This window comes from Streptomyces sp. NPDC051211, from assembly GCF_040689505.1.
Classification (GTDB): Bacteria; Actinomycetota; Actinomycetes; order Streptomycetales; family Streptomycetaceae; genus Streptomyces.
Window position 1 is genome coordinate 1 of the sequence record NZ_JBFBAV010000046.1, and the last position, 53,838, is coordinate 53,838.

The 53,838-nt window shown below is 72.0% G+C and carries 29 protein-coding genes and 1 pseudogene; 19 read left to right on the plus strand and 11 right to left on the minus strand.

Going from position 1 to position 53,838, the window contains the following annotated elements; all coding sequences use genetic code 11:
* Nucleotides 1–152: 152 nt before the first annotated feature.
* From AB0447_RS30640 to AB0447_RS30650, 3 genes are all read right to left on the minus strand, one after another.
* Nucleotides 153–1,448 (minus strand): hypothetical protein, encoded by a 1,296-nt coding sequence (locus AB0447_RS30640; protein ID WP_366480098.1) that lies wholly within the window; start codon nucleotides 1,446–1,448, stop codon nucleotides 153–155.
* A gap of 149 nt (nucleotides 1,449–1,597) precedes the next feature.
* Nucleotides 1,598–2,830 (minus strand): S8 family peptidase, encoded by a 1,233-nt coding sequence (locus AB0447_RS30645; RefSeq protein ID WP_366480099.1) that lies wholly within the window; start codon nucleotides 2,828–2,830, stop codon nucleotides 1,598–1,600.
* Nucleotides 2,831–3,091: 261 nt separating this feature from the next.
* Nucleotides 3,092–3,793, minus strand: coding sequence for a 4'-phosphopantetheinyl transferase superfamily protein (locus AB0447_RS30650; RefSeq protein WP_366480100.1), 702 nt, complete (start codon nucleotides 3,791–3,793; stop codon nucleotides 3,092–3,094).
* 135 nt (nucleotides 3,794–3,928) lie between these two features.
* Between AB0447_RS30650 and AB0447_RS30655 the strand changes: the two genes are divergently transcribed.
* The gene (locus AB0447_RS30655; protein WP_366480101.1) at nucleotides 3,929–4,705 is read left to right on the plus strand and encodes an alpha/beta hydrolase; all 777 of its coding nucleotides are present in this window, start codon (nucleotides 3,929–3,931) and stop codon (nucleotides 4,703–4,705) included.
* Between the two features lie 47 nt (nucleotides 4,706–4,752).
* Here the strand turns inward: AB0447_RS30655 and AB0447_RS30660 are convergent, their stop codons facing one another.
* The gene (locus tag AB0447_RS30660) at nucleotides 4,753–5,241 is read right to left on the minus strand and encodes a hypothetical protein (RefSeq protein WP_366480128.1); all 489 of its coding nucleotides are present in this window, start codon (nucleotides 5,239–5,241) and stop codon (nucleotides 4,753–4,755) included.
* A gap of 105 nt (nucleotides 5,242–5,346) precedes the next feature.
* On the opposite strand from AB0447_RS30660, the pseudogene AB0447_RS30665 reads away from it, so the two are divergent.
* From AB0447_RS30665 to AB0447_RS30675, 3 genes and pseudogenes are all read left to right on the plus strand, one after another.
* A pseudogene (locus tag AB0447_RS30665) lies at nucleotides 5,347–5,698 on the plus strand (response regulator transcription factor); the annotation flags it as partial.
* Between the two features lie 164 nt (nucleotides 5,699–5,862).
* Complete coding sequence (locus AB0447_RS30670) at nucleotides 5,863–6,342, plus strand: phospholipase (RefSeq protein ID WP_366480102.1); 480 nt, start codon at nucleotides 5,863–5,865, stop codon at nucleotides 6,340–6,342.
* Nucleotides 6,343–6,527: 185 nt separating this feature from the next.
* Entirely contained in the window at nucleotides 6,528–7,799 is a 1,272-nt protein-coding gene (locus AB0447_RS30675) for a transposase (RefSeq protein ID WP_366480103.1), read from the plus strand.
* On the opposite strand, the gene AB0447_RS30680 is transcribed toward AB0447_RS30675, so the two are convergent.
* Complete coding sequence (locus AB0447_RS30680) at nucleotides 7,772–9,853, minus strand: helix-turn-helix domain-containing protein (protein ID WP_366480104.1); 2,082 nt, start codon at nucleotides 9,851–9,853, stop codon at nucleotides 7,772–7,774. The genes AB0447_RS30675 and AB0447_RS30680 overlap by 28 nt on opposite strands.
* Before the next feature lie 294 nt (nucleotides 9,854–10,147).
* Here AB0447_RS30680 and AB0447_RS30685 point away from each other — a divergent pair, with 294 nt between their 5' ends.
* Both AB0447_RS30685 and pabB read left to right on the plus strand, forming a co-directional pair.
* Nucleotides 10,148–10,912, plus strand: a complete 765-nt coding sequence (locus AB0447_RS30685; RefSeq protein WP_366480106.1) for a 50S ribosomal protein L11 methyltransferase — start codon at nucleotides 10,148–10,150, stop codon at nucleotides 10,910–10,912.
* A 74-nt stretch (nucleotides 10,913–10,986) separates the two neighbouring features.
* On the plus strand, nucleotides 10,987–13,188 hold the full coding sequence (pabB, locus tag AB0447_RS30690; protein WP_366480107.1) for an aminodeoxychorismate synthase component I: 2,202 nt from the start codon (nucleotides 10,987–10,989) through the stop codon (nucleotides 13,186–13,188).
* A 156-nt stretch (nucleotides 13,189–13,344) separates the two neighbouring features.
* On the opposite strand, the gene AB0447_RS30695 is transcribed toward pabB, so the two are convergent.
* On the minus strand, nucleotides 13,345–14,451 hold the full coding sequence (locus AB0447_RS30695; RefSeq protein ID WP_366480108.1) for a transaldolase family protein: 1,107 nt from the start codon (nucleotides 14,449–14,451) through the stop codon (nucleotides 13,345–13,347).
* A 495-nt stretch (nucleotides 14,452–14,946) separates the two neighbouring features.
* Here AB0447_RS30695 and AB0447_RS30700 point away from each other — a divergent pair, with 495 nt between their 5' ends.
* The 3 genes from AB0447_RS30700 to AB0447_RS30710 are packed head-to-tail and all read left to right on the plus strand — an operon-like array spanning nucleotide 14,947 to nucleotide 16,814.
* Nucleotides 14,947–15,180 (plus strand): MbtH family NRPS accessory protein, encoded by a 234-nt coding sequence (locus AB0447_RS30700; protein ID WP_366480126.1) that lies wholly within the window; start codon nucleotides 14,947–14,949, stop codon nucleotides 15,178–15,180.
* Nucleotides 15,181–15,217: 37 nt separating this feature from the next.
* The gene (locus AB0447_RS30705) at nucleotides 15,218–15,970 is read left to right on the plus strand and encodes a sulfotransferase family protein (protein WP_366480109.1); all 753 of its coding nucleotides are present in this window, start codon (nucleotides 15,218–15,220) and stop codon (nucleotides 15,968–15,970) included.
* A 28-nt stretch (nucleotides 15,971–15,998) separates the two neighbouring features.
* On the plus strand, nucleotides 15,999–16,814 hold the full coding sequence (locus AB0447_RS30710; RefSeq protein WP_366480110.1) for an alpha/beta fold hydrolase: 816 nt from the start codon (nucleotides 15,999–16,001) through the stop codon (nucleotides 16,812–16,814).
* Between the two features lie 291 nt (nucleotides 16,815–17,105).
* Here AB0447_RS30710 and AB0447_RS30715 read toward each other — a convergent pair whose 3' ends face one another.
* Both AB0447_RS30715 and AB0447_RS30720 read right to left on the minus strand, forming a co-directional pair.
* Nucleotides 17,106–17,639, minus strand: a complete 534-nt coding sequence (locus AB0447_RS30715; protein ID WP_366480111.1) for a flavin reductase family protein — start codon at nucleotides 17,637–17,639, stop codon at nucleotides 17,106–17,108.
* A gap of 112 nt (nucleotides 17,640–17,751) precedes the next feature.
* Nucleotides 17,752–18,651, minus strand: a complete 900-nt coding sequence (locus AB0447_RS30720) for a 4'-phosphopantetheinyl transferase superfamily protein (protein ID WP_366480112.1) — start codon at nucleotides 18,649–18,651, stop codon at nucleotides 17,752–17,754.
* Nucleotides 18,652–18,905: 254 nt separating this feature from the next.
* Here AB0447_RS30720 and AB0447_RS30725 point away from each other — a divergent pair, with 254 nt between their 5' ends.
* Nucleotides 18,906–19,115 carry a hypothetical protein gene (locus AB0447_RS30725; RefSeq protein WP_366480113.1) on the plus strand — a complete coding sequence of 70 codons (210 nt, stop codon included), beginning with the start codon at nucleotides 18,906–18,908 and terminating at the stop codon, nucleotides 19,113–19,115.
* A 239-nt stretch (nucleotides 19,116–19,354) separates the two neighbouring features.
* The gene (locus AB0447_RS30730; RefSeq protein WP_366480114.1) at nucleotides 19,355–22,270 is read left to right on the plus strand and encodes a BTAD domain-containing putative transcriptional regulator; all 2,916 of its coding nucleotides are present in this window, start codon (nucleotides 19,355–19,357) and stop codon (nucleotides 22,268–22,270) included.
* Nucleotides 22,271–22,357: 87 nt separating this feature from the next.
* Here the strand turns inward: AB0447_RS30730 and AB0447_RS30735 are convergent, their stop codons facing one another.
* Nucleotides 22,358–24,559, minus strand: coding sequence for a DPP IV N-terminal domain-containing protein (locus AB0447_RS30735; protein WP_366480115.1), 2,202 nt, complete (start codon nucleotides 24,557–24,559; stop codon nucleotides 22,358–22,360).
* A 410-nt stretch (nucleotides 24,560–24,969) separates the two neighbouring features.
* On the opposite strand from AB0447_RS30735, the gene AB0447_RS30740 reads away from it, so the two are divergent.
* A complete protein-coding gene (locus AB0447_RS30740) occupies nucleotides 24,970–26,484 on the plus strand; it encodes a tryptophan halogenase family protein (RefSeq protein ID WP_366480127.1) in 1,515 nt (504 codons plus the stop codon).
* Here AB0447_RS30740 and AB0447_RS30745 read toward each other — a convergent pair.
* The gene (locus tag AB0447_RS30745; RefSeq protein WP_366480116.1) at nucleotides 26,481–27,257 is read right to left on the minus strand and encodes an AfsR/SARP family transcriptional regulator; all 777 of its coding nucleotides are present in this window, start codon (nucleotides 27,255–27,257) and stop codon (nucleotides 26,481–26,483) included. The genes AB0447_RS30740 and AB0447_RS30745 overlap by 4 nt on opposite strands.
* Nucleotides 27,258–27,664: 407 nt before the next feature.
* Between AB0447_RS30745 and AB0447_RS30750 the strand changes: the two genes are divergently transcribed.
* The 7 genes from AB0447_RS30750 to AB0447_RS30780 all read left to right on the plus strand — a co-directional run bounded on the left by AB0447_RS30750 (nucleotide 27,665) and on the right by AB0447_RS30780 (nucleotide 52,752).
* Nucleotides 27,665–28,447: an alpha/beta fold hydrolase gene (locus tag AB0447_RS30750; RefSeq protein ID WP_366480118.1), complete on the plus strand. Its 783-nt coding sequence runs from the start codon at nucleotides 27,665–27,667 to the stop codon at nucleotides 28,445–28,447.
* The gene (locus AB0447_RS30755) at nucleotides 28,444–32,358 is read left to right on the plus strand and encodes an SDR family NAD(P)-dependent oxidoreductase (RefSeq protein ID WP_366480119.1); all 3,915 of its coding nucleotides are present in this window, start codon (nucleotides 28,444–28,446) and stop codon (nucleotides 32,356–32,358) included. Before AB0447_RS30750 ends, AB0447_RS30755 begins: the two co-directional genes overlap by 4 nt.
* A gap of 79 nt (nucleotides 32,359–32,437) precedes the next feature.
* Nucleotides 32,438–48,736 (plus strand): amino acid adenylation domain-containing protein, encoded by a 16,299-nt coding sequence (locus AB0447_RS30760; RefSeq protein WP_366480120.1) that lies wholly within the window; start codon nucleotides 32,438–32,440, stop codon nucleotides 48,734–48,736.
* Entirely contained in the window at nucleotides 48,733–48,951 is a 219-nt protein-coding gene (locus tag AB0447_RS30765; RefSeq protein WP_366480121.1) for an MbtH family protein, read from the plus strand. Before AB0447_RS30760 ends, AB0447_RS30765 begins: the two co-directional genes overlap by 4 nt.
* A gap of 37 nt (nucleotides 48,952–48,988) precedes the next feature.
* Entirely contained in the window at nucleotides 48,989–50,182 is a 1,194-nt protein-coding gene (locus tag AB0447_RS30770) for a cytochrome P450 (RefSeq protein WP_366480122.1), read from the plus strand.
* A gap of 100 nt (nucleotides 50,183–50,282) precedes the next feature.
* A complete protein-coding gene (locus AB0447_RS30775) occupies nucleotides 50,283–51,476 on the plus strand; it encodes a cytochrome P450 (protein WP_366480123.1) in 1,194 nt (397 codons plus the stop codon).
* Between the two features lie 85 nt (nucleotides 51,477–51,561).
* Nucleotides 51,562–52,752, plus strand: a complete 1,191-nt coding sequence (locus AB0447_RS30780) for a cytochrome P450 (protein WP_366480124.1) — start codon at nucleotides 51,562–51,564, stop codon at nucleotides 52,750–52,752.
* 192 nt (nucleotides 52,753–52,944) lie between these two features.
* Here the strand turns inward: AB0447_RS30780 and AB0447_RS30785 are convergent, their stop codons facing one another.
* The gene (locus AB0447_RS30785) at nucleotides 52,945–53,631 is read right to left on the minus strand and encodes a TetR/AcrR family transcriptional regulator C-terminal domain-containing protein (RefSeq protein WP_366480125.1); all 687 of its coding nucleotides are present in this window, start codon (nucleotides 53,629–53,631) and stop codon (nucleotides 52,945–52,947) included.
* Nucleotides 53,632–53,838: the final 207 nt, after the last annotated feature.

The window sequence follows — 53,838 nt, forward strand, 5'->3', positions numbered from 1 at the left end:
GGGGGGTGGGGGGGGGGGGGGGGCCCCCCGCCCCCCCCCCCCCGGCCGGGCGGGGGGGGGGGGGGGGGGGGGCGGGGGGGCCGGGCGGGGGGGGGGGGGGGGGGGGCCGCCCCCCCCCCACCACCCGGGATCGGACGGGACGACCGGGCCGGTCAGGCGACCGAGAAGGTCACGACCGACTGGTAGGTGTCGGCGAACATGAACGGCGGGAGCTGGATCATCCCGGCGCCGCCGACGGCGAACTCGCCACCGGTCAGCTGGTCCCCGCCGGCGGCGGAGGTCGCCACCTTCATCGGGGTCTCGGTGATCGCCCCGGGCGCACCGGCCGAGCAGGTGCTCGGGCTGTCCGGGTTGGTGACGGTGCAGGTCGGCTGGATGCCGAGCTGTGCCTTGGTCATCGAGTGGCCGGTGGTCTCGTTCAGGAACGGCGTCCGGGTCGCGGTGACGTCCCAGCCGAGGCTGCCGCCGCGGAAGTCCTGCACGGTGGCGGCGTTGAACGCGCCGATGACGGACTGCGGCTTGCCGTTGATGGTCACACTGCCCCACTGGGCGGCCGGGAAGCCGTCCTTCGGGCCGATGGCCAGCGGGCCGGGGAGCACCTCGACGTCGACCGGGTTCTTGACGCCCGGCTGGTCCTCGAGGAACACGAAGGGCTTGCCGGCCCCGGTCGAACCGTCGATCTTGATCTCGTCGGCTTTCTTGCTGACCGTGAGGGTGCAGGTGGCGGCGCCGGAGGCGTCCGCCGTGCCGGTGCCGGTGTCACCGGTGGCCGTTCCCGCCAGGAGCGCGGTACAGCCCACCGCGCCGGCCGGGAAGTTGGCGCCGGTGGCGACGACGGAGGTGCCGGCCTTGCCGCTGTTGGGCGTCAGCTTGGTCGTGACCGGGAACTTGGGCAGGGCCTCGACCGCGATCGAACCGACCGAGGCGCTGGGACGCGGCTTCGGCGTACAGGTCGTGGTGAAGACCGTGCCGCCGAGGCTGGCGTCCGTCACGACCAGGTCGATCTTGACGTCGACGGTGGTGCCCTCGGTCCCGTCCGGCACCTTGATGGTCTTGGTGACCGGCTTCGGGTCCAGCGGGACACCGGGGGTGACGGTGACCGTCTCCGGGTCGCCGACGATGGTCTGCAGTGCCTGGCCCACCACCAGCGTGATCTTGGTGGTGTTCTCGGTGGTCACCGCGAACTGCGGGAGCAGGGGACTGGGCCCCGGGTCCACGGTGATCGGTACCGTGTCCCCGGCCTTGGCCGTGTCCGGCAGGGTGACCGTGAAACTCTGGTTGCCCGAGCCGTCCGGCTGCGGTGCCGGAGCGTCGCACTCCACGAAGACGGTCGTGGTCTTGGTCGCCGCCTGTGCCGTCCCCGCCAGGCCCGCCACGCCACCCGTCAGGGCCAGGGAGAGGGCTCCCACCCCGGCCAGCACTCTTCGTCGGAACGTGTCTGTACTCACTGGGTCGCGACTCCTTCGTCATGACGAACCCTCCCCCCACCCGCTGTGCGGGGGAGGCCGAGCCGGTGCGGTGGCCGTCATTGACGCGTCGCCGTCACAAGAAGTCAATGACTTGCTTTCCTGTGAAGGACACAGAAATTGATGTCCCATCAGGCCGAGTCGGGGATCGGGGCGGGGGCCGGCGCCGGGAGCGTCGCAAGTCCGGTCGGCACCTGCAGCAGCCGGTTCGGGGTGCCGGCCGGCAGCACTCCGCCGATCCGGTCCGGAACGGAGGCCCGGACGAGCTCCTCCGCGACCTGCGCCGGGGTGGCCGCCGGCCGCCGGGCCAGGACCAGGGCGGCCGCGCCCGCCGCCTGGGGGGCGGCCATGGAGGTGCCGGAGAGGGCGCGGACCGCGTCCGTGGAGCCCGCCCACGCGGAGGTGATGTTCACACCCGGAGCCGACAGGTCCACGCAGGAGCCGTGGTTGGAGAACCCGGCCCGCCGGTCCAGGGCGTCGGTGGCACCGACCGACACCGCCTCGGTGACGGAGGCCGGGGAGGAGGTGCAGGCGTCCTTGCCGTCGTTGCCGGCGGCCGCGGTGAAGGTGAAGCCGCGGGCCACGGCCCGGCGTACCGCGTCGTCCATGACGGCGCTGCGGTCGCCGCCCATGCTCATGTTGGCCACCACCGGGGCGGCCGGCCGGGCGGCGGCATGGTTGCGCACCATCCAGTCGAGGCCCGCGAGGATCCCGGAGAGGGTGCCGTCCCCCTTGCAGTCGGCCACCTTCACCGAGATCAGCCGCACGCCCTTCGCGACCCCGTACGTGGCGCCGCCGACGGTGGCCGCGACGTGCGAGCCGTGGCCGTTGCAGTCGCCGGGCCCCTCGCGGCGCACCGCGTTGTAGCCGGCCACGGCCCGGCCCCCGAACTCCCGGTGCCCGGTGTTGATCCCGGTGTCGAGCACGTAGACGGCCACCCCCTTCCCCGTCGAGCCGTACGTGTACGAGCCGTCGAGCGGGAGGTCCGGCTGGTCGACCCGGTCCAGCTGCCAGGGCGCGGCCGGCTGGGTGTCGTTGATCCTGAACCGGGCGTCGGGCTCCACCCGGGCCACCCGCGGGTCGGCGGCGAGGGCGGCGGCCCGGGCCGGGGTGGCGCGGACGGCGAACCCGTTGAGCGCGGCGCCGTAGACGTGGCCCACCTCGTCTCCGGCCGCGGCCGCCTCGGCGGCCAGCGAACGGGTGAGGGCGCGCGGGGCGGTGTCCTTGAGGACGACCACGTACGGGGCGGGCGGGGCGCCGGGAGCCGAACCGGACCCGGGAGCGGAACCGGCGGGCGGGTGGGCGGGCAGGGCCGCCGCCGTCAACAGGGCGGCGGCCGGGAGCAGTACGGAGAGTGGCGTCATGCGGCGATGCTGGACGAGGGGCGGACGGGGCGCATGAAGGGTGCGCCGAGTGGCCGCACGACACGCCCTCCCGGTGGGCGCGCTACCGGAAGCACGACCGGAGCGGCATGCCGGCGCCGGCTGCGCCCGGACCGGGCCCGAGTGGCCGGGCCCAGCGGCAGGGCCTGAGTGTCCGGGCCCGAGCGGCAGGGCCTGAGCGACCGGGCCGAGTGGCCGGGCCTATGCGGCAGGGCCTGAGCGACCGGGCCCGAGTGTCCGGGCCTATGCGGTGGCCACGGCCAGTGCTGCCGCGTAGCCCTCCGGGGCCGGGAGGTCGGTGAGGGTCCAGTCCGGGATCCGGGCCGGGGCCGGACCCGAGCCGACGTACGGCTCGGCCAGACCGCCCGTCAGACCCGCACCGGTGGCCTTGAGGCAGGCCTCCTTGCGGGACCAGATCCGGGCGAGCGCGGCCGGGCGGTCCGCTACGGGCCGGGCCGACAGTTCGGCGGTCTCCCGCGGATGCAGGGTGCCCAGTACGTCGGTCACGGCGCTCGCGGTGGGCATGGCCTCCACGTCCACCCCGACCGGCACCCCGGCGAAGGCGAGGTAGGCGGAGTCCGCGCTGTGCGAGAGGGAGAAGTGCAGGCCGCCGCCCGCCACCACCGGGCGGCCGTGCGGGCCCCCGCAGCCGTGGCAGCCCTCCCGCACCAGGCCGACCTCCTGCGGCGGCAACCCCAGGTAGCCGCCCAGCAGAACGCGCAGCCCCAGGTGCGAGGCCAGGTAGCGCTGCCGGTGGCCCGGTCGCACCAGCCGGTCCGCACGCTCGCGTTCGGCCGCGTCCAGCACGGCCGCCGCCTCGGCCACCGGATGGCCGCCCACCACGGCGAGCGTGGTGTCCAGCGACCACACGGTCACAGCGGTCCCGGTGGGGCGCGGGCCGGTCGCGGGGAGGGCGCCGCCGAGTTGGTTCACGTACTCGCTCACCCGATGAGAGTACGAGAGGACGGGAGAACGAGGGGCGCGAGAGGGCGCGAGGGGGCCGACGCTGGCTAGGCTCGCTCCGGTCTGATCATCGGAGTGCTTGTCGGAGTGCTTGTCGGAGTGTTGGGGGGACGGAACGTGCGCAACGCCGTGGTCACGCCGGAGGGCGACCAGATCCGCTGGACGGAACTGCCGGGAGAGGAGCCCGCGCGCGTCTACGTGCACGGACTGGGCGCCACCTCGCCCGCCTACTTCACGGCGAGCGCGGTCCACCCGCTGCTGGCCGGCCGCCGCTCGCTCCTCGTCGACCTGCTCGGGCACGGCCACAGCGACCGGCCGGAGCACTTCCCGTACACGCTGGAGGCACACGCCGACGCGCTGGCCGCCGCCCTGGAGGACGCCGGGGTGGCGGGTGCCGAGCTGATCGCGCACAGCATGGGCGGCTCGGTCGCGATCGTCCTCGCCGCCCGCCATCCGCAACTGGTCTCGCGGCTGGTGCTGGTCGACGCGAACCTCGACCCGATCCCGGTCCCGGCGGTGCCGGAGCCGGGCGCGGGCAGCAGGAGCATCGCGAGCTACTCGGAGGAGGAGTTCCTCGCGGGCGGCTGGGCGGAGGTCCGGGACCGGGTCGGGGAGCACTGGTGGGCGACGATGCGGCTGGCCGGCCGGGTGGCGCTGTACCGGTCGGCGGCCCACCTGGTCGCCGGCACCGTGCCGACCATGCGGGAGCTCCTGCTGGACCTGAAGATCCCGCGCACCTTCCTGCTGCCGGCGGCGGACGCACCGCTCCCCGGGGCCGACGGGCTGGCGGAGGCGGGCGTGCGGGTGGTGGCGGTGCCGGACTGCGGGCACAACGTCATGCTGGACAACCCGGAGGGCTTCGCCCGCGCCACCGCCGAGGCGCTGGCCGACTGAGAAGCCGTCAGGGGTGGCCGTCTGGGAGAAGCGTCGGGGAGGGGCCGTCAGGGGGTGGCCGTCATCCGGGTGCCGGGTGAGGTCTCGCCGTCCGTCCAGGCGTAGACCCGCTTGCCGCGGACGGTGACCTGGTAGCGGTCGGAGTCCCGGCACTCCGGCTCGGCCTCGTGCCCGACACCGGCCGGCCACCACTTGGCGTCCAGCTGCGGCGGGCCGGCCGGCCGGCGGGGGCCGGCGCACTCCGGACCGCCCCAGCCGTCCGGGCCGACGGTGAAGCGGATCAGCTTCGCCCCGTCCGTGGTCCTGACCTTCACCTTCACGTTCTTCGCGTCCGCGGGCACCCACGACGGCACCGCCAACACCCCGGCCCGCTCCTGCCGGGCGTCGGCCACCACCGCGAAGCTCCGCTCCTTCTCCTGGAAGAACCGGTCGTTGATGGTGTCGGTCAGGGCGTTGGGCGGCAGGTTGGGCAGCGCGAACCCCGCCGTACCGAGAACCCCGACGGCGGCGACGATGATGAGGAGAGGACGCTTCATGCCTCCAGTCTCATCGGGCCCGCCCGCCGGGGGCTCAGCCCGCAGGACGAATCCGCCCTCTGTCTGAAGTCGGACACCGGGATCCTCCGTGCGACCCACGTCGGGGACGAGGGCCCGGACGAGCTGAAGCGCGGTACGGTCGGCCGCCGCCGGTGACGCCGTCCTGTCGCCCGGGGTCACCGGGACCGTCATCCGGCGGATGCTGCGCGGCGGCGGGGCCGAGCCGGCGCGGCAGGACGGCGGCCCCGGCGATTCCGACGCCCGGATCGCCGCGCTCACCGAACGCGAGCGCGAGGTGCTCGGACTGCTCGGCGCCGGTCTGCCCAACCTGGAGATCGGCCGCAGGCTCGGCATCGGCATCGGCACCGTCAAGACCCACGTCGGCTCCATCCTGGAGAAGACCCGCACCGGCGGGCGGGTCCAGGCCGCGCTCCTCGCCCACCAGCTGGGCCTCGCCGCCGGCCCCGCCGGCCCCGCCGACCCCGACCGCCCCGCCGGTCCCCAAGGATCCGAAGGCGTCAACGCGGGCTGACGGAAGGACGGTTCGGGTCCGGCGGCGCGGTATCACTTCCTCCGCGGGCCCGGGTGCGGGGCCCGCTCCCGGACCGCTGGAGGAACGTGATGCGCCGTCGATTCGTCCCCGCCCTGGCCGCCGCTGCCGCCCTGGCCGGGGTGCTGGCCGGGACCTCCCCGGCCGCGGCCGTGCCCGCGGACAAGCCGCAGGTGCTCGGCAACTGGACCCGGACCAGTGCCGCGAGCTACCAGGCCTGGGCCGCGGCCCGGCAGAACCGGGACGACTGGGCGGCGTACGCCTTCGACTGGTCGACCGACTACTGCACCTCCTCCCCGGACAACCCCTTCGGGTTCCCTTTCCGGAACGCCTGCGCCCGCCACGACTTCGGCTACCGCAACTACCGCAGGGCCGACGCCTACCAGGCCCACAAGCCGCGCCTGGACGAGGCCTTCCACGCCGACCTCAGGCGGGTCTGCGCCCGGTACGCAGGGGCGAAGAAGGTCTCCTGCGAGGGCACGGCCTGGACCTACTACCAGGCGGTCAGGGGCCTCGGCATCTCCTCGGATGGACAGACTCCACATAGCTGACACGGTGTGGCCCGCCCACACCGTTCGACCGCCTCCGACCCCCGACGACCGGCTCTTTCACCCGGGGGTGGTGACCGCGCCACCACCGCCCGGGTGAGGGAGTGTGACCGGCGGCCCTCGTGCGGAAGGGGTCCCGGTGGCCAAGCTGGAGGGGACCTCGGCGGACGACGGGAAGAGGCGGGAGCATGGGCGGTTCGCGACTGGCGGAGCTCACACGGCCGCAGCAGGCAGAGACGGGAGTGCAGGATCCGGTCGCGCATCTGTGCGCCGCCGTCTTCGACTCCCTGCCCCGCGCGGACCAGCGGCGCAAGGCGGAACTGTACGTCCGCGGGCTGCTGACCGCACCCGGCCGCAAGTCCATGCGCAGCATCGCCGCGCACGCCGGAATGGCGGCCGGGGAGCAGAGCCTGCACCACTTCATCAGCTGTTCGACCTGGGACTGGCAGTCCGTACGGGAAGCGCTGGCCGTCTACCTGGAGCGGACGGCCGGGCTCCGGGCCTGGGTCGTGAAGCCGATGGTGATCCCCAAGTCGGGGGCGCACACGGTGGGCGTGGAACGCCGCTTCGACACCCGGCTGGGGCAGATGGTCAACGGCCAGCAGGCGTTCGGCGCCTGGGCCGTCGGCGACGAGGTGAGCGCGCCCGTCGGCTGGTCCCTGCATCTGCCCGACGAGACCACCCTCGCCGACTGCGCGGCCCGGTCCGTCCTGGACCTCACCGAGCCGGGGATGCTGCGCCGGCTGCCGGTGGTGCTGGACGCCGTACACGGGGGAGCCGAGGAGCTTCCGCAGCAGTTTGCGGACGCCGTGCTTCCGTTTCTGATGCGGATCGGGGCCGGTACGCCGCTGACCGTCGTCGATCCGCAGCTGCCGGGCATCGGTCGCGCGCGGTCACGGGCCGGAGCGGTGATGGAGGCCGCCCGGATGCTGCGCCGCCCGGTCCGCTACCCCGACGGGGTGGACGGCTCGGTGCGGACCGCCTTCACCGCCGCGGTGCGGGTGGAGACGGGCGGGGCCGGCGGGGCCGCGGCACGCCCGCTGATGCTGCTGGCTGAGTGGAGCGATCCGCGCCGCCGTCCCGACCGCTACCTGCTGACCGATCTGGTCTCGGCGCCGCCGGCCGGACTGCTGAGGCTGGCGGAGCTGTCCCGGCGGGTGGACCGGGACTTCGCCGGGATCTCCGAGCGGGTCGGCATGCGGGACTTCGAGGGGCGGTCCTTCCACGGGTGGCACCGGCACGTCACGCTGGCCTCGGCCGCGCACGCGGTGCGCACGCTGGAGGGGGAGCCGCACATCACGGGCGGCCGCCCGGCCGGCTACCCGGCGGCGGCCGGTGTCCCGTCGACAGGACAGCCGGTGGTGGCCGGACACCCGACGACAGGACACCCGGTGGTGGCCGGACACCCGTCCGCCGGCCGCCCGGTGGTGGCCTACGACGCACGCAAACGGTCGGCGTGACCGGTCTCGCCGGCCGCTGCATCCGCAGCGCCGGCCCCGCCGGCCCCGCCGGCCGCGTCCGGCCCGTCCGTCGTATCCAGGCCGTCCCGGCCGTCCTGGCCGTCCGCCTCGCCCGGCCGCAGGATGGCGCGGGTGCGGTGCAGCCGCAGGGCGAGCTGGACTTCCAGGGCGCGGGCCGGCTCCTGCCAGTCCTCGCCGAGCAGGGCGGTGATCCGCTCCAGCCGCCGGGAGACCGTGTTGGGGTGGACGTGCAGGGTCTCGGCGGCATGCGTGGGACTGCTGCCGGACTCGAAGTACGCCTCCAGGGTCTGCACCAGGTTGGTGAACCGGTGGCTGTCGTAGTCGAGGACCGGGCCGATGGTGTCGGCGATGTACCCGCCGACGCCGTGGTGGTCGCCCAACAACAGCCCCAGGAAGCCGAGTTCGTTGGCGGCGGCCGTGGAGCCGCTGCTGCCGAGCGCGGTGAGGGCACCCAGGCAGCGGACCGCCTCGGCGTGCGCGGGCTCGATGTCCGCGATACCGGTGGTGGGACCGGCGGCGCCGACCGTGACCGGGTGGCCGAGCAGCGGGGACAGCTCGTCCGACACCTGCCGGGCGGTGGACCCCGGGTTGTCCGAGGGCAGCAGCAGGATGAGGCAGCCGCTGCGTACGGTGGCCAGGCCACCGGCGCGCAGCGCGTACGAGGAGCCCCACACCACCGCCCGGCCCTGCGAGCCGCCCTCGGGGCGGATGACCGCCACCGCGTACGGGCGGTCCAGGTCGAGGCCGAGCCGCCGGGCCCGGTCGCGGAGCTGCGTCAGCGGGCGGCCGGGAACGGTCAGCAGGTCGTCGAAGAACTCCTCGCGCACCTGGCTCTCGGCGACCGCCGTGTTGCGCTGCATCAGCATCAGCACACCGGTGGTGCCGGCGGTCAGCCGCAGCAGCCGCAACCCGCTGTCCGCGAGCGGCTCGGCACTGTGCAGCAGCACCCCGCCCAGGCATTCGCTGCCCGCGGCGACCGGCGCGAGCCACAGGTCCGGGCCCAACTGGACCGGCTGTCCGGCCATATGGGTCTCCAGCAGCGCCTTCGTGGTGGCCTCGGGACCGGGCAGGGTGGCGGGCAGCGGCCCGGTCGCGGACAGCACCCGGCCGTCCGGGTCGACGGCCGCGGCGGTGCCGCCCAGGGTCTCGGCGGCCAGCGCGAGCAGGGCACCCAGATCGCCGCCGGCCAGCAGCAGGTCCGTCATCCGGGTGTGCGCGTCATTGACCCGGCGCACCGACACCAGGTCGGACTTGGCCTGTGAGGTGTACCGCTCCAGGTCGGCTATGTCGGCCCGGGCCCGGCTGAGCACCCGGGTCTTCTCGATGGCCACCGAGGCCAGGTCGCCCAGCGAGGCCATCAGCGCTATCTCGTCCGGGGTGAAGTGCCGGACGGTGCGGTCGGCGGCGTACAGCACGCCCAGTGCGGAGCCGCGGTGGACCAGCGGGACGGCGACGATGGCCCGCAGGCCCTCGGCGCGCACCACCTCGTCGATCACGGTGTGGTGGGCGACCCGGTCGTCGGCCAGATAGTCCGGGCTCCAGAAGGGAGCGCTGCTGCGTTTGACCGCGCTGCCCAGGCCGGAGCCCGTGGGCACGCGGAATCCCACGGTCAGCGCGGTGGCGTGGCCGTCGGCGGTCCGGACGTAGCTGTCGCCGGTCTCCTCGTCGTGGAAGCTGATGTACGCCATGTCCAGGTTGAGCAGCAGCCGGGCGCGGCGGGCGATCACCCGCAGCAGCGCGTCCAGGTCGTACGGAAGCGTGAGGTCGTGGGCAGTGTCCACCAGGGCGGAGAGCACGGCCTCCCGCTGCTGCCGGCGGCCGAGCTGGTCGCGCACGGTGGCGGCGAGCCGCAGTGCCTGTTCCAGCTGCTCGCGCTGTTCACGCTGTTCGCGCTGGTCACGTCCGGTGCGGGCGGTACCCGCCTGGCCGGCCGGTGCCAGGAGTTCCTCGTAGGCGCCGGCGGGGGCCTCGCGAGCAAGCAGTTCCAGCACGGTGAGGACGCCGGCGTACCTCGGCTCCGCGTCTAATGCCATGGGGTTGTTTCCTCACGTGTGGGGCGTGCACAACCTCGATGCCCCGGAATCTAGGCGACCGCACTCTCCATGGTCAATTGTCAATGGTGTGCGGTTAAAAGGGAGTTGAAGATTCCGTCTGCAAGAGGTTTTGTCGGCCAATGATCCGATTCTTACTCACAGGCAGTGGCCGGAACACCACCCTGGGCCCCATCTTGTGTGGAGGGCTCACCTTCTGCGCGCCGCACTGCCCCGAGCAGACTTCCTGACACGCCTACTCGACCACATCTCGAGTGACATTCAGGAGGGGGAAACATGTCCCAGGCCACCGTCGCTTCTGCGGGTACTTCGCTCGTCACCGACCCCGCCAACTCGGTGCGCGATTACCAGCGTTCGCTCGCACGGAGCGTGCAGTCCCGCACCCGGGCCGACCGGCCGCACGAGTTCGAACTGAGAGGTCGCACCTGGGACCTGCTGGACGAGGTCTTCGCCCCCGTCTACTCGCCCAGCACCTCCGTCGCGCTGGACTTCCTCGGCTGGACCGACTCCGTGGAGACGCCCCGCACCGGCTCCATGCTGGAGATCGGGTCCGGCACCGGCGTCATCGCCGTCATGGGCGCCCTGGCCGGCTGCGAGCGGGTGGTCGCCACCGACGTCAACCCGCAGGCGGTCGCCAACACCCGGCTGAACGCCGAACGCCACGGGGTCTCCCACCGGGTCGAGGCGGTACAGAGCGACCTGTTCTCGTCGCTCGACCCGCAGGAACGATTCGACCTCATCTTCTGGAGCTCCAACTACGTGCTGGCCCCGGCCGACCACCACTACGCCTCCGAGCACGACAAGGCCTATGTGGACCCCGGCTACGCCACCCACCGCCGCTACCTCGCCGAGGTCTGCGACCGGCTGACCCCCAGTGGATCGGCCCTGCTGCACTTCAGCTCGCGCGGCGACATGAACCTGCTCAAGCAGCTGGCCGAGGAGACCGGCCGCAGACTGCTCAAGCTCGTCTCCCGTCCGGTCCGGGAAGACGAGAACATGGTGGATCACCTCCTCCTGGCGATCGTCCCCGTCGCCCGGTGACCCACCTGCTCCCGTACACCCCCGCACACTGCCCCCAGCTCTTACGCCCCTCTACATCCGCGAGGACTGCTGCCGTGCGCACCCTGCTCATCGACAACTACGACTCCTTCACCTACAACCTCTTCCACCAGATCGCCGAAGTCACCGGAACCGAGCCGACGGTGCTGCGCAACGACGAGGCGGCCTGGAGCCCGGAACTGCTCGACGGCCATGACGCGGTGGTCCTCTCCCCGGGACCCGGAACTCCCGAGCGCACCGCCGACTTCGGGATCTGCCGCGACATCCTGGACCACTCCGATATCCCGCTCCTCGGCATCTGCCTCGGCCACCAGGGCCTGGCCCACTCCCACGGCGGCCGCGTGGTCCGCGCCCCCGAGCCGCGCCACGGCCGCATCTCCCCGGTCATCCACGACGGCAGCGGCCTGTTCGCCGGACTTCCCTCCCCCTTCGAGGTGGTGCGGTACCACTCCCTGGCCGTCGCGGGCCTGCCCGCCGAGCTCGAGGCCACCGCCTGGAGCCCCGACGGTGTGGTGATGGGCCTGCGCCACCGCTCCCGGCCGCGCTGGGGCCTGCAGTTCCACCCCGAGTCGATCTCGACGACGTACGGGCACGAACTCATCGCCAACTTCGAGCGGCTGGTCCTGGAACACCACGGCCGCAGCCCCGCCACCCCGGACCCGGCCCCCGCCGGCCGCCCGGCCCCGGTCCGTCTCCGGACCACCGCCCCGGAGCCCGTAGCCACATCCGCCCCGGCATCCGCCCCGGCATCCGCCCCGGCATCCGCCCCGGCCGCCGCTCCGGCCGGCGGCGCCGCCCCGGTCCGCCGGCTCCGGGTGCTCGCCGACATCCTCACCACGCGCTGGGACGACGAGGCCGTCTACGACCGGCTGTTCCGCTCCGGCCCGCACGCCTTCTGGCTGGACAGCAGCCGCTCCGGCGACCCCGAGGGGCGCTTCTCCTACCTCGGCAACGCGGCCGGCCCGCTCTCCCGGATCGCGATGGCCGACGTCACCAGCGGCACCGTCTCGGTCTCCTCGGCCGGAGGCGTGCCCGAGCAGCTGGTCGCCGAGGACTTCCTCGACTGGATCGACCGCGACCTGCGCTCCTGCCACACCGAAGTCCCGGAGCTGCCCTTCGACTTCACCCTCGGCTGGGTCGGCTACCTCGGCTACGAGCTCAAGGCCCAGTGCGGCGGCGAAGCCGCCCACCGCGCCGAGGACCCCGACGCCGTCCTGGTCTTCGCCGACCGGGCCGTCGTCCTCGACCACCACACCGGCACCACCTACCTTCTCGCCCTTGCGGAGGGGGGCGAGGAGGAGGCTGCCCGTGGCTGGCTCGACCGGACCGCGCGCACACTGACCGGGGCGTCCGTGCCGCTGCCCGCGCCCGTCCCGCAGGTCCCGCTCACCGGACTGCGGCTGCGCCACGACCGGTCCGCCTACCTCGACCTGATCGAGGAGTGCCAGAAGGAGATCGCGGCCGGTGAGACGTACGAGGTGTGCCTGACCAACCTCGCCGAGGCCGACGGCAGCCCCGACCCCTGGCAGACCTACCGGGCGCTGCGCCGCCGCCACCCGGCGCCGTTCGCCGCGCTGCTCCAGTTCGGCCGGACCCAGGTGCTCAGCACCTCACCGGAACGGTTCCTGCGGACCGGCGCCGACGGCCTCGCCGAGTCCCGCCCCATCAAGGGCACTCGGCCGCGCGGCGCCACCCCTGCCGAGGACGCGGAGATCCGCCGCGAGCTCGCCTCCTGCGAGAAGGACCGCGCCGAAAACCTGATGATCGTCGACCTGGTCCGCAACGACCTGGGCCGGTGCGCCGAGCCCGGCAGCGTGGAGGCCGAGGACATCTTCCGGATCGAGAGCTACGCCACCGTCCACCAGCTGGTCTCCACCGTCACCGCGCGGCTGCGGGCCGGCCTGAGCGCAGTGGACTGCGTCCGCGCGGCCTTTCCCGGCGGTTCCATGACCGGCGCGCCCAAGCTCCGCACCATGCAGCTCATCGACCGGCTGGAGGCCGGGCCGCGCGGCATCTACGCCGGTGCCATCGGCTACTTCTCGCTCTCCGGCGCCTGCGACCTCTCCATCGTCATCCGCACCCTGGTGCTCACCCCCGGCCGGGTCCGGTACGGCATCGGTGGCGCGATCGTGGCCCTCTCCGATGCGGCCGCCGAGTTCGAGGAGACCGCGGTCAAGTCCGCCCCGCTGCTCGGCCTCACCGCGGACGGCTTCCCGGGCCGGGCCGACGTACCGGCGGTCTCCGGAGCGACCGGCTGAGGCCGCCGACCCCGGTGGGACCCCGGCCCCGTCCCCAACCCTGGCCCTGATCCTGCCCCTGCCCCTGACCGTGACCGTGACCCCGGCCGAGCTCCACCGGCCGGGGTCGCCCCGCGTCCGCGGCCGTTCGCCCCGGTCAGTGCCTTTCCGTATCAGTCAGGCCCTTCCGCCTCCCCGGGATGCCGCCAGCTCCCGGCCCACCGCCGCCACCAGCGACCGCCACTCCCGGAACTGCCGCAGCGGTGCCTCCGACTGAAGGTTCCGCACCAAGGCGGGCCAGGGAACCCCCAGTTCGCGGAGGCGTTCCAGATCGTCCCGGGCGCTGAGGTGGCGCCCGGAGAGGGTGTCGCCCTCCATCAGCACCACCGCTTCCGCAAGCCGGTCCAGCCCCTCCTCGTTCAGCGCGTGCACCGTCCCGGCCGCCACCAGCCCGCCCGCGCAGGCCGGTACGGACGCCCCGTCGAGGGCCAGTACCAGCCGCGGCGGCACTGCACCGGACCGGGCGAGCCGGGGCCAGCGCGGATCGTCGAACAACCGCTCGTGTACGGCGAACGCGAGCCGGGCCACCGCGATCCCGGCCTGCCGGCACACCGCCTGCGCGATCTCGTTCGTTCGTCCCGGCGGCAGCGCCGCCAGCACCTCGGCATCCACCCCGCCGACCGGAACGCGGACCGCCGAGGAGATCCGGTGCAGCGGCCGGCCCGCCGCGAGGGCCCCTTCCAGCCCCTCGAACCAGGCCGCCAGCACCTCCTCGTACCGGCCTTCCGTACAGACCGGGCCGGCCGCCGCCCCGATGCCCTCCGCCAGAGCGCCGCGCAGGGCGTCCAGCCCCACCGGGTCGGCGGGGAACTGCACGAGCAGATTGGGCCGGTCCACGACCCAGTGCAGCCAGCGGGCCTCGGCGACCGCAGCCGCCGGATCCAGCGTCTGGCCGACCGCCGCGCACACCAGCCCCTCGGCTCCCCGGCCGGTCCGCCACACCGGGGCCAGTGCATCGCACACCGACCGCAGGTCGTGGGTGAGCAAGGCCCGGGCGGCCTCCTCCGGGCTCGCTCCGAAGGCGGCGAGATCGGCGAGCCGGGCCCGGTAGGCGGGCCCGCGGACCAGCTCGGCGAACTCCCCGAAGGCGAGGGTCGCCCCGGTGACGCCCACGTCCCGGACCAGCCGTTCCAGGGCGCCGGACGCCACCTGCCGGCGGCTCGCGCCGTCCAGCCAGAGCGACACGCCTTCCGCAGCGAGCTGTCTCGCCGGATTGCCGGTCATCCTCGTTCTCGGATCCATCGGGCCCCATCTCGCAGGGCCGCGCCCCAGGTGAATTCGTGGAAAGTGAATCTAACCGGGACCGGCAGCGGGGATGCCGGATCCGGTCGGTCTTTGTCAGTTGGCCGACACCTGACGAAGTCGGCCCGTTCCCTTGGTTCCCACAGGTTCCGGGAGAGAAGATTCCGCGGGATTTCGCGCGCATATTCTTCCGGAATCCGAACGCGCTCCCGGTGGCGGGCCGTCGGGGCCGCCGGGCCGCTGTGAACTGGGGCGGAGCCGGTGCCGGGCAAGCTGACACATTGGGGCGGCACCGGTGCGGAGAGGTGACAAAGTCCGCCGCACCCCACCCTCCCGCGGTTGCCGAAAGCGGCCCGGAACTGGTTGCTTCAACTGCGGAAAGCCGGCGCCCGGGCGCCGCCGCCGAACCCGTGCCGGGAAATGCCGGATCCCTCGGCGGGAGATTTTCCGGTGACCCCCAACAGCGTGGAGATGATCATGGCCAGTGCTGCCGCCGAGTTCTACTGGATCGTCGTGAACGACGAGGACCAGTATTCGATCTGGCCGGGTGACCAGCAGATTCCGGCGGGCTGGCAGTCGGTCGGCGACCGCGGCTCCAAGGAGGACTGCCTCGCCTGGATCGAGGAGAACTGGACCGACATGCGCCCGCTGAGCCTGCGCCGGTCCATGGACTCCGACCGGCCCGCCGGCGGTGTGGCGGGCGCGGCCTGACCTGCTCCGCCGCCGCGAGGAGAGGGAGCCGCATCTCGTGATCCACTTGATCCATGAACGCCTCCAGGTGATCGCCCTGTGGAGCCCGCCGGGCTGCCGGTCCACCGCCCTCGAGCAGATGATGACCGGCCGGGGCGACCTGACCGTGCTACACGAGCCCTTCAACAAGGTGGCCACCAGGGGGAGTTACGGCTTCCAGGGCCGCTCGTACGGCAACGGGACCGCGCTGCTCGACGCCGTGCTGTCCAGCGCCCACCGCCCCGGCGCCCGCCCGGTGCTGTTCAAGGACAGCACCGCCCTCCGGCACCCCGATCTGCTGATGGACACCCGCTTCACCGCCCGCATCCAGCACACCTTCCTCGTCCGCGACCCCGCCGAGGTCATCGCCTCGCATCACGCGGGCAACCCGGAGACCACCTCCGAGGAGATCGGCTTCGGCAACTGCTGGGAGATCTTCGAACTGGCCCGGCTGGCCTCCGGTGCCCATCCGGTCGTCGTCGACGCCGCCGACCTGCTGACCCGCCCCCGGGACGTGGCCGCCGCCTACGCCGCACACACGGGGCTGCCGCCGGCCCCCGCACCCGCAGGGTGGACCATGGACGAGGAGGGTACGTCCGATACGGCCGACGGCCGCACCGGAAACCCCGCCGACACCGTGCACGGCAACCCGCACCTGGCCGAGCTGTACGCCGAACAACTGCCCTACTACGAGTGGCTGAGCGCCCACCGCCTCGAACCGGCGGTGCCGGTGACCGGCCGTCCCGGGACGCCGCTCACCGCGAAGACCTGACACACGAGGAAGAGGGAGAGCCCCGCCGATGTACGGCAGTCCGCACGCGGAGCCAGCCGACTGGCTGAAGACCTGGTACGCCCCCCGCACCACCCCGGCCACCGCGCGCCGGCGCCTGCTCTGTCTGCCGCCGGCCGGCGGCGCCGCCCACCTGTACCGCGACTGGGCCCCCTCGCTGCCCACCGGCACCGAGGTCCTCGCCGTCGAACTCCCCGGTCACGGAAGCCGCCTCACCGAGGAGCCGCTGACCCGCATGGCCGAGGTCGTGGACGGCATAGTCACCGCCCTCGAAACCCTGCCCAACCCCGCCCTGCCGATGGTCGTCCTCGGCCACAGCATGGGCGCGGTGATCGGCTGGGAGCTGTGCCGCACCCTGCGCCACTACAGCGGACGGCCCGTCCGCGGCCTGGTGTCCGTGGCCTCGCCGGCGCCGTCCAGGCCCTCCCCGGACCGCTGGCGGGCCGGCGCCGAAAGCACCGAGGAGGCCCTGCTGAACCTCCTCGACCAGTCCGAGAGCCTCCCGCCGGAGCTCCGGCACAACCCCGAGTTCCTCGACTTCTACCTGCCGGTGCTCCGCGCCGACATGGAGATCCTGGCCCATCACGAGGCGCGCCGGGAATCCCCGCTGCCGTGCGACCTTCGCGTCTACACAGGGGAGCGGGACCCGCTGGTCACCGAGGCCGACGCCTGGCCCTGGGACGGGGAGGAGACCCTGGGCAGCCGCGAGCTGGTCCCCTTCCCCGGCGGCCACTTCTTCCTGCACGAGAACCCGCGTCCGGTGCTGGAGCGGCTCTCGGCCGATATCGAGACGATGACCCGGGTGCCCGCCTGGAGCGGCCGGTAGGCCGTCGCGGCACACCCGATCAGCCTGGTGAGGCTGTGAGTTCTTCCGGTACCCGGCGGGGATTCCCGCCGGGTATCCGTGTTTTCCGGTGTCCGGGTGTCCGGGTGTTCCGGGTGTTCCGGGTGTCTGCCGGCATCTCGCCACCGCGCTGCTCCCGATCGTGTCGGGGGAGGCGGTGGACCCGGCCTGGTGGGGATCGCCCGCAGGGTCCGGAGACTGCCGTGGCCGGCGTACGCGCCGACGAGTGCCCTCTGCCGTACGGCCCGCACTCGTCCCGGGGGGAGTGGCGGGTCACGCCTGCGGACTCCGTCCCGGCATTTCGCCACCCGGCCAGTTCGCGAACCGGCGTCCGCCGTACATCAGCGGGGTCCCGGCCTCCTGGGCCACCTCGACGACGCTGCCCAGGACGAGGGTGTGGGTGCCGATCTCCAGCATCCCGGCCACCTGGCACTCGGCGGTCACGAAGGCGTCCTCGATGAGCCACGGCAGGCCGAGCCCGGGCGACGGGCGCCACTCCACCTGCGCGAACCGGTCCGTGTTCGGCGTCGCGAACACTCCGGCCGCGCGGCGGCCCCGGTCGTGCAGCAGGTTCACCGCGAAGGAGCCGTGCTCCCGCAGCGCCTGCAGGGTGTCGCCGCCGGTGTTCAGGCAGACCGAGACGGTCGGCGGTTCGGCGGTCACGCTCGCCAGGGACGAGGCCGTCAGCCCGCGTGGGAAGCCGTTCTCGTCGTACGTGGTGATGACTGAGACGCCGGAGGGGAAGGCGCTCATCATCGAGCGGAAGTGGTCCAGCGGGACGGGGCGGGCAAGGGACAGCGTGGACATGGCCGGCGGCCTCTCTCTTCAAAGACGGTTTATCGGGGGGATGGTGGGCTCCGGGGTTGGGGCCGGGGCCCGCGCGGCCTCTGATCGCGCGGCTGCCCGATGGCCCGACCGGTCAGTGCTTCAGCCCTGATGGTGAGCGGGCCTGCGCCGTGCGGCCTGGCAATGACTGCTCGGTCTGGAGGATCCGTACCGGCTCCACGGTGCGGCGGGCCGGTGACGGGCGGCTCCGGGCGATCAGGTCCGGGCCGCTGTGCACCGTGGCCCGCACCGAGCGGGCTCCCAGGACCGCCACCGCGCCGTCGTAGTCCTCGCCCAGGGAGAGGTCGGCCAGTGCCGGCACCGGGCGGCTGCCGGCATCCGGACCGTGCCAGCCCACCAGCGCCGGCGGCTCGTCCGGACCGGAGAGCGTGAAGTCGGTCATCGGGGTGTTCAGCCCCTCCCCGGTGGCCTTCAGGACGGCTTCCTTGCGCGTCCAGTAGGTGAGCCCGGCCCGTGCCTGCTCGCCCTCGGGCAGCCGCTCGATGGCCGCCCGCTCGGCTGGTGTGAGCACCAGGTCGTACTCCGGGGGGAGTCCTGGGCCGCCCCAGGGTTCGAAGCGCTCGACGTCCACCCCCAGCGGGCTGCGGTGGGCGATGGCCACCGCCACGATGTCGCCGGAGTGCGTGATGGACAGCTCCCATCCGGCGCCCGCACCGACCACCTGGGGCTTGCCGTGGGCGCCGCCGCACCCCGGGCAGCGGGTCCGGAAGCTGATGGCTTCCGGGCCGGTGCCGACGAGGCTGGCCAACGCCGTCTTGGCGAGGGTCCGCCCGGTGACGAACCGGGCGAGGTCGAGCTCGTGGGCGAAGGACGAGACGCGGGTGAGCTCCGCACTGTCGAGGAGCCCGAACCAGTTCTGCGGCCGGGACAGCGGCCGCAGGGACCAGATGTGGCACTCGGCGGTGTCGACCTGCGGTGCGTCGACAACTTGTGTGTGAGCCGGCCCGTGGCCGACCGCGGCGAATGTCGTCATTCCGGGTTTCACCTCCTGCTGCGGCAGTGCGTCTGCCGCTGCCACAAGTCTTCGGCTCGGCAGGGGGGCCCGGGTAGCAGGAAATCCTCCGTCCGGGGGTGGGTTAACCCTCCCCCTGTTATCGCTGTTATCGCCGTTATCGAAGGGCGGTGCCGAAGCGATAACAGCCCGAAAGAGCGCCTCCGTAATTTTCTCGGCAGAAGGAAGAAGCCGCAGGTCAGAGACCACAGCGGCCCACCGAGAAGGAGACGGACATGATGAACACCACCGCCAAGGCCGCCGTTAAGTCCCTCACCGTCGCCCTGATCGCCGGCACCGCGATATTCGCCTCCGCGGGAGTCTCCGCCGCCGACAACGGTCCGTGGGGTGCGCCGCAGGCCGCGCAGCTGGACGACAACGGTCCGTGGGGCGCGAAGCCGGCTGCCGCAGACGCCGGGCTGCTGGACGACAACGGCCCCTGGTAGCCCGTACCACCAAGCGATCCACCCACCCGCCGAGGGAATGTTCGAGGAAGAATCTCCGTTCCCGCACCGGCTTCCCGTCACCCGCCCGATCGGGCGCTCCGAAGGTGACGACGACCCACGCTTCTCGCTGGAAGTTCCCTGCTGGTGACCTACATTGGGGTTCGCTGCAGATCAGGACTCAATGGACGGGGGGCGAGGTGGGGGCACAACTCAGCTTTAAGGTACTGGGGCCACTGGAAGTGGCCGCGGGAGAAGACGACATACCGCTCGGCGGTGCACGCCAGCGCGCCATTCTCGCGCTGCTCCTGCTCACTCCCGGCCGTGTCGTTTCCGTGGACACCATGGTCGAGACGGTCTGGAACAGTAATCCGCCGACCACGGCACGGACCCAGGTGGCCATCTGCATCGCGGCTCTCCGCAAGATCTTCAAGGCCGCGGGCGTCGCGGAGGACGTCATCGTCACCGCCCACCCGGGCTATCTCCTCAAAACCGAGGGCCACCGGATCGATTCCCTGGAATTCGCGGGGCTCGTGCAGTCCGCCGAACAGCACACCAGGGAAGGCCGGCTTCAGGAAGCGGCACACCACTACGCGCAGGCGCTCGGACTCTGGCGCGGATCCGCCTTCGCCGGCGTGGGCGGCCAGGTCATCGACGACGAGACCGACCGCCTCGAAGAGCACCGCCTCAACGCCTACGACGACTCCACCCTCGTCCACCTCGAACTGGGCCAGCACCAGGAACTCATTCCCGAACTGGTTGCACGGGTCCGCGAGTACCCCTTGCGGGAACGTCTCCGGCACCACTTGATGCTGGCGCAGTACCGGTCAGGTCGCCGAGCCGACGCGATGGAGTCGTTCCGCGAGGCCCGCCGCCATCTCATCGACGAACTCGGTATCGAGCCGGGTCCCGATCTCCAAGAGCTGCACGACGCGATCCTGCGCGACGACCCCCTGCTGGCGGCCGTGGCCCCCACGCCGGAGCGTCCGTCTGCCGTTCCCGTGCACTCGATCCCTTCCGAACTGCCCCCCGACGTGCCGGGATTCACCGGGCGCGAGGAGGAACTCGCCGCCCTGGACAGCCTGGTGTCGGCGTCGGAGGAAGACCGCTCCTCCACCATCGGCCTGATCACCGGCGCCGCGGGCATCGGCAAGAGCGGGCTGGCCACCCGCTGGGCCTTCCGCGCCGCCGAGCACTTCCCGGACGGTCAGCTCTTTGCCGACCTGCGCGGATACGACCAGCACCACGATCCGACCAAGGCGCACGAAGTGCTGAGCCGCTTCCTGCGAGCCCTGGGCGTGCCCGCCGACCAGATCCCGACGGAGCCCGATGAGCGGGTCTCGCTGTACCGCAGTCTGCTTGCGGACCGGCGGGTTCTGATCATCCTCGACAACGCGCGCAGCTACACCCAGCTTCGTCCGCTGCTTCCGGGCAGCGGCAAGTGCTGTGTCGTGGTCACCAGCCGGGACCAGATGGAACAGCTCGTCGCCTGGCCGTCCCAAGCCCGGGTACACCTGGGCGTGTTGTCCGAGGGCGAGGCCGTACAGCTCCTGACGACGATCGTCGGCGAGCGCCGGATCACCCCGGCGCGCGCGGACGCCGTCCGGCTGGTCCAGCTCTGCGAACAGCTGCCCCTGGCCCTGCGGATAGCCGCGGCCCGGCTCGCTTCCAAGCCGCACTGGCCGGTGAAGTTCCTGGTGTCACGCCTGAGCGACGAACGGCGCAGGCTGGACGAGCTGAGCCAGGGGGAGTCGCAGATCCGTGCGAGCTTCGCGCTCAGCTACCGGTACCTGCCTACGGACTCGGCCCGGCTCTTCCGACGGCTGGGGCTCCTCGACGTACCGGACTTCACCGCCTGGGTGGCCGCGGCACTGCTCAACAACGAGGTGCTCGACGCGGAGCGGCTCATCGAGCACCTGGTCGACGCCCAGTTCCTCGAAGTGGTGAACATGGACGCCACCGGCCAGCTGCGCTACCGGTTCAACAGCCTGCTGCGTCTGTACGCCTCCGAGTGTGCGGAGCGGGACGAGCCGGAGCCGGACCGGCAGGCCGCCGTCGACCGGTTCCGGCGGACCTTCGTGACCTTGGCGGAGGAGGCGGTACAGGCGGTGTTCCCCAACAGCACCGTCACGCACAGCAGGGTCCAGCGACGGCGGATCGACCCGCACCTGATGGAGGAGCTGCTCGCCGCTCCGCTGGAGTGGTACGAGGCCGAGCGGCTCGCCATCGTGGCCACGGTGCGGCAGGCGGCGCGGGCCGGCGTGGCCGACATCGCCTGGGACCTGACGGCCTCGTCGGGGACCTTCTTCTCGATGCGCAACTACAAGGAGGACTGGCGCACCTGCTGCGAGGAGGCCCTGCGTGCTGCGCACGACCTCGGCGACGAGCTCGGCCAGGCGGCGATGCACTACAACCTCGGCACGCTGGAGATGCTCGGCAGCTACGACGCCGCCGCTCCGCACTTCGAGCGGGCGCTGCGGTTCTACACGGATGCCGGGAACCGGACGGGCCGGGCGTGGACTCTCCGCTGCATGGCCATGATCGACCGCCAGCGCGGTGACCTGGACACCGCCATGGCCCGCCTCACGGAAGCCCTTCCGGTCTTCCGCGAGGTGGGGGACCACCTGTGCGAGGCGCACAGCCTGCAGAACATGGCGGCGATCGAGCTGGACCGAGGACGGCTGGAGGAGGCGATGCGGTTCGCCCTGGACTCCGTCCGGGTCGAGGAGAGCACCGGCCCGAACGTCACGCGCAATCTCGCGCAGGCACTCTTCCGGCTCGGCCAGGTGCAGCTCGCCCTGGGAAGTGTGGGCGAGGCCGAGGAGTCGTTCCTCCGCACGGTGCGCATCGTCAAGGAGAAGTCCGACATGCTTGGCCTGGCCATGGCTCTGCTCGGTCTCGGGGAGACCCGGCTCGCCAAGGGCTCCGTGGAACTCGCGGAGACCACGCTCGTGGACGCACAGGACATCGCTGAGCAGGGCAACAATCCGTTGGCCGCCGGACAGATCAGCCTGGCCCTCGCCAAGGTGTCGAAGCAGCGCGGTCACGCCGACGAGGCGCGCAGCCGTCTGCTCACCGCCCAGCAGAAGTTCACAGACGTCGGCGCCCCGGTCTGGCTACAGCGCGTCGAGGAGGCGCTCGGCGCCCTCGTGGACTGACCGACGGCGCGGCACATGACGAAAGGTGCCCCCGGCCCGGAGAGATCCGGGCCGGGGGCACCTTTACCTGTGCGCCGGGACGGGGGCTCAGCCGAACAGCTCGGCCAGCGCCTCCATGTCGATCGGCACCGGCGGCAGCCGGAAGCCGGCCGGCGGTTCGACGCCCAGCAGGTTGCGGACCAGGAAGTCCCAGCGGCGCTGGTTCACGTAGTGCTCGTAGCCGAAGTAGATGTGGTCGGCTCCCGGCACGATCACCAGGTCGAAGTCCTTGCCGTGCTGCACCAGGCGCTCGGCCAGCCGCAGGGTCAGCTGCGGGGAGACCCGGTCGTCCAGGCCGCCGTGGATCAGCAGCAGCTTGCCGGCCAGGCGGTCCGCGAGCTCCGCGTTCGAGGTGGCCGTGTAGTCGGCCTCGTCGAAGGGGCCGTGGTAGCCCTCGCCGAGGCCCGGCTCCAGGAGGCGGAAGTCGTGCATGCCGGACTCGGCGACGCCGACCTTGAACAGCTCCGGGTACTGGAGCATCGCCCGCACCGCGGCGTAGCCGCCCGAGGACATGCCGGTGACGCCGACCCGGTCCAGGTCCATCCACGGCCGGGTGGCGGCCAGTTCGCGCAGCGCCGCCACGTGGTCGGGCAGGCCGCAGGCGTCGCCCAGGTTGCCGTACGAGGCGTCGTGGAAGGCCTTGCTGCGGCCCGGTGAACCCTGGCCGTCCACCGCGATCACCACGAAGCCCAGCGCGGCCAGCACCTCGGCGTCGTAGCCGTAGTAGCCCGGGTCGAAGGAGGGGCTCACCCGGTTCGCGGTCGGCAGGCCGTACGGGGTGTCGATGACCGGGTAGCTGCGGTCCGGGTCGAAGCCGTGGGGCTTGTACAGCAGGCCGTGGATGTCGATGGTGCCGTCGGCGGAGGTGACGGTGAAGTGCTCGGGCGCGGTCCAGCCGGCCTCCTCGAGCAGGGTGATGTCGGCGCGCTCCAGCTCGACGAGGACCCGGCCGGCCCAGTCCCGGACGGTGATGACCGGCGGGGTGTCGGCGGCCGAGGCCGAGTCGACGAAGTACTCCGCGTTCGGCGGGACGGTGACGACGTGGTCGAGGGTGTCGTCGGTGAGCCGGGTGAACCCGGAGCCGTCCAGGCCCGCCTTGCAGACGGTCCGGCGGTACGGGTTCTCCTCGACCAGCCCGGAGGCGGTGAAGTAGACGACCCGCTGCTCCTCGTCGACGTGCAGGATCTCCTGCACGCCCCAGGGCCCGGAGGTGATCTGCGCGAGCGGCTCGGCGGAGTCCGCCCCGTACAGGTAGAGGTGGCCCCAGCCGTCGCGCTGCGAGTACCACAGCACCTCGCTGCCGCCGGAGAGGACGCGGACCAGGGGCTGCTGGAGCTGCTGCTGCGCGGGCTCCACCCGGGTGTCGCCGGTCTCGGTCACCAGGGTGCGGACCTCGCCGGACACCGGGTCGAGGCGGTGCAGGCTCAGGGTGCGGTGGTCGCGGGTCCGGTTGAGGTAGTAGACGGCCGAGCTGTCCTCGGTCCACCACGCCCACTTCTGGAAGACCGGCGACATCATCGACATGCCGACCGGCTCGCCCTGCGCGACGGTGGACGTGCCGGAGGCGATGTCGAACACGACGAACTCGGCGAGCGGTATGTGCTCGTCGCCGGGGACGGCGAAGCGCGGGGAGAGCAGGCCCGGTTCGCCGCCGCCCGCCGGGGCGGTGTCCACCAGTTGGGTCCGGCGGACGCCGCGCTGGTCGGTGCGGTGGGTCAGCACCCGGGCCGAGTCCGGGGACCATGCCACGGCGGGCGGCAGGTGCGGCAGCCCGATCTTCCCCAGCAGGGTCGAGTACATGAGGTAGTCGGGGTTGGCGCCGTAGTCCTGGCCCTCGGTGCCGTCGGAGGTCAGCGCCCAGTCCCGGGCTCCGTCCAGCGACCGGGCCCGCAGGTCGTGCCCGGCCCGGTAGACGGCGTGCTTGCGGTCCGGGGCGGGGACGGCCAGGGGGTTGCCGGGAGCCTCGCCGTCGGCCTTCTCCACCGCGTAGTGGTCCAGGCGGCACCGCCAGTGCTCACCGAAGGCGTCGAACTCGACCGCTCCGGTGACCGGCTGGATCGCCGGGAAGGGCAGCGCCGCGGCGTCGACCTCCTGGCCCGAGGCCGCGGCCAGCGCGGCCGCCAGGCGCTCGTGGTCGAAGGCGGGCGTCCGGGTGCCGGTCTTCGGGTCGACGAGGACGAACCTCTTTCCCTCGGCCGTGCCGACCGTGTACCAGAAACGGCTGCCGGCTTCAATCCACCGCGGCTTCACTTTGTCACTGCGGACGAGTTCTTTTCGGTTGTGCCGGAGAAGCCGCTCCGCCGTCTGATAGGCCTGCACGTCAAGTTCGGTCGAGTGCATCGGGTGTGTGCCCTTCCTTCGGAGTGGGTGTACGGATTCCGTCCGTGAATCGGAACGTGAGCGCGCAGCGCAGATTTCCTTACCGGGGCCGCCTTCATCATCGCCACCCCACCCGTTCCTTGACCAGTTCGCCGCAGCCCGCGACGGTGCCCGCCCGTCCCGTCGACAGGACACCGGACGGGCGGACGAAGGCTCCCGCCAGGCAGTCCGACAGGACATATATAGATGGTTCGTAGAACCGAATGTCACATTGGGTTGTGTACGTAAGTGGCCGTATGAACTGAGGTGCTGTCGTGGGTACGCGGAACCCCGAGAACGTTGTGATCGTCGGTGGCGGAGTCGCAGGCTGGATGACCGCTTCCTATGTCAAAGCCGCATTCGGAGACCGGATTTCCGTCACACTGATCGAGAACGGATCCGGTGATGCCGGCCCCCTGCCCGACGAGACGACCTTCAGCGATATCGGGCGGTTCTTCGATTTCCTCGGCCTCGCCGAAGAGGACTGGATGCCGGCCTGCAATGCCGCGTACAAACTGGCCGTCCGGGTCCAGGACTGGAACCGTCCCGGGCAGCACTTCTACCACCCGTTCGAGCAGACCCCGTCGGCCGACGGCTTTCCGCTGACGGAATGGTGGCTGCACAACGGGCCGAGCGGCCGGTTCGACCGGGACTGCTTCGTGGTGGCCTCGCTGTGCGACGCGGGACGCAGCCCGCGGCACCTCGACGGCTCGCCGACCGCCGGCCCCGGCCGGGACGGCACGGGCGGCGGGCACCTCCCCTACGCCTACCACCTCGATGCCGCGCTGCTCGCCGAATACCTCGGCGGGTACGCCCTGGACCGCGGCGTGCGCTGCCTCGTCGACGAGGTCGCGGAGGTGCGCCTGGACGAGCGCGGCTGGATCGGCCACCTGGTCACCAGGGAGCACGGGGAGGTCCACGGCGACCTGTTCATCGACTGCACCGGCTTCCAGGGCCTGCTGATCAACCGGGCCCTGCGCGTCCCCTTCGTCTCCTACCAGGGCGTGCTGCCCAACGACAGCGTGGTCGCACTCCAGGTCCCCGCGGACATGAGGGCGCGCGGGATCGCCCCCTACACCACGGCGACCGCCCGCAGCGCGGGCTGGATCTGGACGATTCCGCTGGTCAGCCGGCTCGGCACGGGCTACGTCTACGCCCGGGACTACTGCACCGCGGAGGAGGCCGAGCGGGCCCTGCGCGCCTTCGTGGGCCCGGAGGCGGCCGAGGTGGAGGCCGTGCACGGCACGCTCCGGTTCGGCCGCAGCCGGCAGGCGTGGAAGAACAACTGCGTGGCCGTCGGCGCCTCGGCCTCCTTCGTGGAACCGCTCGCCACCTCGGGGGCCTCGTTCGTCCACCACGCGGTCGAGGAGCTGGTCCGGAACTTCCCGTCGGCCGACTGGCAGCCGGAGCTGCGCGAGGCCTACAACGCCTCGGTGGCCCGGGTGACGGACGATGCCCGGGACTTCCTGGCGCTGCACTACCGGGGCGCGGCGCGGGAGGACTCGCAGTACTGGCGGGACACCAAGACCCGGTCCCTGCCCCGGGCGCTGGCCGAGCGCATCGAGGGGTGGCGGGTGCGGATGCCGGACGCGGCGGACGGCGGCCCCGCGGCCCGTCCCCGGCTGACCCCGGATTCGTACGCCTGCATCCTGCTCGGCACCGGCGCCATGCCGCTGCGGGCGTCGTCGGCGGTGTCCCTGGCCGACGAGGAGGCCGCACGCCGTCAGTTCGCCGAGGTCAGGGACACCGCGCGGGCCCTGGTCGACGCGCTGCCCACGCAGTACGAGTACTTCGCCCAGCTGGGGGTGTCGGTCTAACCGGACCGGGAGGGCCATGGCCGGCCGGAGGGGCGGTGCAGCACGGGGTCGGCGCTCAGGATGGCCTGGTGCACCTCGCGCAGCAGCGGCCCCGGCTCCAGGCCGAGGTCGCCGGCGAGCATCCGCCGGCCGCTGTCGTACAGCGCCAGGGCCTCGGCCTGCCGGTCGCACCGGTACAGCGCCGTCATCAGCTGGGCGCGGAAACGTTCGTGCAGCGGGTACTGGCCGACCAGCCGGGTCAGCTCGGGCAGCACCTGCTGGTGCATGCCGACCGCGAGGTCCGCCTCGATGCGGCTCGCCAGCGCCGAGATCCGGGCCTCCTCGATGGGCGGCCCCTCGGAGGCGGCCAGCTGCTCCGAGACATCGGCCAGCACCGGCCCCCGCCACAGCGCCAGGGCCGCCCGCAGCAGTCCGGAGGCCTCCGGATACCGCCCGGCGACCAGCTCCAACTGACCCCGCAGGGCGAGTTTCCGGAATTCGGCGAGATCGAAGGAAGCGGCCCCGATCTCCATCAGATATCCGTGCGGACCGCGGTTGATGACCGCCCGCGGGCCGAGCGTCCGGCGAATCCGCGATACGTAGGTGTAGATCTGCGCGTTCAGCGTCCGCGGCGGACGCTCCCCCCACAGGAACCGGCTCAGTTCCGTGTCCGGAAGGAAAGAGCCTTCGGCGATGAGCAGGGCCGCCAGAACCGTTCGCTGCTTGGGCCCGTCCAGCGGAATATCGGCGCCGCCGTCCCGCACTTCCACGGGTCCCAGAATCCCGTACTCCATCGAAATACCCTCGCAGATCCGCATTGACGTCTTATGAGATAAGCCCGGGAATCCGCCGGTGTCCATGCGGTGACGGGGCTTGGCGGGTTCTGTCCTGTCGACGGGACGGAACCGGCCGGTCCTCTCGCCGGGCAGCCCTCCGGGGTGCCGGGGGCGCCGCGAAAGGAGCTTGACTCCGATGGCGCGTTCGCATGAGGGTGTGGGCGTCGTGAGGGGCCGGATTACCCGACTTGCACTGACGACTTCGCGCCAGGGGGGAGCGTAAGGTTCATTCGGACAGCTTTGCTGTCGATCTTCAGATCGCGGAATTTGTTGATGCCGTGCGCCGTGGTGTGACCCGCGCCGGTGTGCCGAACCGCCGTCTTCCCGTACAGAAAACCTTCGCCGGAGCGAGGAGTAGCCAGCAGATGCTGCCGTTGGAAAGCCAGGAACTGGTCCCCGAAAGCCCCTACATCTGGCGCGCGAAGCGCCAGGAACAGACCCACCGGCTGATCTGCTTCCCGCACGCGGGCGCCGGTGCGGCCGCCTACGCCGACTGGGTCGGACTGCTCCCGCCGCAGATCGAGCTGATCGCCGTGCAGCTGCCGGGCCGTCAGAACCGTATCGCGGAGGACCCGTTCACCGAGGTCGCACCGCTCGTCAACGTGCTCAGCCACGCGCTGCGCCCGGTGTTCGACGGCCCGTTCTCCTTCTTCGGGCACTCCGGCGGCGCCTCGCTCGCCTACGAGCTGACCAAGGCGCTGCGGGCGCGCGGCGGCCGCGGACCGGAGCAGCTGTTCCTGTCGGCGCAGCCGGCCCCGGGGGAGAGCGGCCTGCGTCGATTGCACGACCTCTCCGACGAGGACCTCGCGGCCGAGATCGTCGCCCTCGGCGGCCTCGACCCCGAGATCGCCGAGGACGAGGACGTCATGGATTCCCTCCTCTTCACGCTCCGCGCGGACTTCGCCCTCTGGGAGCAGCACGAGCCGGCCGTCGACGCCGCCCCGCTGGACATCCCGATCACCGTCCTCACCGGCAAGGAGGACCCGCGGGCGCCGCTCGAACACGTCGAGCGCTGGCGGGACTTCACCACCGCCGAGTTCGGCACCGAGCTCTACCCCGGCGGCCACTTCTACTTCCTCGAATCGCCGGCCGACGTGGTCTCGGTCATCAGCAGCAAGATCCTGAACACCCACGGGAGGACCGCATGACCGCCCCCGAGCTGCTCGGCGACGAGGCTCTCGCCGCCCTCACCGCCGCGGCCAAGGACGTCCCCGGAGTCTTCGACGCGGTAGCCGTCGCCCGCAAGGTGCGGGCCTCCGAGCCGGCTGCGGCACAGCCCGCCCCGGCCGCGGCCCCGGGCCCGGCCCCGGTGCGGCAGCCCGACCCGGCGCCGGTGGCGGACACCGCCCCCGCCGCGGCGGACGAGCTGCCGGCCGGCCCGGCCGCCGACCTCTACGGCGGCGACCTGATCGTTCCCGCCGGCGCCCCGGCCACCCTGCAGGAAGCCCTGCGCGCGGCGGCCGAGCAGGCCCCCGGCAAGGGCACCGTCTACCTGCGGGCCGGCGAGGAGGACGTCTTCCAGACCTACGCCGAGCTGCTCGCCTCGGCCGAGCGGGTGCTGGCCGGCTTCCGCGCGGCCGGCCTGAAGCCGGGCGACGCCGCGCTGTTCGTGTTCGACGACAACCGCGGCTACCTGACCGCCTTCTGGGCCTGCGTGCTCGGCGGCTTCGTGCCGACCCCGGTCGCCGTGGCCACCTCCTACACCACCCCGAACGAGGTCAACCGCAAGCTGCTGGGTGCCTGGAACCTGCTCGGCCGGCCGGTGCTCGTCACCGACGCGGCCACCGCGGGCGCGCTGGCCGGCGTACGCGAGCTCTGGAACGAGCCGGACGTCCGCATCCTGACGGCCGAGGACCTCGCCGGCCACGAGCCCGACCACGACTGGTTCCCCGCGACCGCCGACTCCCCGGTGCTCAACCTGCTCACCTCGGGCAGCACCGGCGTCCCCAAGTGCGTGCAGCACACCAACGCGAGCGTCGTGGCCCGCTCCCACTCGGTCATCCGGCACTGCGGGCTCACCAGCGAGGACGTCAGCCTCATCTGGATGCCCTTCGACCACGTCACGGTCGCCTACTACAACGTCCGCGACGTGTTCCTGCAGTGCATGCACGTCAACGCCAAGATCAACCACTTCCTCGCCGACCCGCTGCAGTGGCTCGACTGGATCGAGCGCTACCGCGCCACCAACGTCTGGGCGCCGAACTTCGCCTTCGCGCTGATCAACGAGCGCGCGGACGAGATCCGGGCCGGCTCCTGGGACCTCTCCAGCCTGCGGGAGATCTCCGACGCCGGCGAGCCGGTCGTCGCGGCGACCAGCCACCGCTTCCTGGAGCTGCTGGCCCCGCACGGGCTGCCGGCCGACGCGATCGTCCCCTGCTGGGGCATGTCCGAGACCTGCTCCGGCGTCACCTACACCCGGCAGAGCCGCGAGGACCGCACAGCCGGCACCGTCGCGATCGACCCGGCCTCGCTCCAGGGGAACGTACGCCACCTCGACCCCGGCCACGAGGACGCGGTCGTGCTGTCCCGGGTCGGCCGGCCGATCCCCGGCGTGCGGATCCGCATCGTCGACGACAACGGAGCCGTGCTCCCCGAGGGGCGGATGGGCGAGCTCGCCATCACCGGCCCCACGATCATGCGCGGCTACTTCGCCAACGAGGAGGCCAACCGCGAGGCCTACGACTCCGAGGGCTGGTTCCGCACCGGCGACCTGGCCTTCGTCCACGACGGCGAGGTCGTCATCGCGGGCCGCAAGAAGGACCAGATCATCGTCCGCGGCATCAACTACATGGCCCACGAGCTGGAGAGCGTCGTCGAGCGGGTCGACGGGGTGCGGGTGACCTTCTCCGCCGCCGTCGGCGTCCGCGAGCCCGGCGCCGGCTCCGACGACCTGGCGGTCTTCTTCGTCCCGACCGGCTGGGACGCCGACACGCTGGACCGGACCGCCGCCGAGGTGCGCGCCATCCTGGTCCGCGAGGCCGGCGTCTCGCCCGACCTGATCATCCCCGTCACCGAGGCGGAGTTCCCCAAGACGGGCAGCGGCAAGGTCCAGCGGGCCGCGCTGGTCACCGCGCTGCGCGCCGGTGCGTTCGCCGACCGGCTGGCCGCCGCCTCCGGGTCCGCCGCCGAGGAGGAGGGCGAGGACACCTGGCTGTTCGGCCGGCAGTGGGTGCAGCTGCCCGAACCGGCGGCCGCCACGGCCGCCGCGGCCCCCGCGGCCCCCGAGAACGCAGACTCCGCGGCCGCCGCCGCATCCGGTGTGACGCTCGCGCTCGGCGCCGACCTGGACGTCAAGTGGCTGGACCTCCAGGGGCAGGTCGTCGCGGCCCGCCGCGGTGCGGTCTACGCCGAGGACGGCCCGGACCGCTACCGCGTCCGCGCCACGGACCGCACCGACCTGCGCCGGCTGCTGACCGAGGTGACCTCCCGGCACGGCGAGATCGGCACGGTCGTGCTGACCCTGCCGGTGATGAGCCGCTCCGGTGCCGCCGCCGACCGGCTGGCCGCCGCCACCGAGGAGTTCACCGCCCTCGTCTCGGTGCTCGCCGACGGCGAGTTCGGCCGCCCGCTGCTGCTGGTCGTCACCTCGGGCGCGGTGTACGTCCAGCAGGGCGACACCGTCGACCTGGGCTCCTGTGCCCTGCCCGGACTCGTCCGAACCGCCGTCAGCGAGGCCGCCCCGCTGGCCGTCCGGCAGCTCGACCTCACGCCCTGCCCGATCGACTGGGCCGCCGCCGTGCGCACCGAGCTCGCCGACCGGACCCGTACCGGCGTCGTCGCCTCGCGCGACGGCAAGCGCTGGCAGCCCAAGCTCGTCCCGGTCCCCGAGGACGAGGGCGCGGGCCTCGCCTCGCAGCCCGTGGTCCCGGGCGGGCTGTACCTGATCACCGGCGGCCTCGGCGGCATCGCCCACGACATCGCCGGCTACCTGGTCGCGAGCTTCGGCATCCGGCTGCTGCTGGTGGGCCGCTCGCCCGCCGAGGGCGAGAAGGCCGCCCGGCTCGCCGAACTGTCCGGCCTCGGCCAGGTCGCGTACGAGCAGCTCGACGTCGCCGACGAGGACGCCCTGGAGGCCGCCGTCGCCGCGGCGGAGGCCCGCTGGGGCCGCCCGCTGGACGGCGTCCTGCACCTCGCGGCCGCCGACCCCACCGGCCAGTGGTCCGAGCTGGAGAAGCACACCCTGGCCCGGGAGACCCGCGAGACCTTCGACCGGCAGTACGGCGCCAAGGTCGCCGGCACGCTGGCCGTCGCGAAGGCGCTGGAAAGCCGGCCGAACGCCTCCCTGGTCCTCTTCGGCTCCGTCAACGGCGAATTCGGCGGCCATTCCTTCGGCGCCTATTCCGCCGCGAACAGCTTCCTCGTCGGATTCGCCGACCACTGGCGCCACGAGCGCAAGCGCACGGTGCACTGCCTCGCCTGGAGCATGTGGACCGGCGTGGGCATGAACAAGTCCCAGTCCTCGGCGGCCGCCGAGCACCGCGGATTCCGCTCCATCGACCAGGAGAGCGGCCTGCGCCTCTTCCTGGACGCGGTGGCCTCGGACCACCACTACCTGGTGGTCGGGCTCGACCTGAAGAATCCGTCGATCGTCGAGGAACTCGTCCCGCAGACATTGCGGGTGAGTGAAATCCTCATCGCCTACATATCCGATGTGACGGACCAGGATTCCGTGCGTGCCGCCATCGCGGAAAGTGTGCAAAGCTCCTCGGTACCGGTTCGGATCGTCGCAGTGCCCCGCATCCCGAGGGACGCCTACGGTGCGGTGGACGCCGCCCAGCTGCTGCACGACGCCGCAGCGGACAAGCCGAGCCGCACGTACACCGCACCCGCCACCGAGTTGGAGCGCAACCTCGCTCTGATCTGGTCCGATGCGCTCAACCGACCGGAAGTCGGCAGGGACGATTCCTTCTTCGAACTCGGCGGGAATTCGCTGCGCGCCACCCGCCTGCTGGCACTCGTCGACAACAAGCTCGGATTCCGGGTCACCACCCAGGAGCTGTACGAACTGCCGACCGTGGCCGGCATGGCCGCAATCATCAACGAAAAACGGGCTGACTGATCCTCAGCCGGCACGAGTGGTGTCCTGCTGCCCGAATTCCACGTCTGCGCAGGACGACTGATCGAGGAGTAGACGCTAAATGATCCCCTTGTCCTTCGCCCAGCAGCGCCTGTGGTTCATCGACCGGTTCGAGGGGCCGTCGGCGACCTACAACGTTCCGTTCCTGCTGCGTTTGAACGGAACCCTCGATGCGGATGCGCTTTCCGCCGCACTGCGTGACGTGGTCCTCCGGCACGAGAGCCTGCGCACCGTCTTCGTCGTCGACGAGAACGGTGTGCCGGCGCAGCAGGTCGTGCCGGCCGAGGAGCTGGACCTGGATATTCCGCTCGTTGTCGCGGGCCCCGACGGCGTGGACGCCGCGGTGTCCGGGGAGATCGTCCACCACTTCGATCTCGCCACCGAGATCCCCGTACGGGCCCGTCTGGTGCGCAGCGCACCGGACGAGCACGTGCTCGTCCTCGTCATCCACCACATCGCGGCGGACGGCGAGTCGATGCTGCCGCTCTCCCGCGACCTGGCCGAGGCGTACACCGCCCGGGTGAGCGGCGAGGCCCCCGAGTGGGAGGAACTCCCCGTGCAGTACGGGGAGTACACCCTCTGGCAGCGCGAGATGCTGGGCGAGGAGAGCGACCCCGACAGCGTCATCGCCGCCCAGCTCGCCTACTGGCGGGACGAGCTGGCGGGCGCCCCCGAGCAGCTGCGGCTGCCGCTGGACCGCCCCCGCCCCGCCGTGATCAGCCACCGCGGCGACATGGTCGACTTCGTGATCGAGCCGGAACTGGTCGCCGCCGCCGAGCGGCTGGCCGCCGTCCACGGCGCGAGCACCCCGATGGTGATGCAGGCCGCGCTCGCCGTCCTCCTCCACCACCTCGGCGGCGGCGAGGACATCCCGATCGGCGCCACCATCGCCGGCCGCGTCGACGAGGCCCTGCTGGACCTCGTCGGCTTCTTCGTCAACACCTGGGTGCTGCGCACCGACCTGTCCGGCGCCCCGTCCTTCGACGAGGTCCTGGAGCGGGTCCGGGACAAGGCGCTCGCCGCCTACGACAACCAGGACGCGCCGTTCGAGCGCCTGGTCGAGGTGCTCAACCCGGAGCGCTCCACCGCCTACAACCCGCTGTTCCAGGTGATGTTCACCTGGCAGAGCAGCGACCGGCTGGTCCTGGACCTGCCCGGTGTCACCGGCGAGCTGGAGGCCGTTCCCACCCACACCGCCAAGTTCGACCTCGAGTTCAACTTCGCGGTCGACCCGGCCGACCAGAGCATGCGGTGCGTCCTCGAGTACGCCACCGACCTCTTCCACCGCAGCACCGTGGAGAACATCGGTGCACGCTTCCTCCAGGTGCTGCGCCACTTCGCCGCCGACCCGACCCGCCCGGTCAGCGCCGTCGACGTGCTGCTGCCCGGCGAGCGCGAGCGGCTGGCCGGCTTCGCGCACACCGCCGCCTCCACCCCGGAGGTGACCGTCCCCGAGCTGTTCGAGCAGCAGGTCGCCGTCGACCCCGACTCCGTCGCCGTGGTCTTCGGCGAGCAGTCGCTGACCTACCGCGAGCTCGACGAGCGCGCGAACCGGCTGGCCCGCGCCCTGGTGGAGCGCGGCGTGCAGGCGGAGACGCTGGTGGGCCTCGCGCTCCCGCGCTCGGCCGACCTGGTCGTCGCGATGCTCGGCATCATGAAGTCCGGCGCCGCCTACCTGCCGATCGACCCCCGCTTCCCGAGCCGGCGCCTGAGCCTGGTCCTCTCCCAGGCCCGCCCGGTCCTGCTGCTCACCGACGCCGAGACCGCCGCGACGCTGCCGGAGCACGACGCCCCGACCCTGTTCCTCGGCGACCTCGACCTCGACGGCGCCGACGCCTCGGCGCTGTCCGTACCGCTCCGCCCGGACAACCTCGCGTACGTGATGTACACCTCGGGCTCCACGGGTACCCCGAAGGGCGTCGCCATCACGCACCACGGCGTGGTCAACGGCGTCATGCGGCTGGCCTCGGTGGTCGGCGTCGGCCCCGGCTCGAAGATGCTGGCCGGCACCTCCATCAACTTCGACGTCTCGGTCTTCGAGATCATCACCGCGCTCACCTCCGGCGGCAGCGTCGAGGTGGTCCGCGACGTGCTGGAGCTGGCCGAGCGCGAGAGCTGGTCCGGCAACGTGATCAGCTCCGTGCCCTCGGTGTTCGCCGAGGTCCTCGACCAGATCACCGGCAAGACCAGCGTGGACACCCTGGTGTTCGCCGGCGAGGCCCTGCCCGCCTCGCTGATCGCCCGCGCCCGCGAGGCCTTCCCCGGCGTCCGCGTGGTCAACAGCTACGGCCAGACCGAGTCCTTCTACGCCGGCACCTTCACCGTCGACGGCGCGCAGGAGTGGGACGCCGCCAGCAGCGTGCCGATCGGTGACCCGCTGGGCAACATGCGCGCCTACGTACTGGGCGCCGGCCTCACCCCGGTGCCCCCGGGCGTGGTGGGCGAGCTCTACGTCTCCGGTGTCGTCGGCCGCGGCTACCACGGCCGGGCCGCCCTCACGGCGGAACGTTTCGTCGCCGACCCCTTCGGGCCCCCCGGCTCCCGCATGTACCGCACCGGCGACCTGGCCCGCTGGAACGCCGACGGCCGGCTGGAGTACGCGGGCCGCGGCGACAGCCAGGTCAAGATCCGCGGCCTGCGGATCGAGCCGGGCGAGATCGAGGCCGCGCTCACCGCCCACCCCGGCGTCTCCCACGCCGTGGTCACCGTCTTCGAGCGCGGCGGCGCCAAGCAGCTCGTCGGCTACGTCGTCCCGGTCGGCGTCCTCGGCCACGACGCGGGCTCCGCCGAGAGCATCGGCGACCTGCACGTCGACCTCACCGCCGGCGTCTCCATGGCCGAACTGCGCAAGTTCGTGTCCGCGCGGCTGCCGGAGTACATGGTCCCGTCCGCCTTCGTGGTCCTCGACCGGCTGCCGCTGGCCCCCAACGGCAAGCTCGACCGGGCCGCCCTGCCCGCACCCGTCTTCAAGGGCGAGGTCTACCGCGCCCCCGCGGGCGAGGTCGAGGAGACCCTCGCCGCCGTCTTCGCCGAGGTCCTCGGCGTCGACCGGGTCGGCGTGGACGACGACTTCTTCGCCATCGGCGGCGACAGCATCCGCTCCATCCAGGTGGTCTCCCGCTCCCGCGCCCGCGGCGTCGAGGTCAGCCCCCGCGAGGTCTTCCAGTGCCGCACCGTCGCCGAGCTCGCGGCCGTGGCCGCCGGCCGGGTCGGCACCGCGGTCGTCCTGGAAGAGCTCGAAGGCGGCGGCGTCGGCTTCATGCCGCTGCTGCCCGTGGCCCGCTACCTCCTCGAACTCGGCGGCGGATACCACCGGTTCACCATGTCCACGGTGGCCGACCTGCCCGCCGGCATCGACCGGGACGGCCTGACCGCCACCCTGGCCGCCGTCTGGGACCGCCACGACCTGCTCCGCTCCCGGCTCGTCGACGGCGGCATGACCGTCGAGGCGCCCGGCTCCGTCGACATCGCCTCCCTCGTCCACCGGATCGAGTGGGACGGCGCCTGGGACGACGCCTGGTACGCCCGCGCCACCGAGGAACTCGACGCGGCCACCGGCCGCCTCGACCCGGCCGCCGGAGTCATGGCCCAGTTCGTCTGGTTCGACGCCGGCCAGGGCGCGGGCCGCCTCCTCATCAGCCTCCATCACCTCGTCGTCGACGGCGTGTCCTGGCGCATCCTGCTGCCGGACCTCGCCGAGGCCTGGGGCCGGATCCGCGACGGCAAGGCCCCCGGGCTCCCGGCGGTCGGCACCTCGGTGCGCCGCTGGACCAAGGCCCTGGCCGACGAGGCGCAGAGCCCCGAGCGCATCGCCGAGCTGGACCTGTGGAAGTCCGTGGTCGAGGGCCCGGACCCGCTGCTCGGCTCCCGCGACGTCGACCCCGCCGTCGACGTCATCTCCTCGGTCGACTACGTCTGGCTGAAGGTGCCCGCCGCGGTCACCGAGGCCCTGCTCGCCGACGTCCCCGCCGCCTTCCGCGGCGGCGTCAACGACGGCCTGCTCAGCGCGCTGGCCGTGGCGGTGGCCCGCTGGCGCCAGGGCCGCGGCATCGACGAGTCCTCGCTCCTGGTCAAGCTGGAGGGCCACGGCCGCGAGGAGGGCGTCGTTCCCGGCGCCGACCTCTCCCGCACCGTCGGCTGGTTCACCAGCATGTTCCCGGTCCGCCTGGACATCGGCACCGCGGACGTCGAGGACGCCCTCGCCGGCGGCGCCGCCACCGGCCGTGTCGTCAAGGCCGTCAAGGAGCAGCTGCTCCGCATCCCCGACAAGGGCCTCGGCTACGGCCTGCTGCGCTACCTCAACGAGGACACCGCCGCGGTGCTCGCCGAGCACCCGACCGGCCAGATCGCCTTCAACTACCTGGGCGTGTTCAACTCGGCCGACATGCCGGAGGAGCTGCGCGGGCTGGGCTGGACCCAGGCCCCCGGCACCAACGAGCTCATCGCCGTCCCCGACGCCGACATGCCCGTGATGTCCACCCTGGAGATCAACGCGCTGGTCACCGACTCCGGGCAGCTCACCGCCCGGTTCGGCTTCCCGACCGGGATCCTCGCCCGCGAGGACGTCGAGCAGCTGGCCCAGCTGTGGCAGACCGCCCTCGAGGGCGTCGTCCGGCACGCCGCCCGGCCCGGCGCCGGCGGCCTGACCCCCTCCGACGTACCGCTGGTCTCCGTCCGCCAGAGCGAACTGGAGCGCTGGGAGGCCGCCTACCCGTCGCTGACCGACGTATGGCCGCTCACCCCGCTCCAGAACGGGCTCCTCTTCGAGTCCATGCTGTCCGACGCCACCTACGACGCCTACCAGATGCAGTTCGCGTACCACCTGTCCGGCCCGGTGGACGCCGCCCGCATGCGCGCGGCCGGCCAGGCCCTGCTCGACCGGTACGCCAACCTGCGCACCGCCTTCGTCTCCGACGACGCCGGCGACCTGGTGCAGCTCGTCCTCGACGAGGTCGAACTGCCGTGGCGGCACCTGGACATGACCGGCAAGGACGAGGCCGAGTTCCAGAGGTTCCTCGTCGAGGACCGCAACCAGCGGTTCGACCCGGTCAGCCCGCCGCTGCTCCGCATCACCCTGGTCACCCGCGGGCCCGACCGCTCCGCGCTGGTCTTCACCGCCCATCACGTGCTGTTCGACGGCTGGTCGGTGCCCTGGCTGATGCAGGACCTGCTGCGCCTGTACGGTTCCGCGGGCGACGCCACCGCCCTGCCGCGGGTCCGCGGATTCCGCGAGTTCCTGGTGTGGCTGGCCGAGCAGGACCGCGACGCCGCCGCCCTGGCCTGGGCGAACGAGCTCGACGGCTTCGACGAGCCGACCCTGCTGGTGCCCGACAAGGGCGGCGACACGCACAGCGACGACGTCGGCCTCGTCGAGGTGCCCCTCTCGGCCGAGCTCGCCCTCGGCCTGTCCTCCTGCGCCGCCGACCTCGGGGTCACCCTGAACACCCTGGTCCAGGGCGCCTGGGCGGTCCTGCTGGGCCAGCTGACCGGCCGCCCGGACGTGGTGTTCGGCGCCACCGTCTCGGGCCGCCCGCCGGCCGTCCAGGACGTCGAGTCCATGGTGGGCCTCTTCATCAACACGCTGCCCGTGCGGGTGCCGGCCGCCCCCGGCGACACCTTCGCCGAGCTGCTCGACGCGCTGCAGAACCGGCAGGGCGCACTGCTCGACCACCACCACTACGGCCTGACCGAGATCTACCAGGCCGCCGGGACGAGCACCCTCTTCGACACCATCGTCGTGTTCGAGTCCTACCCGGTCGACCACGTCGGCCTGAGCGAGGCCAACGCCTCCTCCGGGGTCGCCATCACCGGCATCACCCCCTTCAGCGGCACCCACTACCCGCTGACCGTCATGGCCGACGCCGACCCCAACCTCCAGCTGTCCCTCCAGTTCCAGCGCAACGTGCTCGACCGGGCCGCGGTGGACGTCCTCGCCGAGCGCTTCGAGCGGGTCCTGGCCCAGCTGGTGGCCACCCCGCACATGCCGGTCGGCGCGGTGGACGTCCTCGCGGACGCCGAGCGGGACCAGATCCTGCGCGGTGTCGGCACCACCTCGGTGCCGGTCCCCGAGACCACCGTTACCGCCCTGTTCGCGCAGCAGGCCGCCGCGACCCCCGACGCCCCCGCCGTGGTGTGCGACGGGCAGGCGCTGACCTACCGGGAGCTCGACGAGCGGGCGAACCGCCTGGCGAACGGCCTGGCCGGCCGAGGCGTGGGCGCCGAGTCGGTCGTCGCGGTCGCGCTGCCGCGCTCCCTGGACCTGGTCGTCGCCCTGCTCGGCGTACTGAAGTCCGGTGCCGGCTACGTACCCATCGACCCGGAGTACCCGAGCCGCCGGCTCGAGTTCATCCTGTCCGACGCGGCACCCTCGCTGATCCTCACCGACGCCGCCGCCCAGGGCGTGCTGCCGCCCGCCGACATCCCGCGGCTGTTCCTCGACGAACTCGCCGCCGGCGCCGGCGAAGGAGCCGCGACCGCCCCGGCGGTCACCCTGCACCCGGACAACGTGGCGTACGTGATGTACACCTCCGGCTCCACCGGCATCCCCAAGGGCGTGGCCGTCACCCACCGGAACGTGGCCAACGCCCTGCCGGGCCTGGTCGCCGCCCTCGGCGTGCAGCCGGGCGCACGGATGCTGGCCGGTGCGTCGATCAACTTCGACGTCTCGGTGTTCGAGATCTTCTCCTCGCTCTGCACCGGCGGCAGCGTCGAGATCGTCCGCGACGTGCTCGCCCTCGCCGAGCGCGACGACTGGTCGGCCGACGTGATCAGCTCGGTCCCCTCGGCGTTCGCCGAGCTCCTGGACGACCTGCCGGGCCGGATCAGCCCGCAGGCCCTGGTGTTCGCCGGTGAAGGCCTGCCGGCCTCGCTGGTGGCCCGGGCCCGGGAGGCCTTCCCCGGCGTCCGCGTCGTCAACGGCTACGGCCAGACCGAGTCCTTCTACGCCACCACCTTCTCCCTCGGCGGCGACGAGGAGTGGACCGGCGGCGCCAGTGCGCCGATCGGCGAGCCCCTCGGCAACGTCCGGGCGTACGTCCTCGGCGCCGGCCTGACCCCGGTCCCACCGGGCGTGACGGGAGAGCTCTACGTCGCGGGCGCCTCGCTGGGCCGCGGCTACCGGGGCCGGGCCGCCCTCACGGCGGAACGCTTCGTCGCCGACCCGTTCGGACCCGCCGGCTCCCGCATGTACCGCACCGGCGACCTCGCCCGCTGGACCTCCGACGGCCGGCTGGAGTACGTCGGCCGCGGCGACGGCCAGGTCAAGATCCGCGGCGTCCGCGTCGAGCCCGCCGAGGTCGAAGCGGTCCTGACCGACCACCCCGCGGTGGGCCAGGCCCTGGTCGTGGCCCGCGAGGGCCAGGGCAAGAGCAGCTCCAAGTACCTCGCCGCCTACGTGGTCCCGGCCGGGACCGAGGCGCCCGAGAACCTCCGCGGCTACACGTCCGCGCGGCTGCCCGACCACCTGGTGCCGTCCGCGTTCGTCACCCTGGACAAGTTCCCCCTGCTGCCCAACGGCAAGGTGGACCGGGCCGCGCTGCCCGAACCGCAGTTCACCGGCGTCGCGTACCGGGCCCCGCGCAACGCGAACGAGGAAGTGCTGTGCCGCCTGTTCGCCGAGGTCCTCGGCGTGGACCGGATCGGCATCGACGACGACTTCTTCGCCCGCAACGGCCACTCGCTGCTCGCCACCCGCCTCGTCAACCGGATCCGCGCCGCCCTCGGCGCGGAGGTCCGCGTCCGGCTGGTCTTCGACGCACCCACCGTCGCCGAACTCGCCCGCCACCTGACGACCACCGGCCCGGCCCGGCCGCAGCTGCGCCGCGCCGAGACCCGCCCGGAGCGGGTGCCGCTGTCCTACGCACAGCGCCGCCTGTGGTTCGTGGACCGCTTCGAAGGCCCCTCGTCCACCTACAACCACTCCTTCGTGCTGCGCCTGGCCGGCCTGCTGAACGTCGACGCGCTGCGCGCCGCCGTCCGCGACCTGGTCGCCCGGCACGAGACCCTGCGCACCCTGATGGCCGAGGACGCCGACGGCACCCCGTACCAGCAGGTCGTCCCGGCGGCGGAGGTGAACCTGGACATCCCGCTCGTCGACGTGTCGGTGAACGGGGTGGCCGAGGCCGTCGCCGAGGTCCTCGAGGACCCGTTCGACATGGCGACGCAGATCCCGGTCCGGGCCGCCCTGGTGCGCTCCGGCGCCGAGGAGCACCGCCTGGTCCTGGTGATCCACCACATCGCCGTCGACGGCGAGTCCATGGCCCCGCTCGCCCGCGACCTGGGCGCCGCCTACGCCGCCCGGCTGGACGGCCACGCGCCGGACTGGCAGGAACTCCCGGTCCAGTACGTCGACTACACGCTGTGGCAGCGCGAGCTGCTCGGCGAGGCCGACGACCCGGACAGCGTCCTCACCGCCCAGGCCTCCTACTGGAAGCAGGAACTGGCCGGTGTGCCGCAGCCGCTGCCGCTGCCGGCCGACCGCCCCCGCCCGCCGGCCCCCAGCCACCAGGGCGACGTCGTCGAGTTCGGCCTCGACCCCGAGCTGTCGGCCGCCGTCGAGGACCTGGCCCGGGCGCACGGCGCGACCGCGTCCATGGTGCTCCAGTCGGCCCTGTCCGTGCTGCTCAGCCGGCTCGGCAGCGGCGACGACATCACCATGGGCTCCCCGATCGCCAACCGCACCGACGCCGAACTCGCCGAACTGGTCGGCTTCTTCGTCAACACCTGGGTGCTGCGCGCCGACCTGTCCGGCAACCCCTCCTTCGAGGAGGTGCTGCGCCAGGTCCGCGGCAAGGCCCTCACCGCGTACGACAACCAGGAAGCGCCGTTCGAGCGGCTGGTGGAGCTCCTCAACCCGGAGCGCTCCACCGCCTACCACCCGCTGTTCCAGGTGATGTTCGCCTGGCAGAACATCACCCGCGAAGACTTCGAGATGCGCGGGCTGCAGGTGACGTGGGAGCCCTCGTTCACCTCCACCGCCAAGTTCGACCTGTTCTTCAACATGGGCGACATCCCCGGCACCGGCGTGATCGGCTACCTGGAGTACGCCACCGACCTCTTCGACCGGAGCACGATCGAGAAGCTCGCCGACCGCTTCGTGCAGGTCGTCCGGCAGCTCGTGACCGCCCCGGAGCGCAAGATCACCTCGGTGGACGTGCTGGTGCCGGGCGAGCAGGAGCTGCTGGCCGCCTTCTCCGGCCCCGCCGCCCCGGCCCTGCCGGCCGCCGCCGCGACCGTGACCGGGCTGTTCGAGCAGCAGGCCGCCGCCGCCCCCGACGCCGTCGCCGTGGTCTTCGGCGAGCAGTCGCTGACCTACCGCGAGCTCGACGAGCGCGCGAACCGGCTGGCCCGCGCCCTCCGGGAGCGGGGCGTGCGGCAGGAGTCCGTCGTGGGCCTGGCGCTGTCCCGCTCGGCCGACCTGGTGGTCGCCATGCTGGGCATCCTCAAGTCCGGCGCCGCCTACCTGCCGATCGATTCCCGCTTCCCCAGCGGACGCCTGGGCCTGATGCTCGAGCAGGCCGCCCCCGAACTGCTCCTCCTCGACGAGGAAGCAGCCCGGGTGCTGCCGGAGCACGAGGTCCCCGAACTCCGCCTCGCGGAGATCGACCTGACAGAGGGTGAGGCGACTGCTGTACCGGCCGCACCGCGGCCGGACAACCTGGCGTACGTGATGTACACCTCCGGCTCCACCGGCGTGCCGAAGGGCGTGGCCGTCACCCACGGGAACGTCACCAGCGCCCTCCCGGGCCTGGTGGCGGCCCTGGGCATCGAGCCGGGCGCCCGGATCCTCGCCGGCACCTCCGTCAACTTCGACGTCTCGGTCTTCGAGGTCATGACCGCCCTGACCACGGGCGGCAGCGTCGAGGTGGTCCGCGACGTGCTGGAGCTGGGCGAACGGGACGGCTGGTCCGGCAGCGTGATCAGCTCCGTGCCCTCGGTCTTCGCCGAACTGCTGGACCGGATCGCGGGCAAGACGAGCGTGGACACCCTGGTGTTCGCCGGCGAGGCCCTGCCGGCCTCGCTGGTGGCCCGCGCCCGGGACGCCTTCCCCGGCGTCCGCGTGGTCAACGGCTACGGCCAGACCGAGTCCTTCTACGCCACGGCCTTCTCCCTGGCCGGCGGCGAGGAGTGGACCGGCGCGGCCGGCGCGCCGATCGGCGCACCGCTGGAGAACGTCCGGGCGTACGTGCTCGGAGCGGGCCTGACCCCGGTCCCGCCGGGTGTCCCCGGTGAGCTGTACGTGGCCGGCGCTTCCGTGGGCCGCGGCTACCGCGGCCGGCCCGCCCTCACGGCGGAACGCTTCGTCGCCGACCCGTTCGGACCGGCCGGCTCCCGCATGTACCGCACCGGCGACCTGGCCCGCTGGAACGCCGACGGCACGCTCGAGTACGTCGGCCGCGGCGACTCCCAGGTGAAGATCCGCGGCCTGCGGATCGAGCCGGGCGAGATCGAGGCCGCGCTCACCGCCCACCCGGGCGTCGAGCAGGCGGCCGTCCTGGTCCGCGACGCCAAGGGCGCCGGCAAGCAGCTCGTCGGCTACGTCGTCCCGGCCCGCACCGCGGACGACACCCCCGCCAAGAAGAACAGCATGGACCTCACCGCCGGCGTCTCGGTGCAGGAGCTCCGCCGCTTCGTCTCCGCCCGGCTGCCGGAGTACATGGTCCCGTCCGCGTTCGTGGTCCTGGACCGGCTGCCGCTGACCCCCAACGGCAAGCTGGACCGCGCGGCCCTGCCCGCGCCGGTGTTCAAGGGCGAGGTGTACCGCGCCCCGTCCAACGAGGTCGAGGAGACCCTCGCCGCCGTCTTCGCCGAGGTCCTCGGCGTGGACCGGGTGGGTGTCGACGACGACTTCTTCGCCGTCGGCGGCGACAGCATCCGCTCCATCCAGGTGGTCTCCCGGGCCCGCGCCCGCGGCGTCGAGGTCAGCCCCCGTGAGGTGTTCCAGTGCCGCACGGTGGCCGAACTGGCGCTGATCGCCGCCGACCGGGTCGGTGCCGCGGTCGTCCTCGAAGAGCTCGAGGGCGGCGGCGTCGGCTTCATGCCGCTGCTGCCGGTCGCCCGCTACCTCCTCGAACTCGGCGGCGGCTTCAACCGGTTCACCATGTCCACGGTGGCCGACCTGCCCGCCGGCATCGACGAGGCCGGACTGACCGCCACGCTCAGCGCGGTCTGGGACCGCCACGACCTGCTCCGCTCCCGCCTCGTCGACGGCGGCATGGTGGTCGACGCCCCCGGCTCCGTCGACGTATCGGCCCTGGTGCACCGGATCGAGTGGGACGGCGCCTGGGACGACGCCTGGCTCGCCCGGGCGACGGAGGAGCTGGACGCCGCCACCGGCCGCCTCGACCCGGCCGCCGGAGTCATGGCCCGGTTCGTCTGGTTCGACGCGGGCGCCGGTGCCGGCCGCCTGCTGGTGATCCTGCACCACCTGGTCGTCGACGGCGTCTCCTGGCGCGTCCTGCTGCCGGACCTCGCCGAGGCCTGGGGGCAGATCCGCGACGGCAAGACCCCGGAACTCCCGGCGGTCGGCACCTCGGTGCGCCGCTGGACCAAGGCCCTGGCCGACGAGGCCGCCTCGGCGAAGCGCGTCGCCGAACTCGACCTGTGGAAGTCCGTCGTCGAGGGCCCCGACCCGCTGCTCGGCTCCCGCGACATCGACCCCGCCACCGACGTCATCTCCACCGTGGACCACGTCTGGCTGAAGGTGCCCGGCTGGGTCACCGAAGCCCTGCTCGCCGACGTCCCCGCCGCCTTCCGCGGCGGCGTCAACGACGGCCTGCTCAGCGCCCTGGCCCTCGCCGTCGCCCAGTGGCGGCGGGCCCGCGGCATCGACGAGTCCTCCCTGCTCGTCAAGCTGGAGGGCCACGGCCGCGAGGAAGGCGTCGTCCCCGGCGCCGACCTCTCCCGCACCGTCGGCTGGTTCACCAGCATGTTCCCGGTCCGGCTCGACATCGGCGAAGCCGACATCGAGGACGCCTTCACCGGCGGCGCCTCCGCCGGCCGCGTGGTCAAGGCCGTCAAGGAGCAGCTGCTCCGCATCCCCGACAAGGGCCTCGGCTACAGCCTGCTGCGCTACCTCAACGAGGACACCGCCGAGCAGCTCCGCGGACACGGCACCGGCCAGATCGCGTTCAACTACCTCGGCCGGTTCTCCACCACGGACATGCCCGAGGAACTGCGCGGCCTGGGCTGGACCCTCGCCCCCGGCAGCAACGAGCTCATCGCCGTCCCCGACGCCGACATGCCCGTGATGTCCACCCTGGAGATCAACGCGGCGGTGACCGACACCGAGGAGGGCCCGCAGCTGGGCGTCCGCTTCGGCTTCCCGGCCGGCGTGCTGGCCCGCGAGGACGTCGAGCAGCTCGCCGAGCTGTGGGGCACGGCCCTGGAGGGCCTGGCCCGCCACGTCGCCCAGCCGGGCGCCGGTGGCCTGACCCCCTCCGACGTACCGCTGGTCTCCGTCCGCCAGAGCGAACTGGAGACCTGGGAGCGCCGCCACCCGTCCCTCACCGACGTGTGGCCGCTCACCCCGCTCCAGTCCGGTCTGCTCTTCGAGTCGCTGATGGCCGACTCCACCTACGACGCCTACCACGTCCAGGTGGTGTACGACCTCTCCGGCGCCGTGGACCCGGCCCGCATGCGGGCCGCAGGCCAGGCCCTGCTCAACCGGTACGCCAACCTGCGCACCGCGTTCGTCTCCGACGCCGCCGGCCGCCAGGTGGCCCTCGTCCTCGACGAGGTCGAACTCCCCTGGGAGTTCACCGACCTCCGGGACCTGGACGCCGAACAGCGCGCCGAGGCAATGGAGCGCTTCCTCGCCGAGGACCAGGCCAACCGCTTCGACCCGACCCGCCCGCCGCTGCTCAGGCTGTCGCTGGCACTGACCGGAGCCGACTCGGCCGAACTGGTCCTCACCTCGCACCACGCGCTGCTCGACGGCTGGTCCCTCAGCGTCCTGATGCAGGAACTGCTGCGCCTGTACGGCTCGGCCGGCGACGACTCCGTCCTCCCCAGGGCCCGCAAGTACCGGGACTTCCTCAGCTGGATGACGGACCAGGACGCCGAGGAGTCCGCCCGCGCCTGGGCGACCGAGCTCGCCGGGGTCGAGGAGCCCACCCTCATCGCGCCCGGCGCCGGATCCGAGGTGGACCCGGAGCGGGTCGGCCAGATCGAGATCCCGCTGTCCTCCGAGACCGCCCGGGAACTCGTACGCAGCGCCGCCGACCTGGGCGTCACCCTGAACACCCTGGTCCAGGGCACCTGGGCGGTCGTCCTCGGCAGCCTGACCGGCCGCCGGGACGTGGTGTTCGGCACCACCGTCTCGGGCCGCCCGCCGGCCGTGGCCGGGGTGGAGTCCATGGTGGGCCTCTTCATCAACACCCTCCCGGTGCGGGCCGAGCTGTCCCCCTGGCAGACCCTCCGCCAGGTGCTGACCGGCCTGCAGGACCGGCAGGGCCCGCTGATGGACCACCACCACATCGGACTGACGGAGATCACCCGCAGCACCGGGCTGGGCACCCTCTTCGACACCGTGGTCGTCTTCGAGTCCTTCCCGATGGACCGGGACGGTCTCGCCGACACCGGCGTCAACGGCGGCATCGCCATCACCGGTGTCAGCACCGGCAACGGCACCCACTACCCGCTGGGCATCGCGGCCGCCGCCGACGACTCCCTGCACGTGGTCATGGAGTACCAGGAGGACCTGTTCGAGGCGGAGGCCGCCGAAGGCATCGCCGCCCGGTTCGCCCGGGTGCTGAACCAGCTGGTGTCCGACCCCGACGTACCGCTCGGCTCGGTGGACATGGTGCCGCCGACGGAGCGGGAGAAGCTGCTCGCCGGCTTCAACGCCACCGCCGCGCCGACCGCCGACGGGACCGTCCCGGCCCTGTTCGAGCGGCAGGCCGCAGAGACCCCGGACGCCGTCGCGGTGTTCTTCGAAGAGGAGCAGCTGACCTACCGGGAGCTCGACGAGCGCGCGAACCGGCTGGCCCGCGCCCTCACGGAGCAGGGCGTCGGACCGGAGACGATCGTGGCCGTGGCCACCCGCCGGTCCCCGGACCTGGTGGTCGCCCTGCTCGGCGTGTCCAAGGCGGGCGGCGCCTACCTGCCCGTCGACCACACCTACCCGGCCGAGCGGATCGGCTACATGATCGAAGACTCCGGGGCCCGGCTGGCCGTGGTGGACGCGGCCGCGGCCGAGGTCCTGGCCGAGCACGGCCTGCCGACCCTGCGGGTCGACGAGGTGGCCGCCGCGGACGGGGCCGTGACCCCGGTCGAACGGTTCCAGACCCTCGACAGCGCCGCGTACGTCATCTACACCTCCGGTTCCACCGGCCGCCCCAAGGGCACCGTGGTCACCCACCGGGGCATCGCCAGCCTGGTCGCCGCGCACGTGGAGCGGATGGCGGTCACCGCCGGCAGCCGCATGCTCCAGCTGGTCTCGCCCAGCTTCGACGTCTCCGTCTGCGAGATGTTCACGGTCCTGCTGTCCGGGGCGGCCCTGGTGGTCGCCGACAAGGAGCAGCTGGCACCGGGCCTGCCGCTGGCCGACACCGTCGACCGGCACAAGGTGACCCACATGATGCTGCCGCCCGCGATGCTGGCGGCCCTCCCGACCGACGCGCTGACCAGCGTGGTCTCCCTGCTGGTCGGCGGTGAGTCGCCGGCGCCGGAGCTGGTCGCCGCCTGGGCGCCGGGCCGCCGGATGATGAACGTCTACGGCCCGACGGAAACCACGGTGTGCGCCACCATGGGCGCGCCGATGACCGCGGACGGCAAGGTCTTCCCGATCGGTACGCCCATCCACAACACCCGGGTGTACGTGCTGGATTCGGCGCTCCAGCCGGTTCCGGTGGGTGTGGCCGGCGAGCTGTACATCGCCGGTCCGGGTGTGGCCCGCGGCTACCTCGGCAAGCCGACCGTGACCGCCGAGCGGTTCGTGGCCTCCCCGTTCGGGCGGCCGGGCGAGCGGATGTACCGCACGGGCGACGTGGTGGCCTGGAACGAGGCCGGCGAACTGGTCTTCCGCGGCCGGGCCGACGACCAGGTCAAGATCCGCGGATTCCGGATCGAGCTCGGTGAGATCGAGGCCGCCCTGGTCGCGCATCCCGCCGTCGACCGGGCCGTGGTGGTCGTGGACGACAAGCGCGGCGGCGACAAGCGCCTGGTGGGCTATGTGGTGCCGGCCGGGGAACCGTCCGAGGAGCTGATCGCCGAGCTGCGCGGCCGGTTGCGGGAGCGGCTGCCCGAGCACATGGTGCCGGCCGCCCTGGTCGTCATCGACGAGGTGCCGCTGACCCTGAGCGGCAAGCTGGACAAGCGGGCGCTGCCCGCGCCGGACTACGCGGGGGAGTCGGTCGGCCGTACGCCGCGGACTCCGCGCGAGGAGATCCTCTGCGGCCTGTTCGCCGAGGTGCTGGGCCTGGAGTCGGTCACCATCGACGACAGCTTCTTCGTCCGGGGCGGCCACTCGCTGCTGGCCTCCCGCCTCATCACCCGCATCCGGATCGTGCTGGGCGTCAACCTGCCCCTGCGGGCGGTGTTCGACTCGCCGACGGTCGCCGAGCTGGTGGGCTACCTGGAGGCGGAGGGTTCCGCCGGCGGATCCGGTGACCCCTTCGGTGCGGTCCTGTCCATCAAGGGCAGCGCCAATTCCACGGCGAATGACGGCACTCTGTGGTTCATTCACCCGGGTGGCGGGATATGCTGGCCCTACCTCGGATTCGCCGGTCGTCTTCCGCAGTACCAGACGATCAACGGAATCCAGGCCAAGGGATTCGACGGCCGGACCAAGCTGCCCGAGTCGATCGACGAGATGATCCTCGACTATGTCGGGGAGATTCTGGAAATCCAGCCGGAAGGCCCCTTCCACCTGGCCGGATATTCCATCGGCGGTACGTTCGCCCAGGCGATCGCCGCAGAGCTGCAGAAGCGGGGACACGAGGTCGCTCTGCTGGCCATGCTGGACAGCGTGCCCAGCACCTACCTGGTCACGCAGGCGCCGCCCACCGCGGGCGCGCTCCGGGAGTACTTCCAGGAGCAGCTCACCGGCCAGGCCGGTTCGGAGGACTACGAGTCCTTCCTGGACAACGCGGTGCGCGTCATCCTCAACCACACGTCACTGACGCCGGGATTCAATTCCCCGGTGTTCCACGGCGATGCGCTCTTCTTCAATGCCGTGCCCAACCCCGAGGCGCGGTACGGCGACCTGTGGAAGCCGTTCATCACGGGTGCCATAAAGCAGTACGACATCGAGACCACTCACCACGAAATGGTGCTGCCGGAACCTGCGGCCGAGATTTGCCGGATCGTCGGACGAGAAGTTTCCGCAAAGCAGTCGGATGGAAATGGAGTTCAGGTATGAGTAGCAACCCGTTCGACGACGAGGGCGGTCAGTTCTACGTCGTGGTCAACGGCGAGGACCAGCACTCCCTCTGGCCCGCCTTCGCCGAGGTCCCGGCCGGCTGGCGGATCGTGTTCGGCGCGGCCGCCCGGCCGGACTGCCTGACCTACGTCGAGGACAACTGGACGGACCTGCGGCCCAAGAGCCTGCAGGACGCCATGGCCGTCTCCCAGTAGTTCCGGATCTCCGTAAGAACGCAGAGAGGAAGCATCAGTGTCTGAGGTCATCGAGCGGTGGAACGTCCACCCGAGCCGCCAGTGGCTGCGGGGAATCCGGCCCGCCAACCCGATCGAGTTCGACGAGGAGATCGGCGCCTGGTGCGCCTACGGCTACGACGAGGTCGAGCAGATCCTCGGGGACCACGCCACCTTCTCGGCGGCGACGGCCAAGTACGCCGCGGTGCAGGTCGACCCGAAGTTCCAGGAGGGGGACATCTCGCAGATGGACCCACCGGAGCAGAACAAGTACCGCAAGCTGATCGGCCACGCCTTCACCCCACGGGTCATCAACGGCCTCGAGGACCGCATCCAGAAGATCACCGATGAGCTGATCGACGAGGTGTACGAGAAGGGCAGCTTCGAGCTGGTGGCGGACCTCGCCTACCCGCTGCCCGTCATCGTCATCGCCGAGATGCTCGGTGTCCCGCTCAGCGACCGCGACCTGTTCAAGGGCGTCGCGTTCGACATCATCGAGAACATGGCCGGCCTGGACTTCGTGTCCGGCGGCGACGGCATCGAGGACCAGATCCACGCGGCCGAGGCCCGGCTGAAGCCGATGCTCGACTACATGGCCGACCAGGTGGCCCAGCGCCGCAAGCAGCCCCGCGAGGACCTGCTGACCTACCTGATCCAGGCCGAGCAGGACGGCGAGCGCCTCACCGACAACGAGGTCGTCAACATCGCCAACGTGCTGCTGATCACGGGTCACATCACCAGCACCATGATGGTCGGCAACACGATGGCCTGCCTGGACACCGACCGGGTCGCGTTCGACCGGGTGCGCGCGGACCGCTCCCTGGTCCCGGGCGCGGTCGAGGAGGCCCTGCGCCTGCTCCCGCCGGCCGCGACGCTGTCCCGGGTGACCACCCGTGAGGTCGAGATCGGCGGGGTCACCATCCCGGCCGAGCAGATGATCCTCCCGTGGGTGAGCGCGGCCAACCGCGACCCGCTCAAGTTCGACCGGCCCAACGTGTTCGACCCCTCCCGCAGCCCCAACCCGAGCATCTCGTTCGGCTACGGCGTGCACTACTGCCTCGGCACCCGCCTGGCCCGCCTCGAGGGCAAGATCGCGATCAACACGATCCTGGACCGCTTCCCGGACTTCTCCAGTGACCCGGAGAACCCGCCGACCTTCTTCCCGTCCACGGACATGGTCGGCGTGCGTTCCTTCAACGTCCTCTACAAGTAGGACCCGCTCTGCCGCGGTCACGCGGCGCCCTCCGTCGGGGCGCCGCGTGACCGCCGGTGGGAACGGGGTACGGAATCCGTTCAGCAGGGGGAAACATCCGATGACGACAGAGCTCGCCGACCTGTGGGGGTTGGCAGAGAATCGCGCCTGGCTGCGCGGCCGGCGACCAGACGAGCCGGTGTGGTACGACGAAAAGCTGGGGCTGTGGCAGGTCTGGGGCTACAGCGAGGTCTGCGAGGTCCTGAACGACCCCGCGAAGTATTCGACCGACAGCGCCCGGCTGTTCGAGGTCGACGAAGAGGCGCGGAAGTACTTCGCCGGTGACATCGCCCAGATGGACGGGCCCGACCACATCCACATGCGCCGGCAGGTCGGCAAGCTGCTGACACCCCGGCACCTGGGCGACCTCGAGGAGCGGGTCCGCCGGACGGCGGTCGAACTGCTCGACCGGCTGGGCGACCGGGACCGCTTCGACCTGATCCACGACTACATCGACGAAGTGTCGGGGATCCTGTTCAGCCAGATCATCGGCACCCCGGTCGAGGGCCGCAAGCACCTGCTCAGCGTGAACGCGACCATGGACGTGGACGCGCACATGAGCACCTCCGGGCAGGAGGGCGAGGAGTACTTCAGCTCCATGCTCAACCCCCTCCAGCCGCTCCGCGACTTCCTCAGCGAGACCATCGAGGAGCGGATGCGGGAGCCGCAGGAGGACCTGCTCAGCCTGATGCTCGACTTCGAGTACCTCGACGGCCGCAAGATGCCCCACCACGAGCTGGTGAACTTCGCGATCGCCGTGCTGGGCGCCGGACACGTCACCAGCCCGATCCTGATCGGCAACACCCTGCTGTGCCTGGACGCCTTCCCCGACCAGGCAGCGAAGATCAAGGCCGACCGGTCCCTCGTCCCCGGCATGTTCGAGGAGACGCTGAGGTTCCTCAGCCCCGCCTCGACGTCCTACCGGGTCACCGAGACCGACGTGGTCCTGGCCGGGCAGCACATCCCCAAGGACACCCTCGTCTGCGTGCAGCTCGGCGCCGCCAACCGCGACCCGCTCCAGTTCCCCGACCCGGACACGTACGACGTGACCCGGTCGCCGAACCAGCACGTCGGCTACGGCCGCGGCCCGCACTACTGCATCGGCGTGCAACTGGCCCGGGTCGAGGTCCGCACGGTCTTCAACGTCCTGCTCGACCGCTACCCGGACCTCCGTCTGGACCCGGACCTCCCGCCGGTCTTCTACGGATCCCCCGAATTCACGGGTGTGCGCAGCCTGCCTGTCCGCACCAGCTGAGCCCGGCCCTGCGGACCGGCCCCTCGTTCGCACGGCCCCTCGGCACTGTTCGACGTACACGCACCGACTAGCCAAGGGAATGCACATGAGCGACTTCGCAGAGCGCTGGGGTCTCGGTCCGGAGAAGTACTGGCTGTACGGCCGGCTGCCGGAGGAGAAGGTGAGGTTCGACGAGGCGACGGGGGTGTGGGAGGTCACCGGATACCCGGAGGTCCTCGCCGTCCTCAACGACTCCGAGTCGTACACCGCCGACTCCACCCGCCTGTTCGATGTGGACGAGGAGCAGGCCAAGCTCATCAAGGGCGACATGGCCCAGATGAACGGGCCCGAGCACATCCACATGCGCAGGCAGGTGGGCCGGGCGTTCAGCCCGAAGGCCATGGAAGACCTCGAGGTCCGGATCACCAGGCTGGCCGGAGAGCTGATCGACAAACTGGCGGGCCGTCAGAAGTTCGATCTGCTCGGGGACTTCATCGACGACCTGTCGGGGATCCTCTTCAGCGAGCTGCTGGGCACCCCGCCCGAGCAGCGCCACATGTTCAAGGCCGTGGACCAGACGATGGACTCGGACGTGCAGATGAGCACGGTCGGGCAGGGCGGCGAGGAGTACTTCGACGCCCTGCTCGGCCCGCTGCTGCCGCTGCGCGACTTCCTCAGCGACATCATCGACGAGCGCCGCAAGGAACCGAAGCAGGACCTGCTCAGCCTGATGGTGGAGTTCAAGTACCTCGACGGCAGCCCGATGGCCCACGACGAGATCATCAACTTCGCCGTCGCCGTGCTGGGCGCGGGGCACCTCACCAGCCCGATCCTGATCGGCAACACGATGCTCTGCCTGGACTCGTTCCCGGACGAGGCGGCCATGGTCCGGACCGACCGGGCCCTCGTACCGTCCATGTTCGAGGAGGTCATGCGGTACTTCACGCCGGCCACGACCTCGTACCGGGCCACCGAGGCCGACGTCGAGCTCGGCGGCGTGAAGATCCCCAAGGGGCAGATGATCAGCCTGCAGCTGGGCGCCGCCAACCGGGACCCGCGCCAGTTCCCCAACGTGGACGTCTTCGACGTCACCCGGGCGCCGAACCAGCACGTCGGTTACGGCCGCGGCTCGCACTACTGCATCGGCGCGGCCATGGCCCGGGTGGAGACCCGGATCATCTTCAACATCCTGCTGGACCGCTTCCCGAACCTGCGGGTGGACCCGGACATCGCCCCGGTCTTCTTCGGCTCGCCCGAGTTCACCGGTGTGCGGTCGCTGGCGGTCCGTACCGACTGACCGTCACTTATGCGCTGACACTTGCTCTGACCTGCATGAATTCCCCGCCTGGCGTGCTGCCGGCGGGGATTCGCGCATCTAAGAGGAGCCGGATACTCCGGCGATAACGGCCCGATATGGCGCCCCCCTAACGTGGTGTTCAGAACGAGGGAGCAGGAACCGGAAAGCCCTCGGACCGATCACACCAGGGAGTCAGCGATGAAGGCGGGTCGTGAGTCGCTCCTCCAGACCGTCCAGGACGGACTGGAGGCCGAACTCGAAGCTCTTCTCGGGTGCTGCGGCATAGTCGGCGTCGGCGTAGGCGTCGAGCCGGGAACGCAGCCGCGGGAACTGCGAGGCGACCTCGGCAGCCTGCGTCATGGCTTCCTGGACGAGGGCCTGGGCGTTGCCCCCGCCGTGACTCAGCCGTCTGTTCACCGAGACCGAGGCCGATATGCCGAGAGTGCTGCCGAGTACGTACATGAAGACCGCGGCCGTGGCCTGGTCGGCCTCCGCGCCGACGAAGCCGGCCTTCTCGTAGACCGCGAGACTGTGGTCGTCATGGCGCGCCTTGTTCGGCCCGTAGAGGGGCTGGGAGGCGAAGGCCATCACGAGCCACGGGTGCCTGGCGACCATCGCGTAGAGGTCGCCGGCCATCGAAGAGGCAGCCGTCCGCCAGTCGACGGTGTCGAGGTCGGGTAGCCCGACCTCGTTCCACACCTCGTCACTGGCCAGGATGACGAGATTGTCCTTGTTCTTGACATGCCAATAGACAGCAGTCGCGGCGGAGCCGAGCCGCTTGCCCAGGCTGCGCATGTTCAGGCCTTCCAGACCCTCGGCATCCAGCAGCTCGATAGCAGCCCGAACGATCTGTTCACGGGTCAACGTGTCACGAGGCATGCGCCCACCGTAGATCAGGATCTCGGATTGCACAAAGTTCAAGACGCCACTTGCACACCGTGCAAGTCGGCTCTATCGTCTGACTTGAACGGCGTACAAGTGGACCCGTTCGGAGGAGGAATGTCATGACGGCCATCACGGCTACCGGTCTTCGCAAGGCGTACGGGGAGCACAAGGTCCTCGACGGTGTGGATCTGCACATCCCGC

Coding starts and splice junctions, on each gene's coding strand:
- AB0447_RS30645 (WP_366480099.1), bottom strand. CDS start 2,830: ATGACGCCACTCTCCGTACTGCTCCCGGCCGCCGCCCTGTTGACGGCG.
- AB0447_RS30660 (WP_366480128.1), bottom strand. CDS start 5,241: ATGAAGCGTCCTCTCCTCATCATCGTCGCCGCCGTCGGGGTTCTCGGT.
- AB0447_RS30670 (WP_366480102.1), top strand. CDS start 5,863: ATGCGCCGTCGATTCGTCCCCGCCCTGGCCGCCGCTGCCGCCCTGGCC.
- AB0447_RS30675 (WP_366480103.1), top strand. CDS start 6,528: ATGGGCGGTTCGCGACTGGCGGAGCTCACACGGCCGCAGCAGGCAGAG.
- AB0447_RS30680 (WP_366480104.1), bottom strand. CDS start 9,853: ATGGCATTAGACGCGGAGCCGAGGTACGCCGGCGTCCTCACCGTGCTG.
- AB0447_RS30685 (WP_366480106.1), top strand. CDS start 10,148: ATGTCCCAGGCCACCGTCGCTTCTGCGGGTACTTCGCTCGTCACCGAC.
- AB0447_RS30695 (WP_366480108.1), bottom strand. CDS start 14,451: ATGACCGGCAATCCGGCGAGACAGCTCGCTGCGGAAGGCGTGTCGCTC.
- AB0447_RS30700 (WP_366480126.1), top strand. CDS start 14,947: ATGGCCAGTGCTGCCGCCGAGTTCTACTGGATCGTCGTGAACGACGAG.
- AB0447_RS30710 (WP_366480110.1), top strand. CDS start 15,999: ATGTACGGCAGTCCGCACGCGGAGCCAGCCGACTGGCTGAAGACCTGG.
- AB0447_RS30715 (WP_366480111.1), bottom strand. CDS start 17,639: ATGTCCACGCTGTCCCTTGCCCGCCCCGTCCCGCTGGACCACTTCCGC.
- AB0447_RS30720 (WP_366480112.1), bottom strand. CDS start 18,651: ATGACGACATTCGCCGCGGTCGGCCACGGGCCGGCTCACACACAAGTT.
- AB0447_RS30725 (WP_366480113.1), top strand. CDS start 18,906: ATGATGAACACCACCGCCAAGGCCGCCGTTAAGTCCCTCACCGTCGCC.
- AB0447_RS30745 (WP_366480116.1), bottom strand. CDS start 27,257: ATGGAGTACGGGATTCTGGGACCCGTGGAAGTGCGGGACGGCGGCGCC.
- AB0447_RS30750 (WP_366480118.1), top strand. CDS start 27,665: ATGCTGCCGTTGGAAAGCCAGGAACTGGTCCCCGAAAGCCCCTACATC.
- AB0447_RS30755 (WP_366480119.1), top strand. CDS start 28,444: ATGACCGCCCCCGAGCTGCTCGGCGACGAGGCTCTCGCCGCCCTCACC.
- AB0447_RS30760 (WP_366480120.1), top strand. CDS start 32,438: ATGATCCCCTTGTCCTTCGCCCAGCAGCGCCTGTGGTTCATCGACCGG.
- AB0447_RS30765 (WP_366480121.1), top strand. CDS start 48,733: ATGAGTAGCAACCCGTTCGACGACGAGGGCGGTCAGTTCTACGTCGTG.
- AB0447_RS30775 (WP_366480123.1), top strand. CDS start 50,283: ATGACGACAGAGCTCGCCGACCTGTGGGGGTTGGCAGAGAATCGCGCC.
- AB0447_RS30780 (WP_366480124.1), top strand. CDS start 51,562: ATGAGCGACTTCGCAGAGCGCTGGGGTCTCGGTCCGGAGAAGTACTGG.
- AB0447_RS30785 (WP_366480125.1), bottom strand. CDS start 53,631: ATGCCTCGTGACACGTTGACCCGTGAACAGATCGTTCGGGCTGCTATC.